At 66.6% G+C, this 56,625-nt stretch carries 52 protein-coding genes and 2 pseudogenes (1 of these 54 only partly in view); 18 read left to right on the top strand and 36 right to left on the bottom strand.

The annotated features are described in order from the left end of the window. Window positions 1-879: the 5' portion of a pyruvate dehydrogenase (acetyl-transferring) E1 component subunit alpha gene (gene pdhA / locus TV39_RS20850; RefSeq protein WP_043485529.1), read on the bottom strand. 369 nt of this gene lie to the left of the window's left edge; the window shows 879 of its 1,248 coding nt (coding positions 1-879); it begins with the start codon at window positions 877-879; its stop codon lies off the left edge, out of view. A gap of 149 nt (window positions 880-1,028) precedes the next feature. Next, window positions 1,029-2,148 (bottom strand): annotated as a pseudogene (locus TV39_RS20855) (histidinol-phosphate transaminase). Between the two features lie 60 nt (window positions 2,149-2,208). Here TV39_RS20855 and TV39_RS20860 point away from each other — a divergent pair. After that, window positions 2,209-2,634 carry a phage holin family protein gene (locus TV39_RS20860; RefSeq protein WP_043485532.1) on the top strand — a complete coding sequence of 142 codons (426 nt, stop codon included), beginning with the start codon at window positions 2,209-2,211 and terminating at the stop codon, window positions 2,632-2,634. 30 nt (window positions 2,635-2,664) lie between these two features. On the opposite strand, the gene TV39_RS20865 is transcribed toward TV39_RS20860, so the two are convergent. Together TV39_RS20865 and TV39_RS20870 are read right to left on the bottom strand one after the other, a co-directional pair. Next, window positions 2,665-4,095 (bottom strand): hypothetical protein, encoded by a 1,431-nt coding sequence (locus TV39_RS20865; protein WP_043485534.1) that lies wholly within the window; start codon window positions 4,093-4,095, stop codon window positions 2,665-2,667. Continuing rightward, entirely contained in the window at window positions 4,095-4,400 is a 306-nt protein-coding gene (locus TV39_RS20870) for a hypothetical protein (protein ID WP_043485536.1), read from the bottom strand. Before TV39_RS20870 ends, TV39_RS20865 begins: the two co-directional genes overlap by 1 nt. A gap of 191 nt (window positions 4,401-4,591) precedes the next feature. Between TV39_RS20870 and purB the strand changes: the two genes are divergently transcribed. Together purB and TV39_RS20880 are read left to right on the top strand one after the other, a co-directional pair. Then, a complete protein-coding gene (gene purB, locus TV39_RS20875) occupies window positions 4,592-6,034 on the top strand; it encodes an adenylosuccinate lyase (RefSeq protein ID WP_043485539.1) in 1,443 nt (480 codons plus the stop codon). Further along, window positions 6,031-6,702, top strand: a complete 672-nt coding sequence (locus tag TV39_RS20880) for a histidine phosphatase family protein (RefSeq protein WP_043485541.1) — start codon at window positions 6,031-6,033, stop codon at window positions 6,700-6,702. The genes purB and TV39_RS20880 overlap by 4 nt, the downstream gene beginning before the upstream one ends. On the opposite strand, the gene TV39_RS20885 is transcribed toward TV39_RS20880, so the two are convergent. The 3 genes from TV39_RS20885 to TV39_RS20895 all read right to left on the bottom strand — a co-directional run bounded on the left by TV39_RS20885 (window position 6,699) and on the right by TV39_RS20895 (window position 8,509). After that, complete coding sequence (locus TV39_RS20885) at window positions 6,699-7,586, bottom strand: serine/threonine-protein kinase (RefSeq protein WP_043485543.1); 888 nt, start codon at window positions 7,584-7,586, stop codon at window positions 6,699-6,701. The genes TV39_RS20880 and TV39_RS20885 overlap by 4 nt on opposite strands. After that, window positions 7,583-7,891 carry a hypothetical protein gene (locus tag TV39_RS20890; protein WP_043485545.1) on the bottom strand — a complete coding sequence of 103 codons (309 nt, stop codon included), beginning with the start codon at window positions 7,889-7,891 and terminating at the stop codon, window positions 7,583-7,585. The genes TV39_RS20885 and TV39_RS20890 overlap by 4 nt, the downstream gene beginning before the upstream one ends. 99 nt (window positions 7,892-7,990) lie before the next feature. Continuing rightward, entirely contained in the window at window positions 7,991-8,509 is a 519-nt protein-coding gene (locus TV39_RS20895) for a MarR family winged helix-turn-helix transcriptional regulator (RefSeq protein ID WP_043485548.1), read from the bottom strand. A gap of 154 nt (window positions 8,510-8,663) precedes the next feature. Between TV39_RS20895 and TV39_RS20900 the strand changes: the two genes are divergently transcribed. The 5 genes from TV39_RS20900 (at window position 8,664) to TV39_RS20920 (ending at window position 13,940) form a co-directional block, all read left to right on the top strand. Next, window positions 8,664-9,167: a GNAT family N-acetyltransferase gene (locus TV39_RS20900; protein WP_043485551.1), complete on the top strand. Its 504-nt coding sequence runs from the start codon at window positions 8,664-8,666 to the stop codon at window positions 9,165-9,167. A gap of 81 nt (window positions 9,168-9,248) precedes the next feature. Continuing rightward, window positions 9,249-9,683 (top strand): acyl-CoA thioesterase, encoded by a 435-nt coding sequence (locus TV39_RS20905; RefSeq protein WP_082049934.1) that lies wholly within the window; start codon window positions 9,249-9,251, stop codon window positions 9,681-9,683. Between the two features lie 212 nt (window positions 9,684-9,895). After that, window positions 9,896-10,957, top strand: coding sequence for an extracellular solute-binding protein (locus TV39_RS20910; RefSeq protein WP_442853517.1), 1,062 nt, complete (start codon window positions 9,896-9,898; stop codon window positions 10,955-10,957). A gap of 44 nt (window positions 10,958-11,001) precedes the next feature. Next, window positions 11,002-12,114 (top strand): ABC transporter ATP-binding protein, encoded by a 1,113-nt coding sequence (locus tag TV39_RS20915; protein WP_043485558.1) that lies wholly within the window; start codon window positions 11,002-11,004, stop codon window positions 12,112-12,114. Beyond that, the gene (locus tag TV39_RS20920) at window positions 12,111-13,940 is read left to right on the top strand and encodes an ABC transporter permease (RefSeq protein WP_043485560.1); all 1,830 of its coding nucleotides are present in this window, start codon (window positions 12,111-12,113) and stop codon (window positions 13,938-13,940) included. Before TV39_RS20915 ends, TV39_RS20920 begins: the two co-directional genes overlap by 4 nt. A 37-nt stretch (window positions 13,941-13,977) precedes the next feature. On the opposite strand, the gene TV39_RS20925 is transcribed toward TV39_RS20920, so the two are convergent. The 3 genes from TV39_RS20925 to TV39_RS20935 form a co-directional block, all read right to left on the bottom strand. After that, entirely contained in the window at window positions 13,978-15,009 is a 1,032-nt protein-coding gene (locus tag TV39_RS20925) for an FAD-dependent monooxygenase (protein ID WP_043485562.1), read from the bottom strand. A gap of 40 nt (window positions 15,010-15,049) precedes the next feature. After that, complete coding sequence (locus TV39_RS20930) at window positions 15,050-16,240, bottom strand: 4-hydroxybenzoate 3-monooxygenase (RefSeq protein ID WP_043485564.1); 1,191 nt, start codon at window positions 16,238-16,240, stop codon at window positions 15,050-15,052. A gap of 134 nt (window positions 16,241-16,374) precedes the next feature. After that, the gene (locus tag TV39_RS20935) at window positions 16,375-17,133 is read right to left on the bottom strand and encodes an IclR family transcriptional regulator (protein WP_043485567.1); all 759 of its coding nucleotides are present in this window, start codon (window positions 17,131-17,133) and stop codon (window positions 16,375-16,377) included. Between the two features lie 137 nt (window positions 17,134-17,270). Here TV39_RS20935 and TV39_RS20940 point away from each other — a divergent pair, with 137 nt between their 5' ends. After that, window positions 17,271-18,536 (top strand): MFS transporter, encoded by a 1,266-nt coding sequence (locus tag TV39_RS20940; protein WP_043485570.1) that lies wholly within the window; start codon window positions 17,271-17,273, stop codon window positions 18,534-18,536. Between the two features lie 16 nt (window positions 18,537-18,552). On the opposite strand, the gene TV39_RS20945 is transcribed toward TV39_RS20940, so the two are convergent. Beyond that, window positions 18,553-19,629 carry an FUSC family protein gene (locus tag TV39_RS20945; RefSeq protein ID WP_043485682.1) on the bottom strand — a complete coding sequence of 359 codons (1,077 nt, stop codon included), beginning with the start codon at window positions 19,627-19,629 and terminating at the stop codon, window positions 18,553-18,555. 214 nt (window positions 19,630-19,843) lie between these two features. On the opposite strand from TV39_RS20945, the gene mscL reads away from it, so the two are divergent. Continuing rightward, window positions 19,844-20,305, top strand: a complete 462-nt coding sequence (gene mscL / locus TV39_RS20950; protein WP_043485573.1) for a large conductance mechanosensitive channel protein MscL — start codon at window positions 19,844-19,846, stop codon at window positions 20,303-20,305. A gap of 12 nt (window positions 20,306-20,317) precedes the next feature. On the opposite strand, the gene TV39_RS20955 is transcribed toward mscL, so the two are convergent. The 12 genes and pseudogenes from TV39_RS20955 to TV39_RS21010 all read right to left on the bottom strand — a co-directional run bounded on the left by TV39_RS20955 (window position 20,318) and on the right by TV39_RS21010 (window position 34,881). Then, window positions 20,318-21,493, bottom strand: a complete 1,176-nt coding sequence (locus TV39_RS20955; protein WP_082049935.1) for a DegT/DnrJ/EryC1/StrS family aminotransferase — start codon at window positions 21,491-21,493, stop codon at window positions 20,318-20,320. A gap of 212 nt (window positions 21,494-21,705) precedes the next feature. Beyond that, window positions 21,706-24,336, bottom strand: a complete 2,631-nt coding sequence (locus TV39_RS21885) for a WecB/TagA/CpsF family glycosyltransferase (RefSeq protein WP_082049936.1) — start codon at window positions 24,334-24,336, stop codon at window positions 21,706-21,708. Window positions 24,337-24,345: 9 nt separating this feature from the next. Next, window positions 24,346-24,942, bottom strand: a complete 597-nt coding sequence (locus TV39_RS22675; RefSeq protein ID WP_043485690.1) for an acyltransferase — start codon at window positions 24,940-24,942, stop codon at window positions 24,346-24,348. An 81-nt stretch (window positions 24,943-25,023) separates the two neighbouring features. Further along, window positions 25,024-25,530, bottom strand: a pseudogene (locus tag TV39_RS22680) (VanZ family protein); the annotation flags it as partial. After that, on the bottom strand, window positions 25,460-26,731 hold the full coding sequence (locus tag TV39_RS20975) for a glycosyltransferase (RefSeq protein ID WP_043485575.1): 1,272 nt from the start codon (window positions 26,729-26,731) through the stop codon (window positions 25,460-25,462). The gene TV39_RS20975 and the pseudogene TV39_RS22680, both read right to left, overlap by 71 nt. Next, window positions 26,728-28,188 carry an oligosaccharide flippase family protein gene (locus TV39_RS20980; protein ID WP_043485577.1) on the bottom strand — a complete coding sequence of 487 codons (1,461 nt, stop codon included), beginning with the start codon at window positions 28,186-28,188 and terminating at the stop codon, window positions 26,728-26,730. Before TV39_RS20980 ends, TV39_RS20975 begins: the two co-directional genes overlap by 4 nt. Continuing rightward, window positions 28,185-29,318, bottom strand: a complete 1,134-nt coding sequence (locus tag TV39_RS20985; protein ID WP_043485579.1) for a DegT/DnrJ/EryC1/StrS family aminotransferase — start codon at window positions 29,316-29,318, stop codon at window positions 28,185-28,187. Before TV39_RS20985 ends, TV39_RS20980 begins: the two co-directional genes overlap by 4 nt. After that, complete coding sequence (locus tag TV39_RS20990) at window positions 29,315-29,983, bottom strand: acetyltransferase (protein WP_043485582.1); 669 nt, start codon at window positions 29,981-29,983, stop codon at window positions 29,315-29,317. Before TV39_RS20990 ends, TV39_RS20985 begins: the two co-directional genes overlap by 4 nt. Beyond that, window positions 29,976-31,151 (bottom strand): DegT/DnrJ/EryC1/StrS family aminotransferase, encoded by a 1,176-nt coding sequence (locus TV39_RS20995; RefSeq protein ID WP_043485585.1) that lies wholly within the window; start codon window positions 31,149-31,151, stop codon window positions 29,976-29,978. Before TV39_RS20995 ends, TV39_RS20990 begins: the two co-directional genes overlap by 8 nt. Continuing rightward, complete coding sequence (locus TV39_RS21000) at window positions 31,148-32,143, bottom strand: NAD-dependent epimerase/dehydratase family protein (protein WP_043485588.1); 996 nt, start codon at window positions 32,141-32,143, stop codon at window positions 31,148-31,150. Before TV39_RS21000 ends, TV39_RS20995 begins: the two co-directional genes overlap by 4 nt. Then, window positions 32,140-33,252 carry a Gfo/Idh/MocA family protein gene (locus TV39_RS21005; RefSeq protein WP_082049938.1) on the bottom strand — a complete coding sequence of 371 codons (1,113 nt, stop codon included), beginning with the start codon at window positions 33,250-33,252 and terminating at the stop codon, window positions 32,140-32,142. Before TV39_RS21005 ends, TV39_RS21000 begins: the two co-directional genes overlap by 4 nt. 15 nt (window positions 33,253-33,267) lie before the next feature. Next, entirely contained in the window at window positions 33,268-34,881 is a 1,614-nt protein-coding gene (locus TV39_RS21010) for a sugar transferase (protein WP_043485591.1), read from the bottom strand. A gap of 427 nt (window positions 34,882-35,308) precedes the next feature. Between TV39_RS21010 and TV39_RS21015 the strand changes: the two genes are divergently transcribed. The 6 genes from TV39_RS21015 (at window position 35,309) to TV39_RS21040 (ending at window position 41,710) form a co-directional block, all read left to right on the top strand. After that, the gene (locus TV39_RS21015) at window positions 35,309-36,148 is read left to right on the top strand and encodes an ACT domain-containing protein (RefSeq protein WP_043485594.1); all 840 of its coding nucleotides are present in this window, start codon (window positions 35,309-35,311) and stop codon (window positions 36,146-36,148) included. A gap of 342 nt (window positions 36,149-36,490) precedes the next feature. Beyond that, complete coding sequence (locus TV39_RS21020) at window positions 36,491-37,855, top strand: MFS transporter (RefSeq protein ID WP_043485596.1); 1,365 nt, start codon at window positions 36,491-36,493, stop codon at window positions 37,853-37,855. A gap of 95 nt (window positions 37,856-37,950) precedes the next feature. Next, on the top strand, window positions 37,951-38,634 hold the full coding sequence (locus tag TV39_RS21025) for a GntR family transcriptional regulator (RefSeq protein WP_043485597.1): 684 nt from the start codon (window positions 37,951-37,953) through the stop codon (window positions 38,632-38,634). Further along, window positions 38,631-39,476 carry an aspartate/glutamate racemase family protein gene (locus TV39_RS21030; protein ID WP_043485598.1) on the top strand — a complete coding sequence of 282 codons (846 nt, stop codon included), beginning with the start codon at window positions 38,631-38,633 and terminating at the stop codon, window positions 39,474-39,476. Before TV39_RS21025 ends, TV39_RS21030 begins: the two co-directional genes overlap by 4 nt. Window positions 39,477-39,527: 51 nt before the next feature. After that, a complete protein-coding gene (locus TV39_RS21035) occupies window positions 39,528-40,973 on the top strand; it encodes an amidohydrolase family protein (RefSeq protein ID WP_043485599.1) in 1,446 nt (481 codons plus the stop codon). An 8-nt stretch (window positions 40,974-40,981) separates the two neighbouring features. Then, on the top strand, window positions 40,982-41,710 hold the full coding sequence (locus TV39_RS21040) for a maleate cis-trans isomerase family protein (protein WP_043485600.1): 729 nt from the start codon (window positions 40,982-40,984) through the stop codon (window positions 41,708-41,710). Here TV39_RS21040 and TV39_RS21045 read toward each other — a convergent pair. Then, window positions 41,707-42,693 carry a diacylglycerol/lipid kinase family protein gene (locus TV39_RS21045; RefSeq protein ID WP_043485602.1) on the bottom strand — a complete coding sequence of 329 codons (987 nt, stop codon included), beginning with the start codon at window positions 42,691-42,693 and terminating at the stop codon, window positions 41,707-41,709. The two genes, TV39_RS21040 and TV39_RS21045, sit on opposite strands and share 4 nt — an antisense overlap. 110 nt (window positions 42,694-42,803) lie before the next feature. Between TV39_RS21045 and TV39_RS21050 the strand changes: the two genes are divergently transcribed. After that, the gene (locus TV39_RS21050) at window positions 42,804-43,265 is read left to right on the top strand and encodes a pyridoxamine 5'-phosphate oxidase family protein (protein WP_043485605.1); all 462 of its coding nucleotides are present in this window, start codon (window positions 42,804-42,806) and stop codon (window positions 43,263-43,265) included. Between the two features lie 10 nt (window positions 43,266-43,275). Here TV39_RS21050 and TV39_RS21055 read toward each other — a convergent pair whose 3' ends face one another. From TV39_RS21055 to TV39_RS21110, 12 genes are all read right to left on the bottom strand, one after another. Continuing rightward, the gene (locus tag TV39_RS21055) at window positions 43,276-44,100 is read right to left on the bottom strand and encodes an IclR family transcriptional regulator domain-containing protein (RefSeq protein WP_043485607.1); all 825 of its coding nucleotides are present in this window, start codon (window positions 44,098-44,100) and stop codon (window positions 43,276-43,278) included. A 44-nt stretch (window positions 44,101-44,144) separates the two neighbouring features. Continuing rightward, window positions 44,145-44,837, bottom strand: a complete 693-nt coding sequence (locus tag TV39_RS21060; RefSeq protein WP_043485609.1) for a 3-oxoacid CoA-transferase subunit B — start codon at window positions 44,835-44,837, stop codon at window positions 44,145-44,147. 1 nt (window position 44,838) lies between these two features. Next, the gene (locus TV39_RS21065) at window positions 44,839-45,498 is read right to left on the bottom strand and encodes a 3-oxoacid CoA-transferase subunit A (RefSeq protein WP_043485612.1); all 660 of its coding nucleotides are present in this window, start codon (window positions 45,496-45,498) and stop codon (window positions 44,839-44,841) included. A 3-nt stretch (window positions 45,499-45,501) separates the two neighbouring features. Continuing rightward, window positions 45,502-46,701, bottom strand: coding sequence for a thiolase family protein (locus TV39_RS21070; RefSeq protein WP_043485613.1), 1,200 nt, complete (start codon window positions 46,699-46,701; stop codon window positions 45,502-45,504). Window positions 46,702-46,786: 85 nt separating this feature from the next. Continuing rightward, window positions 46,787-47,287: a 4-carboxymuconolactone decarboxylase gene (gene pcaC / locus TV39_RS21075; protein WP_043485615.1), complete on the bottom strand. Its 501-nt coding sequence runs from the start codon at window positions 47,285-47,287 to the stop codon at window positions 46,787-46,789. Further along, window positions 47,284-48,102: an alpha/beta fold hydrolase gene (locus TV39_RS21080; protein ID WP_043485618.1), complete on the bottom strand. Its 819-nt coding sequence runs from the start codon at window positions 48,100-48,102 to the stop codon at window positions 47,284-47,286. The genes pcaC and TV39_RS21080 overlap by 4 nt, the downstream gene beginning before the upstream one ends. Further along, complete coding sequence (locus TV39_RS21085; RefSeq protein WP_082049942.1) at window positions 48,095-49,585, bottom strand: lyase family protein; 1,491 nt, start codon at window positions 49,583-49,585, stop codon at window positions 48,095-48,097. Before TV39_RS21085 ends, TV39_RS21080 begins: the two co-directional genes overlap by 8 nt. A gap of 11 nt (window positions 49,586-49,596) precedes the next feature. After that, entirely contained in the window at window positions 49,597-50,187 is a 591-nt protein-coding gene (gene pcaG / locus TV39_RS21090; RefSeq protein WP_043485620.1) for a protocatechuate 3,4-dioxygenase subunit alpha, read from the bottom strand. Window positions 50,188-50,203: 16 nt separating this feature from the next. Beyond that, window positions 50,204-51,088, bottom strand: a complete 885-nt coding sequence (pcaH, locus tag TV39_RS21095) for a protocatechuate 3,4-dioxygenase subunit beta (protein ID WP_144406499.1) — start codon at window positions 51,086-51,088, stop codon at window positions 50,204-50,206. 77 nt (window positions 51,089-51,165) lie between these two features. Beyond that, a complete protein-coding gene (locus TV39_RS21100) occupies window positions 51,166-53,079 on the bottom strand; it encodes a bifunctional sugar phosphate isomerase/epimerase/4-hydroxyphenylpyruvate dioxygenase family protein (protein ID WP_043485626.1) in 1,914 nt (637 codons plus the stop codon). Next, a complete protein-coding gene (locus tag TV39_RS21105) occupies window positions 53,079-53,960 on the bottom strand; it encodes a shikimate dehydrogenase (RefSeq protein ID WP_043485628.1) in 882 nt (293 codons plus the stop codon). The genes TV39_RS21100 and TV39_RS21105 overlap by 1 nt, the downstream gene beginning before the upstream one ends. A gap of 169 nt (window positions 53,961-54,129) precedes the next feature. Beyond that, the gene (locus TV39_RS21110) at window positions 54,130-54,870 is read right to left on the bottom strand and encodes an IclR family transcriptional regulator (RefSeq protein WP_043485696.1); all 741 of its coding nucleotides are present in this window, start codon (window positions 54,868-54,870) and stop codon (window positions 54,130-54,132) included. A gap of 365 nt (window positions 54,871-55,235) precedes the next feature. Between TV39_RS21110 and TV39_RS21115 the strand changes: the two genes are divergently transcribed. After that, the gene (locus TV39_RS21115; protein ID WP_043485630.1) at window positions 55,236-56,555 is read left to right on the top strand and encodes an MFS transporter; all 1,320 of its coding nucleotides are present in this window, start codon (window positions 55,236-55,238) and stop codon (window positions 56,553-56,555) included. The last annotated feature ends 70 nt before the right edge of the window (window positions 56,556-56,625 follow it).

A 56,625-nucleotide genomic window follows, 5' to 3' on the forward strand; every position in this document is an offset into this window, starting at 1 on the left:
GGCCTCGATCAGCACCGGGCTCTTTCCTTCACGGGCGCGCTCCAAAGCCCACTCCGTGACGGCATGCACGGCGATGACGTCGTTGCCGTCCACCCGGATGCCGGGGAAACCGTAGCCTTTGGCGCGGTCGGCGAGAGGGACGCGGGTTTGCACGGTGCTAGGCACCGAGATGGCCCAATGGTTGTTCTGGCAGAAAAAGACCACGGGGGCGTTGTACGACGAGGCGAAGACCATGGATTCGTGCACGTCGCCCTCGGAGCTGGCGCCGTCGCCGAAGTAGACCATAACCGCCGCCTTCGGCTCCTGCGGCTGTCCGGGAGTGGCGTTGGCGGCTGCAAGCTTCTGGTCCCGCTGGATGCCCATGGCATAGCCCACGGCATGCGGAGTCTGGGCTGCGAGGACCAGGGTGTAAAGGTGGAAGTTGGTCTCCTTGGGATTCCAGCCTCCGTTGGACACCCCGCGGAACTGGCGCAGCAGCTCGGCCAGGTCAACGTTGCGGGTCAGGGCCACGCCGTGTTCGCGGTACGTGGGGAAAATGTAATCCTGCGGCTGGCTTGCCCGTCCCGAACCGATCTGGGCAGCTTCCTGGCCGGTCAGCGGTACCCAGAGGGCCAGCTGGCCCTGCCGCTGGAGCGCGGTTGCCTCTTGGTCGAACCGCCGGATGGCCGCCATGTCCGCGTAGAAACCGCGGAGCTTGTCAGCATCGAGGCGCCTGGCGTAGGCGGAGAAGACCGGGTCCTCGCCGAGGGTGCCGTCCGGCCCCAGGAGCTGGACCATCCGGGTGGGAGGTTCCCCCAGCACGGCCTCGGCTTCCGCCTCGAGCTGGTCGTCTACCCCGGTTCCGTCGAACTCGGTAGCGGGCAGATGTGTGGCGCCCATACCGTCTCCTTGCTTGCCGCTCATCTGAGCGTCGCAATCTCGCTGGGATATATGCCGAATCTGGAATACATTCCAGATTCGGCATATATTTTGGCTTACTGTCCCTTACTTTATCCGCAGTAGGCGGACGGCGGTGGTTATGTTAAGCGCTAGGAACGCCGTGGCGGCTTTGTATAGTCCGCACAGAGTTCGAGGAAACGGGTGTTCGCTTCCTCCTCGCCGATACTCACCCGGACGCCTTCGTTGCCGAACGCACGCACGGAGAGGGCACGTTCTCCCGCCAGCGCTGCGAAGTCCGCACTGTTTTCGCCCAGATCGAGCCAGACGAAGTTGCCCTGGGCGTCCGGCACAACCCAGCCGAGTTCACGCAGCCCGGCCGTGACACGGTCACGCTCATCCACCAGGCTTTGTACCCTTTCTACAACCTGGCTGAAGTTTCGCAGGGACGTGACGGCTGCCCGCTCCGCGATCTGCGATACGGCGAAAGGCGTGGCGGCGACACGCAGGTGCTGGGTGAGGTCCGGGTTGGAGACGCTGTAGCCCACGCGAAGGCCCGCCAGCCCGTGGGCCTTGGAGAAGGTCCGCAGGACCACCACATTCGGGTACTTGCGGTACATCTCGATCCCGTCCACGGCGTGCTCCGCGCGAACAAACTCCTGGTAGGCCTCGTCGATGACGATGACCACGTCCGACGGGACTGAGCGGATGAACCGTTCGGTTTCTTCGGCTTCAAGGATGGGGCCGGTGGGGTTGTTGTGGGGTGCACAGCAGGATGACTTTGGTGCGCGCGGTCACGGCTGCCGCCATGGCATCAAGATCGTGGCGCCCGTCGGGCGTCAGCGGGATCCGCACGCTCTCAGCCCCGGCGAGCCCGACGCAGATGGGGTAGGCCTCAAAGGACCGCCAGGCGTAGATGACTTCATCGGCCTTGCCGTCGTCGTTCTGTCCGGCGAAGGTCACCAGGAGCTGGTTCAGCGCGCCCAGGCTTCCCGCCCCTGTGACGATGTCTTCGGCCGGGACCTGCAGGAAGTCAGAGAGCGCCGCCCGGAGCTTGGTACTGAGGGGATCCGGGTAGCGGTTGAAATCGGTCTGGTCCGCGATGGCCTGCAACACCGCAGGGATGGGCGGAAGCGGATTCTCGTTGGAAGACAGCTTGTAGCTGGCAAGGCCCGCGACGACGGCGGGAGGCTTGCCGGCGGCATAGCGGGGAAGCCTGTCCACCACCGGACGCGGCCTGATTCCCCCGGCGGGATTCTCTGGTGAAGTCATGCCAACTAGCCTACTTCTCCGCTCCTGCCCCTTTCCTCCGCCATGTGACAGCATGGGGCCATGTTTTCTTTCATCGTGCGGGTTCTCATCAACGGCCTGGCTCTCTGGATTGCGAGCTGGATCCTGCCCGGTCTGGACATCTCCACCACCGCAACGACGGAAGCCGTTGCCCAAGGCGGCGTCACGCAGGGAACGGATCCGCTTGGCGTAGCCCTTGCCTACCTGTTCATTGGCCTGATCTTCGGCCTGGTCAACGCGCTGGTGCGGCCGATCGTCAGCCTGTTGTCCCTGCCGATCACCATCCTGACGCTGGGCCTCTTCACGATCGTCATCAACGCCGCCATGCTGTTCCTGACGTCCTGGCTGAGCAGCTACACCCCCGTCCACTTCACCATTGACTCCTTCTTCTGGACTGCTGTGCTGGCGGCCATCATCATCACGGTGGTCTCCCTCGTAGCGGGCAGGATCACCGGCGTCCGGCGCTAAGGTGTGCGCTGCGAACCAGCACGTGCCCGCCTAGCGCCCGACCCATCTTGCGGCGCCTTGGGGCAGCCTGTCCTCTTGGCGTGACGGCGGGGCCTTCGGTTCCCGGTTGACGGCAAAGCGGGTGGCTGTCCCTGCCCCTCCCGCGCCAACAACGCCGGCGAGGACCGCCGTGTTCGCGGCCAGGGACGGGTTTTCGCTTGCGGAAACCCTTCTGGCCGCTGCCTCGTAGTTTTCAAGGTTGTGGCCGGGCCCGAGCCCGGGTTCCCTGCCTTCCGGGGTGGCCACCCTGTCCGTCAGCGTGACAGTGACCCTGTCCCTCGTGTCCGGGTTAGGGGTTCCGTCGCTGCCGGGAACCCAGTCCTGGCGGTGTTCGAGGTGGAGGGACGTGATTCCGGGCGCCGGGGTAACACCGCCCACCGGTGAACCGGCCGTCAGGACATACTTCAGGTCGAATTCGGCGAGGAACGCGCTGTCGCTGCTGAGGTTCATGGCATGCGCCCCGCCCTGGCTGTAGCCAACGGCCACCACCTGGTCCCCCTTGACTGCGCCGGCCTGGTGCAACGCCGACAGAACGGCGGCATTCAGGTATTCGGAGCCATAGCCCAGGGCCTCCGCAATCCCGGCCTCATCCAGCGGGTTCGCTCCCCCGGGCGGATCCGTGGGCTGCGTGCCGGGTACGATGACGATGAATGCCTTGCGCCCGCCATTCTCGACCTGGACCACCTCTATTGTGCCGTGCCCGTCCGCGTCCAGCTGGCGGAGCCGGGCGAGCAGGCCGGCAGGGGAGGTGTCAACGTCGACGTCCCGCGTCAGTTCCTCCACCGCGGTGACCGGGCGGGGTTTCAACTGCGGGAAATAGTTTTCCACCAACCTGCGAACGGAAGGGCCTACGGCTGAGATGTACCGGCCGGCGGCCAGCTCTGCAGCCAATGCCCGAACGAGGTCCTCTTTCGGTGCAATGGTGGCCAGCAGCCCGAGGGACAACGGCAGCGCAAGGGCCTCGGCGGCGTCACGGCTCGGGTAGTTGGTTTGAGTCAGATCCACGAACAACAAAGGCAGGAAGCCCCAGCCGTCGTCCGGGGTGCGGATCCCGGCCGCGGCCCATGACTCTGCCGTTTCGTAGTCGCGGTGACTCGCCCGGACCTGACTGCTGAGGTGCTGGAGTTCTTCCCTGACGGCGCGAACCGCCTGGCACCCTTCGCCCACCGCAATCAGCGCGGCCGTGCCGCTGGCACGGGGATCGTTCTCGTAGGGACACAGCTCCTCCCAGACCCGCCGGACCCCGACCTCAATCGCGGCGAGTTCGTCAGCCATGCCCTCAAGTTCAGCCACACCGGCCATCAGCTCTTCCAGTTGAAAGCTGATTCCGCCGACTCCGCCGCGGATCCGCATGCTGCCCTCCGTTGCCGTTTCCAGCGGTCCCAGCCGGCCTCCGCTTCCTGAAGGTGTGGCCTCCGCCATCAGTACCCTCCCCCGGGCGTCCGCTGCGAGGAGACCGAAACCTGCTGCGCGTGGCGGCGCACCGCTTCAGAGGCCGCCATCAGCCGGTCACGCGCGCGGCCCAGCGCGGCTGCCTGCAACGAGACGGCGGTGCGGTACGCCTGTCCGGCCGGCGACTGCCACTCCGACAGCTGAACCCGGCGGAACGCGAGCATCGAGGTATCGAGGCTGTGCGCAAAGCCCGCCACCCGCCAGGCCAGCTGCTGCACCTCAAAGCTTCGCGAACCGCAGGTGTCGCCATCTGCTGCAGTGATGCTACCGCTCATTCCTGTCCCCCTGACTTTTGTTGTTCCGCATGGTCGATAACGACGACGCTACGGACCGGTGGAGCGGCGCGGAACTGCCGTCCTCGGCTATGTGGGAAACAGCGGACAACCGGGAACCTGGGGCCCGGCGGGCAGATGTCACACGGACGCCGGGCTTAAGGGCCGGTGCGACTTCGTGAAAGAATCAGCACATGCCTGAAACTGCCGCCACAGCTGAGACCCGTACGCCTTCCGGACGCCTGGCCCTCGCCGCCTCGCCGGAAAAGATTGCCCTAGGCCCGCTGGACGGCCGGTACCAGTCCGCCGTCGCGCCCCTGGTGGATTACCTGTCCGAGGCGGCCCTCAACCGGGACCGCGTGGCCGTGGAAGTTGAGTGGCTCATCCATCTGACCAGCAACAACGTCCTTCCGGGCGCCGGTCCGCTGACTCCCGAACAGCAGGAGCAGCTCCGCGCGATCGTCACGGAATTCGACTCCGCGTCGGTTGCTGAGCTGGCCGACATCGAGGCCGTCACGGTGCATGACGTCAAGGCTGTGGAGTACTACATCGGCCGCAGGCTGCCGGCCATCGGCATTGAACGGCTGACCGCCATGGTGCACTTCGGCTGCACCTCGGAAGACATCAACAACCTCTCCTACGCCCTGGGCGTCAAGGGGGCTGTGGAGGACGTGTGGCTGCCCGCCGCCAGGGCGCTGGTAGCCCAGATCAGCAAGATGGCGGACGACAACCGCAGCGTGCCCATGCTTTCCCGCACGCACGGCCAACCGGCCACGCCCACCACGCTGGGCAAGGAACTGGCCGTCATCGCCCACCGCCTGACCCGCCAGCTGGACCGGATCGCCAAGACGGAATACCTGGGCAAGATCAACGGGGCCACCGGCACCTACGCCGCCCACGTGGCTTCGGTCCCGGGCGCGGACTGGCAGGACGTTGCAAAGTCGTTTGTCGAGGGCCTGGGCCTGACCTGGAACCCCCTGACCACCCAGATCGAAAGCCACGACTGGCAGGCTGAGCTGTACGCCGACGTCGCGCGGTTCAACCGGATCCTGCACAACGTGTGCACGGACATCTGGAGCTACATCTCCATCGGCTATTTCGCGCAGATCCCGGTGGCAGGCGCCACGGGGTCCTCCACCATGCCGCACAAGGTCAACCCGATCCGCTTTGAGAACGCCGAAGCCAACCTGGAGATCTCCTCCGGCCTGCTGGACGTGCTGGGCTCCACCCTGGTCACCTCGCGGTGGCAGCGCGATCTCACCGACTCGTCCAGCCAGCGCAACATCGGCGTGGCCTTCGGGCACTCCCTTCTGGCCATTTCAAACGTGGTCAAGGGCCTGGAGCGCCTGGACGTGGCCGAGGACGTCCTGGCGGGCGACCTCGACACCAACTGGGAAGTGCTTGGCGAGGCCATCCAGATGGTGATGCGCGCCGAAGCGATTGCCGGCGTCGAAGGGATGGAAAACCCCTACGAACGGCTCAAGGACCTGACCCGCGGCCAGCGTGTTGATGCCGCCCGGATGCAGGAATTCGTGCAGGGACTAGGCCTTTCCGCGGACGCCGAGGCACGGCTGCTGGCCCTGACTCCGGGCAAGTACACGGGCATCGCGGAGAAGCTGGTGGATCACCTCAAATGAGGCTCCTGCTCATCCGCCACGGCCAGACCCCCGGCAACGTCCTGGGCCAGCTGGACACCGCGCACCCTGGACCGGGGCTGACTGAACTCGGCGAACGCCAGGCCGAAGCGTTGTCCCGCGCCCTGGCGAATGAACGGATCCACGCCCTCTACGCCTCCACCCTGGTCCGGACCCAGATCACGGCGGCGCCTCTTGCGCGGCTGCACGGGCTGGATACCGAGGTGATCCACGGCATCCACGAGATCGAGGCCGGGGCGCTGGAAAAGCTAACGGACGAGGAATCGCACAAGCGGTACCTGGGAACCATTTTTTCCTGGGCCGACGGCGACCTGGACCGCCGGATGCCTGCAGGTCCCAGCGGCCGGGACTTCTTCGACCGCTATGACGCCGCCATTGCCGCGGTGGCGGAGCGGGCAAACGGAATTGGCGATTCCGGGAGCGTAGCCGTGGTCAGCCACGGGGCAGCCATCCGGGTGTGGGCAGGCCTGCGCGCCGGCAACATCGAACCGGACTTTGCCGCAAAGCACGTGCTGAACAACACCGGCATCGTGGCGCTGGAAGGGGATCCCGATGGCGGCTGGAAGCTCATCCACTGGGACGACAGCCCTGTGGGGGGCCTGGCCCTGGCCGATCCGACCGCGGAAGACCCCGCCGGGAAGCCGGCCTAGCAGTAGCTCCCCGAGCGCGCCTCCACCCGGCGGCGCAGGGGGTGCGGCCGCTGCAGGAGCATTGCGGCCTCAGCCGTGGCTTCCAGCGCTGTGGGGCGGTCCGCCGCGTTCGTGGCTGTCATCGATCCCAGCAGCGATTTCCATGGGGAACCGACGTGCCGCGGTATCTCGGGGCTCCTCAGCGTCCTTGCGACCAGGGACTCGACGGCGGTCCCGGGGAACGCTTTGACTCCGGTCAGGCATTCGAGAAGGACCAGCCCCAGGGCATAGATGTCGTCAGCCGGACGCACTATCTCGCCGTTGGCCTGCTCGGGACTCATGTAATGGACGGTGCCGGAAGACGTCCCTGGCTCATGCTCGGTTCCCGCAGGTGCAGCGATGCCGAAATCGATAATCCGGACAGGGCATGTGCGCAGGCGGCTAAGCAGCAGGTTCGCCGGCTTGATGTCGCGGTGCACAATCCCGCGCGCGTGCAGGTGTCGCAACCCGGACAGGAGACCCACCGCCCACGGAGCCACTTCACTCCCGGGCGCCGGTCCTGAACGGATCCTGTCGGCAAGACTGCTGCCGTACACAAGTTCCTGGACGAGGAAGGGCCTGCCTGCCCAGCGGCAATCCGCTGCCCCGGTCCCATGGTCAACAAACTTTACGAGTGCCGGATGCTGCAAGCCCTCCATCAATGCGGCTTCGGCGACTATGCGTTCCCGGTTCCGGTCATCCGCCAGCGCCGCCACCTTGATGGCGACCGGACGGCCATCACGACGGTCCGTACCGCGGAACACCTGGGCTGTGGCGCCGATGCCCACTCGTTCATGCAGGACGTAGCGCGCGTCCGAACGGGCATCCCATATCTCGGGAGGCTGCGAGCCGCCGTCCCCCGTCATGACCGGCTGATATCGGCCAGCAGGTCAGCGGCGGGCGCCACGTTTACCCAGGAGTCGAGTTGGAAGCCGCATCGGCACCGCCACAATTCGGGCAGGTCGGCCAGGGCTTCGCCGGCATCGTACGAGTACGCGGACATGGCCCGCGGCGCCGGCTTGGACCATTCCATGGCGACGCCGCAGTGCTTGGGCGGATACCCCGCCGTGTCCGCCCTATCGGAGACTCGGAACGTTTCAGGCTTGGTGCCCTCTGGGAGCGCCGGCAGTTCGGTCCGCTGGTCCCGTCCGTCAAATCGTGTGAACGTCACCAAGCGAATCCAACTCCCTATGCCAAACGCCAAACTACCAACGGTCAATCCCCCATTAATAGTAAGCATACATATAAGTAGTTGATATAACTAGCTTGTCTAACTATCTAAATCAGGCTTGACATGGTTTTCGGGATCGATCGCCTCGCGCATGCGCTGGAGAAAAGCAATTACGACGCCGGCTTCCTCCGCCGTCAACTCCTCCGCCACCGCCATCATCCGACGGTGCATCGCCCCGAGCGTAGCCCGGACTTCCGTATCGGATTCAGTGGTCGGGACAACGATCAGCGACCGCCTGTCCGTGGGATGGGGTTCGCGCCGCACATGCCCGCTCCCCACCAGGCGGTCAATCAGAGAGGTGGTGGATGCGCTGGTGATGCCCAGGAAGTTACTGAGGTCCTTGGGGACGACAGCCTTGTTCGAAGCGCGCGCGCGGAGGAGGTAGCGCAGCGCGAGGATGTCCGTCTCCCCCATGCCCATCGAATCCCTGGTGGACCGACGGGTCGCCACTTCGGCGTTGCGGTAGTCACGCAGGGACTGCAACACGGCCGCGCTATGGTCGAACTGCCCGTCGGCGCCGTACCAATAACCGGACCCGGTACTGCTGTTCAAAGCCATTGAGTAATACTAGCTGATCTGATAACTAGGCGGGCTTGCTAGTTGATTGAGGCGCCAGCTACATGTTCTCCGGACGCTTACGCGGAGGAAACACCGCGGAAACGGCCGCCTCCTAGGCTTATTTTGCATAACCCTTCGGCGAATCGAGGCAGTGATGCAGACCAACCCCCGTCTCAACATCAGGCAGGTCACTTGGGCCAACCCCGTAGGCGCCGACCTGCGTGCAGCGCAGCAGGCGGAACTGGACGCCCGCTTCGGCACGAAGGACCACGAACCCGGGCCGCCGCCGTCGGAAGTGGACACCGCGGTTTTCCTCGTGGCCTATGAGAAGAGTTCAGGCCAGCCGGTCGGCTGCGGCGGGCTGAGGATGCTGGACTCCACGACAGCGGAGATAAAGCGGCTTTACGTGTTGCCGTACACCCGCGGCTCGGGAGTTGCGAGTTCCATCCTGGCGGCGCTGGAAGCGCACGCCTACGGTATGGGCGTCACATCGATCACCGCCGAGGCGGGTTCGGCCCAGCCGGACGGCAGGAACTTCTACCAAAGCTGCGGCTTTGACGAAGTGCCGAACTTCGGCCCCTATATCGGGGTGGAACACTCCTATTGCTACGCCAAGAAGATCGACTCCCACAGCGCCGCCCACACTGCGATGGCCTGACGGCATCAGGCCCGTGCGCCGTCGTCACCTGGCGGTCCGTCACACTGCTGCAGGCGGGCTGCCGTCGGCTAATCTCGCCTTATGGAACCGGCAGACATTACTTTCCGCACGCGCAAATGGGTGCGGCCTGAAGACCTCAACGCGAACGGCACCCTGTTCGGCGGGAGCCTGCTGAAATGGATCGACGAGGAAGCGGCCATCTACGCCATCCTGCAACTTGGAAACGGCCGGGCTGTCACCAAGTACATTTCCGAAATCAACTTCGTCAGCTCCGCCGTGCAGGGCGACCTGATTGAGATGGGGCTGACTGCCACGCGGTTTGGCCGGACATCGCTGACCATGCGCGCCGAAGTGCGGAACATGATCACCCGGCAGAGCATCCTCACCATTGAGGAGATCGTGTTCGTGAACCTCAACCCGCACGGCAAGCCCGAGCCCCACGGTTATACCGAGATCACCTACGACCGTGACCGCATTCCCACGCACCATCTGACAGAGACCCTCGAGCAGGACTGACTCCCTCCGGGGCCCCCGGAAGTTCATGATGCGTTAAAGCCAGGGGCGCGCGCTGTTGGGGTGCCTGGACAAGACTCGAACGCCGAGGCCGGGTAGTTTATCGAATCGATAGCTATAAACGGCCCTAATCGGCATGAGCCGCTATAGGCTTGCCGGACAATGCTCCGGTTCCAGTTCAGAAATGGGTCTCAATCGTGCACAAACTCAAGACAATGGTTGGCGCCGTAGTCGCCGTCACCCTCCTCGCCGGCTGCGGCGCCGGCGCCGCCTCGCCACAACCGTCCGGAAGTTCCTCCGCCGCCGGGGCATCCGGCGACACGCTGGTTGTGTACACCAACTCCAACGGGGAGGGCCGCGGCGAGTGGCTCACCAAGAAGGCAGCGGACGCCGGCTTCAAGATTGAAATTGTGGGTGCCGGCGGTGCCGACGCGACGAACAAGCTGATCGCCGAGAAGAACAACCCCATTGCGGATGTCGCCTTCGGCCTCAACAACATGTACTTCGCCCAGGTCAAAGCAGCAGGTGCCATCGAGGCCTATGAGCCGGCGTGGGCCGGCGAAGTGGACGCCTCGCTCGCCGACAGCGACGAGGACAAGGCCTACTGGCCGCTGGTGAAGCAGGCAATCCTCCTCGGCTACAACTCGGACAAGATCACCCCGGAGCAGGCGCCCAAGGACTGGACGGACCTGTGGTCCAAGGACGAGTTCAAGACTCGCTACGAGCGGGTGACGGGGCTCGGTACCGCGACGGCGCAGCTGGTGTTCGCCGGCATCCTCTCCCGCTACAAGGACAATTCCGGCGATCTTGGTATCTCGGATGAAGGCTGGAAGCAGGTGGAGCAGTATTTCCAGAACGGCAGCCCCGCCGTAGCCAAAACCGACCTCTTCGCCCGCATCGCTTCAGGTGAAGTGGACATGGGCCAGATGCCGTCGTCGATCGTGGCGGAACGCGAGAAGTCATTCAAGGTGAACGTGGAAACAGTGGTGCCGTCCGTCGGCGTCCCCCTCGCTGTGGAACAGGTTGCCCTGGTGAAGGGCACCGACAAGAAGGAACAGGCGCAAAAGTTCATCGACTGGTTCGGCAGTGCTGACGTCCAGGGTGAATGGGCCCAGCAGTTCAACTCCATGCCGGTGAACAAGTCCGCCGCCGCCAAGGCCAAGCCGGAGGTGGTGAAGTTCTTCGACGGGCTCAAGCAGCAGGACATCGACTGGAACTTCGTCCAGGAAAACATGGGCTCGTGGGTGGAGAAGATCGAGCTTGAATACATGACGTAACCCCTGCCCGCCCCGCTTCCGCAGTCCCACCAGACAGGTTTCCCATGATCCGCTTGGACAACATCGAAGTTTCCTTCGGCGATTTTATTGCCATCCCGCACCTGGACCTCCACGTCCGGCCCGGTGAATTCTTCACGCTGCTGGGCCCGTCAGGCTGCGGCAAAACGACGGCGCTCCGGACGCTGGCAGGCTTCATCGAGCCGTCCGCGGGAACCGTCCATGTGGATGGCAAGAACGTCACGCGCCTGCCCAGCGACAAGCGCCAAGTGGGCATGGTTTTCCAGAATTATGCTCTTTTCCCGAGCATGAGCGTGTGGGAAAACATCGCATTCGGCCTGCGGGTCCGAAAGGAAAAGTCCGCCGAGAGTGACCGCCTGGTGCGCGACATCGCGCGCCGGGTGGAGCTCAGCGATGAGCAGCTGGACAAGAACGTGGCGGAGCTTTCGGGTGGCCAGCAGCAGCGGGTGGCCGTTGCCCGCGCGCTGGTGCTTCGGCCGAAGATCCTGCTTCTCGATGAGCCGCTGTCCAACCTCGATGCCAAGCTGCGGCACCAGCTTCGGCAGCAGCTCAAGGACCTGCAGAGCGAGTTCGGCATCACCACCGTTTACGTGACACACGACCAGGACGAAGCCCTTGCCATGAGCGACCGCGTGGCTGTCTTCAACAAGGGCGTGGTGGAGCAGGTGGGCACTCCGCAGGAGATTTACGACCAGGCAGCCACCGAGTTTGTCTGCAATTTCATCGGTGACAGTTCCACCCTGACCGCGGAGTTCGTCGCTGAACTGAACCGGCTCTCGGGCGCCGGACTCAGCCCGGCGGCAAATTCCTACCTGCGGGTGGAAAAAGCGTCGCTGACGCCGCCCGCAACCGGCGGTTCAGCAGCCGGCGGAACCGCCGTCGGGCTTTCCGGGGAGGTGGTGTCCCGCACCTATCACGGCCTCCACAGCCGCTACGTGGTGCGGAGCCACGGCGCCGACATCCGGCTGCTGGTGAAGGAGGATGGCGGCGTCCACCCCGAGGCAGGGGCGCAGACCACTATCTACGTGCAACCAGGCCACGTGCTGCAGTACCATTCCGGCACCGGGGCGGCGCTGGCCACGCAGGATCCGGCCGGGCAAGATCAGGCCGAGCAGGACCAGGCAGCGTCCCTCCGATGAGCGGTACCCCGGCCAAGAGCATGCTCCGTTCCCCGTTCATCATCATTGTGGGAACGGTCCTGACATGGTTCATCGCGGCTTTCCTCGTCTGGCCCAACGCGAACGTGCTGATCGAAACCTTCTTCCCCGACGGAAACTTCTCCGGCCGCGCCGCCGAGAAGCTCTTTTCCTCCCAGCGGGCCATGAAATCCCTGGGGAACAGCTTCCTGCTGGCCGTGGCACTCTCCATCACGGTGAACGTCGTGGGAATCTTCATCGTGCTGGTCACCCACTACTTCAGGATCCGCGGTTCCAAGATCCTGTTCCTGGGTTACGCCACCACGTTCATCTACGGCGGCATCGTGCTGGCGGCCGGCTACAAGTTCATCTACGGCGACAAGGGAATCGTCACGGCATTCCTGCTGAACGTCTTTCCGGGGATGGATCCGGGCTGGTTTTCGGGATTCTTTGCCGTTTTGGCGGTGATGACCTTCGCCACCACCACCAACCACATGCTCTTTGTGGCGAACGCCCTCAAAGGAGTCGACTACCAGACCATCGAAGCGGCCAGGAACCTGGGCGCTTCCACCTGGACCATCCTTCGCCGCATCGTGCTGCCGATGCTGAAGCCCACGCTTTTTGCCGTCACCATCCTGTCCTTCCTGACCGGGCTGGGGGCGCTCAGCGCGCCGCAGGTCCTCGGCGGGCGCGACTTCCAGACCATCACCCCGATGATCCTCACGTTCACGAACAGCCCCACGTCCCGCGACCTGGCGGCGCTGCTCGCCGTCATCCTCGGTGTGGCCACCATCCTGATGCTCGCGGTAATGTCGCGCTTGGAAAAGGGCGGCACCTACTTTTCGGTGTCCAAGGTTTCCTCCGCGCTGCAGAAGCAGAAAATCACCAACCCCGCAGCCAACATTGCCGTCCACGCGGCCGCCTACCTGCTGTTTGCGGTGTACACCCTGCCCGTGGTCCTGATTGTGCTGTTCTCCTTCGCCGACGGCGCCGCCATCCAGACCGGACAGATCTCGCCGGGCAGCCTTACCTTCGACAATTACGTGCGTGTACTGACCCAGCCTTCAGGCCTGCGGCCTTTTGCCATCAGCGTTGCCTACAGCGCGCTTGCCGCAGTCATCGCCGTGGGCGGCCTCCTCTTTGTGGCGCGGATCCTGCAGAAACACAAGAACTGGGTGACTGCCATGTTCGAGTACCTGCTGCACATCCCCTGGATCCTGCCGTCGGCCCTGCTGGCCCTGGGGTTGATCATCAGCTACGACCACCCCAACCCGCTGGTGGGCGGCGCCGTCCTCACCGGGACCACAGTCATCCTCCTGATCGCCTTCGTCACAGTGAAAATCCCCTTCACGCTCAGGATGCTCAAGGCATCGTTTGCGTCGGTGAATTCTTCCCTGGAGGAGGCGGCCACCATCATGGGCGCCAAGACCCTCTATGTGTTCCGGCGCATCCTGCTGCCGCTGGTCCTTCCGGCCGCTGCGGCCATTGCCGCCCTCAACTTCAACAGCATGCTGGACGACTACGACACCGCCATCTTCCTGGCGCATCCGCTGGTCCAGCCGCTGGGCCTGGTCATCAAGGCCAACACGGACGGCGCCGAAGGCGTGGACGGCGTGTCCAACACCTTTGTCTATACGGTGCTGCTGATGGTCATCACCGGGCTGACGATGTACCTCGTCTACGGGCGTTCGGGCGCACGGCCCGGCAGGCGCCGGGGACCGAAGGGCGGGAAGCGCGGCGGACCTGCCGCTGAAAGCAGGGCTGTCCCCGCCACTTCCCCGGCGGTGGTAGCGGATACCAAGGCGTCCGCACCCAGTCCCGTGCCTTAGGCCGGGGCCCGGGAACCGCGTCCGACGGCGGCGCGCGCTAGGCAGACCGGCGGAGCCGCCCGGCCATGCTGAGGATCCTGTCCCGGAGGGGCTGGGCGGACTCGGCAAGCACCAGCCGGGTCATGGCGGACGACGCCGCCCGTAGGGCCTGGCTGCGCAATACGCGGCGTTTGTTGTACGCCTTGAGCGCCTCCGGAAGCGGCCGCGAGTTGAGCAGCCCCGCGAGGGTAACGGAATCAACCAGGGCTTCGCAGGCACCGCGCCCAAGGTTCGGTGTCATGCCGTGCGCAGCGTCTCCCACCAGTACGGTGCCGTCCCGCGTGTAGCGCCGGAGGGCCGGCACGGTCCAGATCCGCTGGGCGAGCGTCCCTTCGGGGGCGGCCCCGGCAAGAACGCGGTCGATTCCCTGCGCCTTTCCTGAAAAGCGCCGGCGGGTGAGATCCAGGGCCGCCTCGATATCAATGCCGCCGGGCCCCAGGGCCGACCGGTAGGAGGCATACCAGTAGGTCCGCTCCCGGGAGGCCGGGGCGATGCCGAACAACTCGCCGCGACCCCAGTATTCGCCGCCCGCATCCGCAGGGACAGGTTCATCAACGATCCCGCGCAAAGCGAGATAGGGACTGAGCCGCTCAGCGGACCGCGGACCCCACCGCTGCCGGCGGACCACGCTATGGACGCCGTCGGCTCCCACCAGCAGCCCAGCATCGGGGAGCGAGGTCACCGCCCCGGGGACCCGGCTAACAGAGTCCGGCACAACAAAGTCCAGAAGCCGTAGCAGGTCCGCGCGTGAAACGCCGATCACGCCAGCAGCCTCGGCCCTGAACCACGCCTTCCCGGCCACGTCCCGCAGAGCCATGGCGGAAAAGGCGGAGCCTGCCGCCTGGATCTCCGGCAGGATCCCCACGGCGTCGAGTGCCTGTTGGGCCTCCGGCCACATGGCCAGGGACGTTTCCACCGTTGGCAGCGTGTTCCGCTGCTCGTGCACAGTGACGTGGAAGCGATCCGCGTCCAGCGCCGCGGCAAGGGCCAAACCTGCGATGCCCCCGCCGACGATTGTTATGCCGTACATTCCCCGAGTCTACGGCCGGAACTGGTGTCCCCCGGCCTGCCTAGTGGGCTCCGGGCCAGCCGGTGTAGGCTTCGGCCAGGTAGGCCCTGCCGTGGCGGGAGGAGACCACCGAGTTGAGCTCACCCAGTTGGCGGGCCCGGGAGAAGTCGTCAGCATCCACCGGCGTGTGGAGCATCGAGGTCATCCAGTAGGAGAACTGCTGCGCCTTCCAGACACGTTCCAGTGCGCGGTCGCTGTAGGCGTCCAGCAGCACCGTGGAACCGCCCTTGTAGTAGCTGTCCAGCCCTTCGAACAGGACCTTGACGTCGTGGATGGCCAGGTTCAGGCCCTTGGCTCCGGTGGGCGGGACCGTGTGGGCGGCATCGCCGGCCAGGAAGAGCTTTCCATGGCGCATGGGGGCGTGGACGAAGCTGCGGAACTTCAGCACCATCTTGTCGATGACCGGTCCCTCCTTGAGCTCGAAGCCGTTGCCGTTGACCCGGCTGCGGAAGGCGTCCCAGATGCGGTCCTCGCTCCAGTTGTTCACGTCTTCATCGGGATCGCACTGGAAGTACATGCGCTGGACGGTTTCGGTCCGCTGGCTGATCAGAGCAAAGCCGTTGTCCGAGTTGGCGTAGATCAGCTCATCGGAACTCCGGGGCGCCTCGGCCAGGATGCCGAACCACGCGAAAGGGTACTCGTGGAAGTACCACTTGCGGTCCGCCTCCGGGATCTGGAAGCGGCAGTGGCTCCGGGACCCGTCCGCGCCGGTGATGAAATCGGCCTGCAGCTCGTATTCCACGCCGTCGGCGTCCGTGAACCAGACCTTCGGGGATCCTTCGATGTCGTGGATGGTGGTGTCCGTCACGCTGTAGCGGACGTCCCCGCCGTCGGCCTCGCGGCGTGCGGCAAGGTCCATGAACACGTCAGTCTGCGGGTAGAGCCACACCGACTCCCCCACCAGGTCCTGAAAATCGATCCGGTGGCTTTCGCCGTTGAAGCGCAGTTCGATGCCGTCGTGCCGGTCGCCGTCCCGCAGCACCCGGTCCGAGACGCCACTGTCCACCAGCATGTTCACGGTGCCGTGCTCCAGGATGCCGGCGCGGACCGTCTCCTGGATTTCCTGGCGGCTGCGGATTTCGATGACGGTGGATTCGATGCCGGACTTCGCGAGCAGATGCGAGAGCATCAGGCCTGCCGGACCGGCGCCCAGGATGGCCACCTGGGTGGTGATGACTTTGCGGACTGCCATGGTGTTTCCTCGCTTCGTTGCGGGGCCCGGCGGAAGTGTCCGGGGCCTGTTGGATCGTCTGGCTAACAGTGTGCGCCCCGATGCGTGATCCGCGTTACAGCGATTCCGTTGAATGGAATCTGTGGCTAATCCCGCTACTCGGCGGGGCTTTGCGATTCAGCCAGGCGGCGACCGATACCCCGTGCTGCCGTCTGCAGGGCCGGAACCAGCGCCTGCAGGCGCACCTCGCGCAAGGGAACCACGACGCCGATCGCGGCAACCGTCCGCTTCTTGCGGTTCATCACCGGAACGGCAATGCCCCAGGTGTCCGGATCCACCACGCCGGCGAGCTGGGCGTATCCCTGGTGCGCGGCTTCGCCTAACTGGATGCGCAGCTCTTCCACCGTCAGCCTGCCGGCGGGATCGGTGAAACCCGCCAGGTATTCCGCCTGGACGGCGTGCGGCTGGTTGGCCATCAGGACCAACCCGGCAGAGGACACGTGCACGGGCATGCGGCCGGCCACCTGCGCCCGGTTGGCCACTGAGCCGCGCCGCGAAAGCCGCTCGACGAAAAGTGCCTCCCAGCCGTCCAGCACGGCAAGGTTCACGTTCTGGTTGAGCACCTGCTGGATGTCCTCCATGAACGGCATGGCAGCCTGGCGCAGCTCAAGGGTGGGCGAATTGCGGTTGACCAGCTCCCAGAGCCGCAGCCCCAGCTGCACCGAACCGCCTGCCCCGACGTCCAGGAGCCCGTGGCCGGCCAGCTGCCGCACCAGCCGGTGGGCCGTGGTGAGCGGCAACCCGGCCCGGTCGGCGAGGTCCGAGAGGGCCAGGACGTTGACTCCCTCCGGAAAGGCGGCAATGACGCGGACCACGCGGTCCACCACTGAGTCTCCGGAGCCCGAGTTGGCCACAGCTCTCCTTCCATTGAATGGTTTGAAGTGTCCCACACAACACGGCCCAGTGGTACAAATCTCAGGACAGGGATCGTCTGGTTCCGGCCGGTTTCGCACGGACGCAGACCCGCAAAAAAATCAACTTCGAGGTAGCAATGTCAACGACGCCGTTGGAAAACAAATCACGCTGGCCGGTCTGGCTCTGCTGGCTGGCCATGGTCCTGGACGGCTTCGACCTGGTGGTGCTCGGCACCGTCATCCCCACCCTCATCAAGACCCACGACCTTGGCTTCGACGCTGTCGGTGCAACCTTCGCTGCGACCATCTCGCTGGTGGGCGTTGGCCTGGGGGCGCTTTTCATTGCGCCGCTATCGGACCGCTTCGGCCGGCGGAACCTGCTGGTGGCCTGCGTTACCTGGTTCTCCATCTTCACCATTGCCGTGGTCTTTGCCCCCAATGTGGCTATCTTCAGCACCTTCAGGCTGCTGGCCGGCCTGGGGTTGGGCGCCTGCCTGCCGGCCGCCCTGGCCTACATGAACGATTACGCCCCCGCAGGGTCGGCCGGGAAGTCCACCACCCGGACCATGACCGGCTACCACGCAGGCGCGGTGGCCACGGCCTTCCTGGCGCTGATGGTCATCCCGGACTGGCGCACCATGTTCGTGGTTGGCGGTGTGGCCGGCTTCGCGCTGGTTCCGTTCCTCTGGTTCAAGCTGCCGGAGACGCTGCCCGCCGTCATTTCCCTTCCGGCGCCCGGTAAGGCCGCCCCGAGGGAAGCCGCGCCGGCTGTCGAAGAACGCGCCAGCTTCCGCGACCTCGGCCGGAATCCGTATCCCCTTGTTGCCGCCGGCGTCGCGGTCGCCTCGTTCATGGGACTGCTGCTGGTGTACGGGCTGAACACGTGGCTGCCGCAGCTCATGTCGTCCGCCGGCTACACACTGAACGCGGGACTCTCCCTCCTGCTGGTCCTGAACGTGGGCGCCGTGGCGGGCCTGGTGGTGGCCGGGATCCTGGCGGACAAGCACGGAACCAAGAAGATCGTGCTTCTCTGGTTCGGGCTCTCCGCTGTGTTCCTGGCGATACTCAGCGTGAAGATCCAGAACGAACTGCTCCTGAACGCGGCCGTCTTCGTGACCGGCGTCTTCGTCTTCAGCTCGCAGGTGCTGGTGTACGCCTGGGTCAGCCAGTTGTTCCCGGCCCGGCTGCGCGGTACCGCCCTGGGCTTCGCGGCAGGGGTCGGACGGCTTGGCGCCATCCTCGGTCCCGCCGTGACCGGCGCCCTGGTGGCCGCCGGAATCGCCTATCCGTGGGGCTTCTACGTCTTTGCCGGCGCGGCCGTCCTCGCTGTGGCAGCCCTCGTCCTGGTCCCGCAGGCAGTCACCGCAGCGGCCGGCACGCGGACCGCCGTCGGGCCTTCCTGATCCCGGCGCCGGACCCCTACGCCGGGAGGCGCTGCGCGCCGCTCCGGGCTCGCATCCGCCGCCATGCTGCGGGAGCAACCACCACGGCAATGCCGACGGCGGCGCCGATGACGGTCTCCACGATCCTGTCCCTCAGCAGCACCTGCGGGGCAGTGGGCGCAGCCAACAATGTGGCACTCAGGGCCAGCGGCGTAACGAAAATCTGCGCCAGGACGTACTGGCGTGCAATGAACATCTCGGCGCCGAACTGGCACGCGGCGATCACCAGGACCATCTGCCAGGGCGCGGGATCCAGCAGGAGCACACCGGCAAGCACGATCAGGCCCAGCACGGTGCCAATGATTCTCTGGACGCCCCTCGCCACCCGGTGGCGCGTGGTGCGGCCCACCAACGGAACAACGGCAGCCACCATGGCCCAATAGTTGTGGCCGAAGCCCAACCGCTGGCCCACAATGGTGGCCAGCGTGCCGGCCAGACCCGCAGCCACGATGTAGCCCAGGGCTTCGAGCCAGGCGGCGCGCTTTTCATCGGGCGTCAACCGGGCAGGTTCGGGCATGGCCCACGGCGTCCGCCGGCTCCGCACGAGCCGGGAGGATATGCCGATCAGCAGGCAGAATACGGTGGTGAGGATGGCGACGAGCATGCATTGCCAGAGCGGCGGCTGGTTGGGAATCGACGCGATGGCCGCAAAGGCGAAAATGTGGAACAACGAGCCCGCCGGCCGGTGCCGCCACAGGGCAATCACCAGCGAACACGCCCCGGCCACCACCGTGGTGGCAGCCACCTGCGTCCAGGTGCTCGCGGCGTCCGAGAGCCCCAAGGCCTGGCCGGCGCGGGCTGACAGGGTTGCCAGCAGCATGACGAGGAGCATGAGCGAACCGGCGCGCATCTGGATGAAGAGCCGCTTCCGGTGCATCTCCCCGCGACCGTAGATTCCGGTGAAGGCACCAAAGGACGCAAAAATCGCCAGGTCGCTCCGGCCGATCAGGACGAGGATGATCAGCGGAACAAAGACACCCACTGCGCAACGGATCGCGACCTGATGGTCCTTGTTGCCGGGAGCAATCGTGAACATCTCGGCGAACAGCTTCACGGGGGTCACGCCTTTCCATACGGTGCCAGTCTGATGGCGGCAGCGTTGGCGTCCACTCCAAATCTACGCCCGGGCCGGCGCCACCAGCCCGCCGACGAGCCCGGGTTCCCGCTCCCCGGGGCTACCCGCCCGCGGTCATAGGGGCCGTCTGACGGGCGGGGACTGGTATTGTCAATCGGTTAAATTACTGACTGAACCGAATACCGGAGGACCCATGCTCAAAGGATTCAAGGATTTCATCCTTCGTGGCAACGTGATCGAACTGTCCATCGCCGTCGTCGTCGGCACGGCTTTCACGGCGCTGGTCACCGCTTTCACCACCAACATCGTGAACCCGATCATTGCAGCTGCCGGCGGGGTCCAGACTGAAGGGCTGGGCTTCCACATCTGGCCCGGCAATAACAAAACCTTCGTCAATATCGGCGGAGTCATCACCGCTTTCGTGACCTTCCTCATCACCGCCGCTGTGGTGTATTTCATCTTCGTGGCGCCCATGAACAAGATCAACTCGCTCGTGAAGAGCCGGCTGGCCACGGCAGAACCCGAGGAAGAGCCCATCCCGGCGGACACAGCGCTGCTGGCCGAGATCCGGGACCTGCTGACCCAGCTCGCGGGCAACGACAGGGAGCTCACCAGCGCCGGAACGTCGTCGAAGGAATCCGAAAGCTCACGCTGACCCAGGGGGCAGTCAGGCGCTGGCGGCGTCCGCCCGCCGGAACCCGCCGTTCCATTTGCCCCGCCGCACGGTGGCGGGGATCCCTGCGGCAGCGAGCCGGACGGAGCGGAGCACCCGCGACTGCTCGCCGGGAGTCAGCTCGTGGTAGACCGGCAGGACCACCAGCCTGTCCGCCAGCCGTTCGGTGACTGAGAGGTCCGCCTCGCCGGTGTCCCTGTTCCGGTAGGGAGGCTGCCGGTGTACCGCCGCGATCCCGGTGCCGGCTGTTATGCCGTCGCGCGACAACCGCTCCAGAAGCTCGTTGCGGGCCACGGCGAAGGACGGCAGCACTTCAAGCCAGAAGGATTGGAAATTGCTGGTGCCGTAGTCGGGATCCTTGATGAACCGCAGCCCGCCGATCCGCCCGAGTGCCAGCTGGTAGCTGGCCACGATTTCCCGGCGATGGGCAACAGCTTCCTGCAGCCGCCCGAGCTGGACCAGGCCGATGGCAGCCTGCAGGTCGGTCATGCGGTGATCGGTTCCCGCGTCGCTCCCGGCGTTATCACGAAGGTGACGGGCTGCGCTTGCCCACCCCTCGTTCCGTGTGGTCAGCATTCCGCCCTCGCCGGTGGTCAGGACCTCACACGAATCGAAGGACCACACTGCCAGTTCCGCGCCGGCCCCCACGGGCTCTCCCTGGTAGGTGGAGCCCACGCCGCAGGAGGCGTCCTCGATGACCGTGACACCGAGGGGGTCACACAGGTCCCGGATAGGTTTCAGGTCAACAGGCACGCCACCCTGGTCCGCCACGATCACCGCCCGGGTGGCCGGCGTCAGGGCCGCCTCGAGGGTGCCACGGGACACATTGCCGGTTCCCGCCTCGACATCCGCAAAGACCGTCCGGGCGCCGAGGCGACTGACGGCGTCGGCGTTCGATGCCGGGCCGAACGAGGGCAGCACGACGTCGTCCTGAGGTTGAACCCCGGCCACGCTGAGCGCCAACTGGAGTGCCGCGGTGCCGGTGGAAACCGCGACGGCGTGCGGCGCCCGTTGCGTAGACGCGAACGCGTCTTCGAACTGCCCCACGCGGGGCCCTTGGACCATGCGGCCTGATGAAAGCACTTGCACGACGGCGTCCGCCTCCTCCGGCCCGAGCCACGGCCTCATAACACCGATGTGGCTAACCGCGCGGTCTTCGCTGATGGTCACCGGGTCCTCCCGATCGTCAAAAAGAAATGGGTACGCCCTTCCATTCAACGCGCCACCACTCAGTGCGGTCACGAGAGTCACGTACGCGCATTTTCCCGCGGGACACCGCTGTTGCAGCGCGGAATACCCGCTTGGGAACCGCCGTACGGCTCGCGGAGCCGGGCGGTACTTGGTTTACTTGCCGCCGGACACCCCGGGGTTACCTGCCGGGGTTACCTGCCCAGAGCCCCTGGGCGCGTCCCTGCCGGGGCACGGCTGCTGTCGTCCCGTTCCCAGCCGCCGGGGCCCGGGCCCGTTGCCCCCTGCCGGCCTGCAATCGCGAATCCCAAATAGACCACGGCATGGGCGGCAGAGAGGGGGCCGCGAACGGAGCGCAGCACCTCCGCGAGGGTCTGCCGGGCGGTGCTGTGCTGGCCGGCGTCGCCGTTCTGTTCGGCATTGCCCCGGTAAACGCGGTGCAGGACTGCCACCTGGTCCCTCGGTGTCCGGGGCGGACGGATTACTACGGGATCGACATCCAGGACAGTCTTCTCCGACGGGTCGAAAAGCCGGTCGACGAAGAGATCGTCCGCTGTCAGGTCCGGGAATTCCTCGAAGCGCCTGCGCCCCTGCTCCGAGAGACCATAGACCCCTCCGGCCCACAGACGGTTCCGCGCAGAGGGCAGGCGCAGCCGCGTGCGGTAGTAGGAGTGGATCAGCGGATGGGCATCCTCCAGGTCGAATCGCACGGCCGGGCGGGCGGCCAGCGGCCCGCCGGAGCCCAGCGCCGTCAACACATCGCGCACGGCATGCTGGCTGATCTGCACATCAGCATCGAGATAAAGCCGGGGCCACTGTGTGGCGGCCGCATCTCCGGCGTTGAGGGCGGCCGACTTGGAGGGCCGGCCGATGTCCAGCACGGTCACGCCTTCGAAGCCGCGGGCGATCGCGGCGGTGTCATCCGAGCAGCCGTTGCACACCACGATGACTTCGATCTGCCCGGCAGCCGCCAGCGGGGCAAGCGGGGCGAGCGTCCGGGCGATCACGCCGGCCTCGTTGTGCGCCGGGATGATCACCGAACCGCGTGGAAAGCATGCGGGGTCGGGGTCCTTGGTGGCGCCCGGCAGGCCCGTCCAGCTGGCTTCATCCAGAACTGTGCGCAGCACTCCCCGGCGGTCCGGCTTCCAGCACCTGAGCAGCTCGGAAAATACCACCGCGCCGTGGAACACCTTGGCGTAAGCCGATGAATGGTACTTGCGGATGTACCGCACGCGGTTGACGGCCAGCAGTGCGTTTAGCCTTGGTGACGCGCCCGATCCGGCACCGGCATGGGTCATAACGGCTGCCGGCTCGTACCAGACGGTTTCACCCATCGTGCGCAGCCCGCGGAAGAAATCGACTTCCTCCGAATAAAGGAAGTAGGACTCGTCCCACGGCAAAGAGTCGGCGAGGCTGCGGCGGACCATCAGCGCAGCTCCGGTGGCCCAATGCACGGTGTGCGGATGGGCGTAGCTCTCCGGGTTGTAGTCGGTGCCGGCAAGCCAGCCCGGCCGGTCCGGGAACCGCCGTCCCATCAGTGCGTCTCCCACCGCGTTGGACAGGCTCGGCTCGCGGTAAAGCGAGGGGCTCGTGGCGCCGGTTTCGTCCAGGAGGCGCGGGACGACGGCCCCGGCGCGGGAGGAACGCAACCGGCGCATCATGGTTTTCAGGCTTCCGCGTTCCACGGTGACGTCAGGGTTGAGGACCACCACGGTGGCGCTGTCGCCGGCGCGTCGCATGGCGGCATTGATGCCGCCGGAATATCCCAGGTTGCCTCCGGTGGCGAAGGCGATGACGTCCGGATGCTCGCCGCGCACCAGTGCCAGGGTGCCGTCGCTGGATGAATTGTCAGCCACCAGGACGCGCAGCGTGAGATCCGCCGTCTCCTCCCGCAGGCTCTCCAGCAGCGGCCCAACACCGTTGGCGCTGTTGTAGGTCACAACGACGACGACGGCATCAGCCGCGCCGGCGGGTCCGGTGAAGCGGCCGGGGGTCCGCGGAGCGGGAGCAGCCGACGTCACTGGCTCCGGCCGGTGGTGGGGCACTGTGCACGATGCGGTCCGCAGCTTGAGGTAGGCCGGCGGCCCGTCGACCAGGTAGCGGCTTGCGAGCCGTTTGGGTTCGAGGGCCAGCCGATAGCCCCATTCCAGCCCGTGGTCGCTGGCCCATTGGGGCGCGCGCTGCACCCTTCCGGCGAGGAAGTCCACCGCTGCGCCGAAGGCCAGCAGCACGGCGGCGCCGGTCAGGGCGGCGTAGTGGTCGATCCAGAGCTCCTGCCGTGGCTTGCCCAGGCCAACGTAGAGGATCTGGGTGCCCGCGGCTGCAATATCTGCCGCGATCCGCTCCGAGTCGCACGCAGAGGCCAGTTCTTCCCGGCCGGGGGACCACATTCCCGCGATCTGGAGGCCTGGATGCTCCTCGGCGATCTTTTGGGCCAGAAGCTGCTGGTTCTCCCTGGAACCGCCGAGGAAGCCAACCCGCAGTCCCAGGTGCTCGGCCCGTTCCAGCAACGGCGACGCGAGGTCGCTTCCTGCCAGCCGCGGCCAGCGATGCCCGGTGAGCCGTTGGGATTGCGACACCAGCGGTGCGCCGTCGAGGAGGTAGAGCCAGTCGACTGTGCTGGCCGGATCGGCGTGCAGCGTCCCCTCCCAGCGTCCGCCGGCACCGAAGTGGTGCAGGTGGTCCAGGTTGACGGAGGCAACACCGAGGGGCGGCAGCCCCCGCTGACCGGCGCGGGCCAGGATGAGTTCCAGGGCAGGTTCAGGATCCATCAGATCAACGGGAGTGCCACCCAGGATGACTTTGTCGGCGTCCAAGTTTTCCACGTCGCCTCCTTAATACTTGTCGGCGGGCACGAGCTGCCCTTTGGTTTCGAGATAGCGGCGCCCGGTGACGGGGCAGAGCCAACCGCCGCCGTCGTCCTGCTTGAGCGGATGGCCCGCCTCTCCCACCCAGCCCATTTGCCGCGCCGGTACCCCGGCTACCACCGCATAGGCCGGAACATCCCGGGTTACGACGGCGCCGGCCGCGACAGTGGCCCACTCACCGATCGTGAGGGGGGCGATGCAGACGGCCCGTGCACCGACGGAGGCGCCCTTGCCGACGGTCACACCCACGGCGACCCAGTCCTCGGATCCCTTGAGTGTTCCCTCAGGTGTAATGGCTCGCGGGTGCAGGTCATTGGTGAGCACGGCCGCAGGGCCGATGAAGACGCCGTCGGACAGCCGCGCCGGTTCGTAGACCAGTGCGTAGTTCTGGACTTTGCAGTTGTCGCCCAACCGGACGGCCGGCCCCACGTAGGCTCCCCGGCCGATGTTGCAATTGGTTCCCAGCACGGCGTCCTCCCTGATCTGGGCCAAATGCCAGATCCGGGAGCCGTCTCCGATGCTGGCGGATTCTCCTACGTCAGCCGTGGCGGCGATGGTGATCATGTCGTTCCTCCCGGGGACAGTGGTGGCGGAGATCGGCGCTAGTAGGGGTGCCCCGTGCCGGCGTCGAGCCCACAGGACTGCGAGCGCACCGAGCGAGGCGCCCAGCGTGTTGCTGGCGACGTCGCGGAGGCTTGCCTGCCGCTGGTCGAGGGCGAGGAACTGGACGGCCTCAATGGCTCCGGATCCCAGCAGTCCCGCCGTAGCAGCAAGCCACCAGCGGCGGGCCGGCAGCAGACTGGCAAGCAGCAGCCCGAGCGGCACGAACAGCAATACATTGGCGGCCACCTCCACGTGTCCGGCCCGGATTCCGGCGGTAAGCGGCTGCTCCTGCAGGGTCCTCATGAAACCCCGGAGGAGGCCGGAGACCGGGCGTTCCACTGGTGTGGGCCAAAACCCGATGCTCGCCAAGGCGGCCAGGTACAGCACGAGCAGCAACACAACGTTTCTGCGCCGCGCGGTCATGGCAGGCTCCGCAAGGGGCTGCTGCCGTCCATCCAGGCGATAGGGCCGCCGGTGCTCATGCGGCACCTCCGGTGGAGAATGAATGGACCGGCGGACCCGCTGCCACGGGCCGGGCGTTGAAATCATCAGCAGTGTCGCGGCCGGTCAGGCGCGCCTGCAGCCGGCGGCGCTTGTAGCGAAGGAATTGGGCGGCCGCCTCGGCTTCGCGTAGGTAGGCTGTTCGTCCGGAGGATGCCGTCTTCAGGGCTGCCGCATATGTGTCCAGCTGGACGTCTGCAGCATGTTCCAACGAATACCGGTGCTCCACAACGCGCCTGCCGAAAGCTCCGAGCTCGGCGCGGCGCGGCTCGGCCGGCAGGATCTCGAACAGTATCTGGCGCAGGGCGGAGGCGCCGCCGGCCTGCCCGCTGCCCACTCCGTACCATCCCTGCCACAGGAAGGTCTCGAGTGAGGACGGCGTCAGGAGCTCCCAGAAACCGGCTTCACCCTGGACCACCAGCGGTTTGCCGAACGCCAGCGCCCGCAGCGCCGATCCGCCCATGCCAAGGCAGACGTCGGCCAGATCATAAGCCGCCCGGGGATCGGCAAGTTCGCCGGCCAGGACAACAGTCTGCCGGCCGGTCCGCAGGTTGACCTGTGCCGCCCGCATGGAGACTTCCGCGTGCGCCGGGCCGTCACCGGCAATGAGCAGGCAAACCCGCATTCCGGCGGGGAGGGACGCCACCGCATCCATGGCGGTGAGGATGCCCTCCAGCTTGAGCTCCCGGGCAAGGCGGGACACAACCGCCACAACATACCCGCCGTCCGCGATACCCCACCTCCTCCTGAGCTCTCCCTGGGCAAGCTCAAGGCCGGGACGGTTCGCCTCAACGTCAACGGGGGGCTCCAGCACAGTCACACCCGAGCGGCCGACGCCGGACTCGACTTCCGCGATCTGGTGTGTTCCGACCGTCAGCGGGACGTGCTTGGGGATGAACGGTGCGACGGCCATGGACATGACCGTGGAAACCGCAGCCACACCGGGCAGCCGCCGTGCAGCCAGGTAGCATTCCAGCGAGGGCGGCCACTCGTAGCCGTGCAGGATATCGATGCGCCGCCGCTCAACAAGCCCGGCCAGCGCCCGGGTTACGGTTCCCGAAGGCCGCCGGCCCATCTCGGGGGCGGCCACGAATTCCAGCCCCAGCCCGCGGATTTTTTCAACGAGCGGTCCGGGCCTCCCGAACACGATGGTTTCGTGGCCCAGCCGATGGACGGCACCGGCGAGCTCAATGGCGTTGATCTGGCTTCCGCCGATGCCAAGGTCGTGTGGATAGACAAGGATCTTCATCGGACCAGCTCCCCAACTTCCGGCCGCGCCCGGCCCACGTTCCTCAGCAGCCTGACGTCGTTCCTGCGCCAGTACAGCAACGCGGCGGCTGTGGACGCAGCAAGGGCTGCCCCCACAGGGAGTTCAAGCCAGGGCGCCGGCAGCCAGCCGGCAAGTCCCAGCGATAACGCGCCGACCGCAAGGGAAACCAGGGCGGGGACCCACACCACGGCAGTGATATCCCGCACGGAGACGCCTTTGCGGGAGAGCTGCCACAGGCACAGGGGCAACAGCACGCAGCCGGAAACGAGGGCCTGCGCAAGTGCCAGGCCCGGCAGCCCGTTCAGTGCCGCACCGGCGGCCAGTGCGGGCACCAGCACTACCAAGCTGCCGGCTTGGACGACGAAGACTGTGCCGGACCTGCCCTGGACCACCATGAAGTCGTAGGCCAGGTCCGAGAAGATCCTGCTGACAGCGGCAACCACCAGCCAGGAGAGTGCCGCGGCCGCCGGCAGCCATTCCTTGCCGTAGACAAGATCCACCAGCGGCACCGCGCTCCCGGCCAGGAACATGACGGGCGGCAGCGTCGCCGCGGCAAGGACCGCCACAACCGAGACTAGCGCGGAGTTCAGTGCTGCCTTGTCCTGCTGGAGCGTGGAAAACGCGGCCGGCGCCACCCTGCGGAGCGGCTGGGCCAGGATACTGACCGGCCAGTTGGAAAGGTTGAACGCTAGGACGTAGAACGCGAGTGCCGCCGGACCCAGCATGCTTCCGGCCGTCAGCTGGTCGGCGTAGCCAATCGCGAAGAAGATAATGCTGGTCCCGGCCAGCGGCAGCCCGAACCTGAGCAGGGGTCCTAGTTGCTTGCGGTCCAGTCCGAAACGATATGGCATTGGCGAGGCCGCGAGGAACATGGCCCCGGAAACGAGGCTTCCGGCCACCCTGCCCACCGCCAGCGCCATGGCGCCCATTCCCGCGAGCGCCAGGACAACCGACAGGACAGCGCCGGTCCAGACGTTGACCTGGTCGATCCCCAGCCGGGTCTTCTCCTTGAAGTCGCGCTGGAGAAGGGCCGCCGGAGATGCCACCACACCGTTGATGAAAACGCTGAAAATGAGGACCCGAACCACATCAGTGGCATCGGGGTCCCCCATCGCCGCCGTAAACGCGGGAGCCGCAAGGACGGCACCCGTACAGAAGATGGCGCTGCCCGCCACGGAAATGGTGTTGACGGTGGGCACTATCTTGGCCGGGTCCCCTGGCCACCGGACGATCGCAAGCGAAACGCCAAGTTCGTTGAAGCTGAGCACTGCCATCAGTGCCACCAGTGCCACCGCAAAGGTGCCGAAGGACTCAGGGCCTAACACCCTCGCCAGGACTATTCCAATCCCGAGGGTGCCAACCCTGGACACCAAGGTGTTCAGCAGGCTCCACGCGAAGGCGTTCGAAGCGCCGGGTCCGCTTTTTCCTCGCGTCATGACCGTTCCATGGCCCCGAGCAATTGGCCGACGACGTACTCCTGCTGGCGTGCGGTGATATGCGGGTAGATCGGCAGGGAGAGCATGGTTGCCGCGGCTTCCTCGGCGACGGGGAATGACCCGCGGCAGAACCCCAGATGCCTGTATGCGCGGCTGAGGTGCATAGGAACCGGGTAGTGGATGCCGGCGCCGATTCCTGCCCCGTTCAGCGCAGCAAGCACGCGGTCCCGTTCCAGGATCCGGATGACGTAGAGGTGCCAGACGTCCACGTTGCCGTCTGCCGTTTGTGGCAGCACAATGCCGGGGACGTCCCGGAGCATCTCCGAATAGCGGGCGGCGGCCTCCCGCCGTCGTTCGTTCCAGGCCGCAAGTCGCCGCAGTTTGGAGTTCAGCACCACTGCCTGGATAGTGTCCAGGCGGGAGTTCATCCCGATCGCGTCGTGCTCGTACTTGACGGAGCTGCCGTGGGCGCCCAGGAGGCGGACCCGGGCAGCTATCGCGTCATCGTTGGTCAGGACGGCCCCTGCGTCACCGGCCGCCCCGAGGTTCTTGCCCGGATAGAAGCTCGTGCCGGCAACGCTTCCCAGGGTGCCGGCGAACCGTCCGTGCCGGGATGCGCCCTGGGCCTGGGCGGCGTCTTCGACAATGACGGCGCCGCACCCGAATGCGGCGGCCTGCAGCTTTTCGACGAACGCTGTCTGCCCGAACAGGTGGACGGCGACGATCGCCTGGGTCGCCCCGGTCACTGCCTCGCTGACCCTGGCCGGATCAATAAGCAGGTAGTCCGGGTCCACGTCCACCGGTACCGGGACCGCTCCGATCCGGCTAACGGCCTCGGCGGTGGCAATGAAGGTGTTGGCGGGCAGGATGACCTCCCCGCCGGGACTGACACCCGCCGCGCGGAGCCCTAGTTCCAGCGCGTCCGTGCCATTGGCCACGCCGACGCAATGCCGGGCCCCGAGGAAACCGGCGTAGGACTGCTCGAACTCCGCAACCTCCGGCCCCCCGATGAAAGAGGTCCGTGCGAAGACCTCCCTGATGCCGCTTTCCACTTCCTCGGCGATTTCGTGCTGTTGCGCACCAAGGTCAACGAGCGGTACGGACAAAGGGAAGGTGGGTGAAAGAGTCATCGTTCGCCTCCTGAAAGAGCAACGGTGTGCATAACGCTTTTGATGGCCCGTGCCGGAACGCCGGCCCAGGTTTCTCCGGCCGGAACGTCGGACAGGACGACGGCCCCCATCCCCACGGTGGCGCCGGCGCCGATGGCCGTCCGTTCCCGCACGCAGGAGTTCATGCCCAGGTAGGCGGCCTGTCCCACCCTGACGCCGCCGCCCAGCGAAACGCCGGCTGCGAACGTGGCAAAATCCTCCACCGCGTCGTCGTGGGTGAGGGTGACCCCGGGCATCACCACCACATGGTTGCCGATAGTCACGTCGGCGGTCAGGGTGACATGGCCCAGCAGGATGTTGCCATGGCCGATCCGGCACCCTTCCGGGAGGCGCACCGAGGCATCAACGACGGTGGCATAGCGCCGGTCCGGTAAGCCGAGTGCTGCAAGCCTGGACACAATCCCGGCCCGTGCACTGCCTGCGCCCACGCAGACCACCACCTTCGCGTCCGGATAGTTGAGCGCGTGGCTGACCGGTCCCAGGATGTGCGATCCATCCATCGTGGTGCCGGCCCTGCCAGCGTCGTCGTCGAGGATGCCCACCACGTCGAACTGCCCGCTGTCGCGCACTGTGGCGAGCACTTCGCGGGCGAGCCCGCTGGCAGCGATGAGAATAAGGTCAGCCACGGGTTCCCACCCCGCCCGCCAGCCGGATGGACCGCAGGACCCGGGACTGCTCGCCTGGCGTCAGCTGGTGGTAAACCGGCAGGATCAGGGTGTTGTCCGTCAGCCGTTCGGTAACGGACAAGTCCGCCGTGCCGGAATCACGTCCGGCGTAGGCGGGCTGCCGGTGCGCGGCCATGATCCCGCGGCGCCCCGAGATGCCGTCACGTGCCAGGCGCTCCAGGAGCTCCTCACGGCTCAGCGGGAAGGACGGCAGGACCTCCACCCAGAAGGACTGGAAATTGCTGGTGCCGTAGGCCGGATCGGCCACAAGCCGCAGGCCCTCGACGCGGTCCAGGCCCGACTGGTAGCCGGCCACGATTTCGCGGCGTCGGGCCACGGCCTCCGCCAGCCGGCCCAGCTGGACCAGCCCCACTGCCGCCTGCATGTCAGTCATCCGGAAGTTGAACCCGGCTTCCAGGTACTCTTCTGCCGGTGCCAGGAGGGCTGCATGGCGGTCGTTGGCCGAAACACTCATGGCGTGTTCACGCAGCCGCCGGGCCCTGCCGGCCCACTCGGGATTGCGAGTAGTCAGCATGCCGCCTTCCCCGGTGGTCAAAATCTTGCGCGGGTGGAAGGACCATGCGGCCAACTCTGCGCCGGCGCCGACGGGCCGGCCCCGGTAGGTGGATCCCGCCCCGCAGGCCGAATCCTCGACCACCGTGATGCCCAGGGGGTCGCACAGCTCCCGGATGGGATCCAGGTCCACCGGCATTCCGCCCTGATCCACCACGATCACAGCCTTTGTGGCCGGGGTCAGGGCAGCGGCAATGGTTTCCGCGGAGACGTTTCCGGTCTCCTCTTCCACGTCGCAAAACACGGTCTTCGCTCCCACATAGCCGGCAGCGTTGGCTGTTGCAATAAAGGAGAAGGAAGGCGCCACCACGTCGTCGCCAGGCCCGATGCCTGCCACTTTGAGCGCCAGGTGCAGGGCGGTGGTGCAGTTGGAAACCGCGACGGCGAACATCGCCTCCTGGGCAGCGGCGAAGGCTTCCTCGAACTGCGCCACGCGGGGACCCTGGGCCACCCAACCGGACGCAATCACCTCGGCGACGGCCTCCGCTTCCTCGACTCCAAGCCACGGCTTCATGACATTGATCCGGCTCAGCGCCTGATCCTGGCTAATGGTCACCGCACGCCTCCGACACGGGCAGCGGCTATTTCACCGCGGAGCGGACGCCACCAGTCCACGAGTTCGCGGAGCCCGTCCTCCAGTCCGGTTTCAGCCGTGAAGCCAAGGTCCAGGCGGGCAGCGGAGGTATCCGCGAGGCGTCGGACGACGCCATTGATCGCGCGGTCGGGACCGTGCTCCACCTGCAGTTCGGAATCCATGGCCCGCAACAGCGCCTCGGCGAGTTCCAGGAGGCTGGTCTCTTCCCCGCTGGCCACGTTGTAGACACCCTCGCAGGCGCCGCTTCCCGCGGCCAGGATGTTGGCGCGGGCAACGTCCCGGGTATGGATGAAGTCCATGGTCTGCCGTCCGTCACCAAAGATCAGCGGCGGCTGCCCGTCCGCGATGCGCTCCATCCAGCGGACCAGCACCTCCGTGTAGAGGCCGTGCACGTCCATCCGGGGTCCGTAGACATTGAAATAGCGCAGCAGGACGTAGTCCAGGCCGGTCGTTGCGCGGAAGCTGCGGGCCATGCCCTCGTTGAAGGACTTCGCCGCACCGTAAAACGTATCGTTGTTGTGGTGGTGGTGCCGTTCAGTGGTGGGGAATTCCTCCGCCATCCCGTAAATCGACGCACTGGATGCCGCCACCAGCTTGCCCACACCGTGCCCGGCGGCTGCCTCGAACACGTTGAACGTGCCGTCCACCAGCACTTCGAGGGCGAGCCGCGGTTCCTCCGCGCACTGGGTGATCCTGATGGCCGCCTGATGGAAGACGATGTCCTTGCCGCGGGTGAGGTCGTGGACCAGGTCCCGGTCGCGCAGGTCCCCTTCAACAAACTCCACCCTGCCGGTGGCCACCGCGTCATCGAGGTTGGCGCGGCGGCCGCGGACCAGGTTGTCCAGGACGGTTATCCGCTCAACGCCGGCAGTGATCAGATGGTCGACAATCGTGGATCCGATGGTTCCGGCTCCGCCGGTGACCAGGACCCGCGCACCTTGCAGCGTACTCATCGCCGTCCCTCCAATTGGGTTTCGTTGCCCGTGACGGCGACCGATTCCCCGTCACCGCTGAGGCTGCGGCTGACAGCTTCCAGAACGGAAAGCACCCTCAAGCCCGAGGCCCCGCTGGTCCGCGCGGGCCGGTGATGCCAGATGCTGCTCGCAAACTCCGCCACCATCTGGCCGAGGGCCTCGTGTTCCGGCAGCGCGGGTGACCACGTGTCGCCCAGCCGGTACGAAATCGCGAAGGCCTTCTTCTCCGCGGGCGAACGGTATTTCCTGTCCAGGCTGACCCCGCGGTCGTACACGCTCAGCCGTTGCTGAGGATTCAGGTCGTCCCAGACGAGGGTCCGCTGGGAACCGCCCACCACCATCTGGCGGATCTTGGTGGGGCTGAGCCAGTTCACATGCACGTGCGCCATGGCGTCGTTCGGCAGCGCAAACGTCAGGTGCCCCACGCAGTCCCTCCCGGTGCCCAGCGGATCCGCGCCGTGGGCCGCCACTTCGGCGGGACGGAGGCCGCCGGGAAGGATGAAATCGATGATGGCCAGATCGTGCGGAGCGAGGTCCCAAAAAACGTCAACATCCGGCTGGACGAGCCCCAGGTTGATCCGCACCGAGTCGATGAACAGGATCTCGCCCAAAGAACCATCGGCAATCAGTTCGCGAATCTTCAGGACGGCGGGGGTGTAACAGTAGGTATGGTCGGCCATCAGGACCAGCCCGCGGTTCTCTGCTTCTTCAACCATCTCCACGCCTTTGGCCCTGCTGTCGGCCAGGGGCTTTTCCACGAGCACGTGCTTTCCCGCGCGCAGCGCCGTCAGGGCGATTCCGTGGTGGGTGTGCGCCGGAGTGGCAATGGCCACTGCATCGACATCCACCGTGTCCAGCAGCTCGTCAATGGACTCGCAGACGGGTACACCGCCGTGGGCTGCGGCGAGCTTGGCGGCGCGGTCGCGGTCCATGTCCACGATCGCGGCAAGTTGCCAGTCCGGGCTGGCCTTGAAGTTCCGGGCCAGGTTCGGCCCCCAGTAGCCGGCACCGATAACGGCGGCCCGCAGCGGTGCCGCGGATGCCATAAGTTCAAGGTCCCGGCGGTAGGACTCCTGTGACGATTCCATATCTGTCCCCTCCACTTAATACGCGCCCGCAGGCATGCACATTGCTTTGAAGGTCCGCCACATGATGATGACGTCCCCCATGATCGACCAGTTTTCGACGTAGTAGAGATCGAGGCGTACGGCCTCATCCCAAGGCAGGTCCGAGCGGCCGTTGACCTGCCAGAGCCCGGTGATTCCGGGTTTGATGAGCAGCCTCCGGTGGGTATGCCGTTCGTAGGCCTCCACTTCGCGCTGCAGCGGCGGCCGGGGGCCCACCAGGCTCATTTCGCCGGTGAGGACATTCCAGAACTGCGGCAGTTCATCGAGCGAATACCGGCGCATCCAGCGCCCGCAGCGGGTCACCCGCGGGTCGTTCTGCATTTTGAACAGCACGCCTGCCCCCTCGTTGCTGGCCATCAGTGCCGCGAGTGACGCTTCTGCGTCGGTGACCATGGAGCGGAATTTGATCATCCTGAACGGCCGGCCCGCTTTGCCGACGCGCTCCTGCTTGAAGAACACCGGTCCCGGGCCGTTCCGCTTGACGATGACCGCCAGGACAAGGAACAGCGGCGACAACAGGACGAGGGCCACGGAGGCGACCACAATATCCAGCAGCCGCTTGAGCACATGCTTGCCGCCGCTGTACTGCGGGACGTCCACGTGCATCAGCGGCAGTCCCTCCACCGGCCGCCAGTGGATCCGCGGCCCGGCGACATTCGTGAGCGTCGAAGCAAGGACCAGTTCGGCGGAATGCTCTTCGAGCCGCCATCCCAGCTCACGGATGTACTGGTTGCCTCCTGGCACCGGGCCCGCCACGATGACGGCCTCGGCACCGTACTTTCCCACGGTCCGCACAACGTCGTCGGTGGAAGACAGCACGGGCACGCGGCGGCCGTCGACGTCGAGCGTCATTCCCCGGCGGGCCCCAGGGAGCGACACCCCCAGGATTTCGTAGGCCGCACCCGTCTTCTTGGCAATCCGGCCGAGTACGTAGCGGACGTCTTCGGGCTGGCCGATGACTATCGCCTTCACCAGGAACTGGCCGTCGGCCTGCTTGCGGTTGTACCAGCGGCGGGCGAACCAGCGGTTCCCCACCAGCGCCAGCAGCCCCAGCGGAAACGACGCGACGTAGAAAGCCCAGGCCGGTTCCAGCCGGAACACGACCAGGAACACGGCCAGCAGGCCGAAGACCCGGGTGGTGGCAACGGCAACGCGCTTGTATTCGCTGGAACCGACGCCGAGCACCTTGGGATCCCGCGTCCGGTAAAAATGGAGGGCGCCAGTCCATGACACCACGAGGCCTGCGGCCAGGACGGCGCCCAGCGCGTTGTCGCGGCTTTCCGCAAAGGAGTGCCCGCCGTCGAACCGGATCACGTACCCGACCAGCACCGAAAAGACCACCAGCCCGGTGTCGGTCAGACGAAGGAATCGGGCCAGGAAACGTGCCCATTCGCGGCCGGAGAGCCTGCGCCGGGGCGGTTGCCCTTCCGCGCTTCCACTGGGACGCCCGACGGCGGCAGAAACGGCGCCGACAGCGGAGCCGGCGGGGGCTCCAACCGCGGGACGCGGCGGGCTGGTGACCGTTCCGGAGGCCGTTCCCGGACCCAGGAACTTCAGCACGAACGGGCTTGTCTTACCCAGTTGGCTCATTTCGGCCCCCGCATTCTGAGGGAAGACCAAGGCGATATGCCTGCAGACGAGGTCGCCATTTGCGTATCCCCCCGACCGTTGGTAGGCGGCACCGGTTGATGCCTTCCCCAATAGAAGCCGTGGGCCCCCGCCGCCGTCACGAGGGCCACCTACCCGGCTTTCTATTCAGGGGTCCGGTGCTTTATGCGCGTACTACTCGGTCGCCTGCCGGGCCGTTAAGTGGGCGAGCGGAAATTACGTGGATGCGTGACGACCCGGGACACCCGGGCCTACCTGATCGGGCCTCTGCAACGGGCCGTGGCCGGGCCCTTCCGGTCCGAGCGCCCGGGCGGAGCAGGTAGTCCAAAAATCCCCGCCATTTCAACGATGTTGGCGTTCGTGACGCGGCCGCAATGCCGTTGAAACAGGGCCCGGACATGATGTGAGTATGACGCGCAAGGCACAGTCCCCCGAACCGGCCGACCTGAGCTGCGAAGTTTGCGGCCAGATGCCGGAACCCACCAAAGCACGGCTGACCCTGGCGAATATCGCCGTCATGCTGCCCATCGAGCTCCTGGTGCACGCGGCCGTGGTGGAGACCCACCTCCCCTACGTGGCCAAAGTCCTGGTCCTGACCCTGACGGCCACGGTGCTGGTGATCTGGGTGGCTGAGCCGTCCGCGTCCCGGATGCTGCGGAGTTGGCTGCACGGGCCCGCCCTCAGGCACCGCAAGCGGCTGAATACCGCACCGGCCCTCTGGCGGGCACGCACGGTGCTGCGCGACCAGCCAGGGTCGCTTCAGAAAATCACGCAGGCGCTGGCCCGGCTGGACACCAACATCCTCAGCATCCACATCCATCCGGTGGCGGGCGGGGTACTCGACGAATTCGTTCTCTCCGCGCCGGGCAATGTCGGCGAACGTGAACTGCTGGAGGCCCTGCGCGACGGCGGTGGCAGGCATCCGCACGTTTGGCCCACCACGGCCCTGGCTATGGCGGACGGCCAGACCAAGGCACTCAGCCTCGCCGCCCGGATTGCGGGTAACCCGGATGAGCTTCCGCTGGCCGTCGCCGAGCTGCTTTCCGCTCGGATCGTCCCGGTCACCGCGGAGGGCCGGCAGGAGCTTGCGGCCTCTGCCGACGCCGGGACGGTACTGAAGATCCCGACTGCCTGGCACGGACCCGTCACTTTCTACCGGCCCGGCGAACCGTTCACCCCCGCGGAATCAGCCCGGGCCCACCGGCTGGCGGAACTCGCGGAGATGCTGGCGTACAGCGACAACCGGTAACCGGTAACCGGCCTGACGACGGGGCGCGTCCACCCCGACGTGCCGGTCAGCTGCGCCCTCCCCGGCAAGCCCCGGCCCAGCGGCCGGCAGTCACAATCGGTAAACAGGCTGCCCGGCAGGCACCGGGCGAAAAACCCTTGACAGTGGCATGGCCCACTTCTATCTTTGATTTTGGGATCCCAAAACGGGATCCCAAAAGTGACCACCATCCCGGGCCTGGCGCCATGAACGGCGTACCCATTGCCAGCCCGGGACAGTTAGGCCTCCGCCCGATCCGGCCGCGGCCAGCCACAGCACCCGAATCTTTCCCCCGCCCGCAATCTTCCCCGTGAAGGAGAAGCTGTGTCTCTCCCCAGTACCGAAACATCAAACTCCGCAACCGAACCAGCAGCAGCCCAGCCCCCAGAGGGCCAAACCGGCAAGGACGGCGTGCAACGGCGCACCAACGTCCGCTGGAAGCTCTTCCTGCTGCTCCTCGTCCTGGTGGCCGTCAATTACATCGACCGCGGCTCCATCTCGGTGGCGCTCCCCATCATCCAGAAGGAATTCAACCTCGCCCCCGAACTCGTGGGCCTGCTGCTCTCCGCCTTCTTCTGGACTTACGCCCTGATGCAGATCCCGGTCGGCCTGCTCATCGACAAGTTCGGACCGCGAAAGGTCATGACCGCCTCCTGCGTGGGCTGGGGCGCCGCAACGGCAGCGTCCGGCATGGCCGGCGGCTTCCTGAGCATGTTCATTGCCCGGCTCGGCATCGGCGTCACCGAAGCCGGCGTCATGCCGGCCGGCGGCAAGCTCAACGCCATCTGGATGCACAAGTCGGAGCGCGGCCGCGGCGCCACCATCCTGGACGCCGGCGCACCCCTCGGCGCCGGTCTGGGCGGCATCCTCATTGCCGGCCTCATCGCCGCCACCGGCAGCTGGCGCAGTTCCTTCGTCATCGCCGGCGCTGCCACCGTCCTGATGGGCCTTGCCGTCTGGTGGTACGTCCGGGACAACCCGCGCCAGCACCGCGGAGTCAACGCAGCCGAGGCCGAATACATTGAAGCCTCCCACGCGGCCGAGGACGCGGAGGCCGAGCTGGACGGCAGCAAGGGCAAGCGCGCCCTTCTCCCCTACCTGAAGTTCCGTTCCTTCTGGGCCATGTGCTTCGGCTGGCTGGGCTTCAACGGCGTGTTCTACGGCCTGCTAACCTGGGGCCCGCTGTACCTCGCCCAGGCCAAGGGCTTCGACCTGAAGACCATCGGCTGGTCCACGTTCGTGATCTTCGGAGCAGGCTTCGTCGGTGAGATCCTGGGCGGCACCATTGCCGACAAGTGGCGGGCAGCCGGCGCCTCGGCGAACCGCGTCATGCGGACATTGCTGGGCATCTCCAGCGTCGTGGTGGTGGGCGGCCTCGTCGGGGTGACGGTCGTGGAAGACCCGACCACCGCCGTCGTACTCCTCTCCGTGGTGATGTTCTTCCTCCGCTGGGTCGGGCTTTTCTGGAGCATTCCGTCCATCCTGGGCGGCCGGACCAACGCCGGCGTGCTGGGCGGGGCAATGAACTTCAGCGGCAACATCTCCGGCTTCGTCACGCCCATCGCGGTCGGCCTGATCGTGGGCGCCACCGGCTCCTACACCTGGGCGCTGCTGTACTTCGTCGGCTCCGCGATCATCATGGGCGTGTCCGTCCTGGTGCTTGACTACAACAAGCGCCTGCCCGTCTAGGCGCCGCCCAGGCGGCCGGCCCTAAGCTAGGCACCGCAGCACCTCCTCCCGGCGCCGGGAGCGCACCACCCCTCAAGAAACCCGAATGGAGCACCATGCTTACCGCAGAAGAAACCCAGGACAAGGAACGCCCCCTCCGCGAGACCGTCCGGGACACGCTCCGCACCAGGATCTTTGAAGGGCACTACGCTCCCGGCACCCGGCTGGTGGAACGCGACCTGGCAGCGGAGTTCAACGTCTCCCGGCTGCCTGTCCGGGAGGCGCTGCGGATGCTGCGCCAGGAAGGACTCCTGAGCGACCGGGGCGCCCGCGGCGCCGAGGTCAGCTCACTCAGCCCCAAGGACGTGGAGGACCTCTTCGATGTCCGCCAGTCGCTGGAGGTGCTGGCCTGCCGGCTCGCCGCGGTCCGCGCCACCGGCGAGGACCTCGAGTACCTTGCCGGACTGCTGGACGAGGCCGAAAGCTGCCTCGCCAAAGGCGCCGTCGTGGAGGCCCACCGGGCCAACAGCGAATTCCACGACGCCATCACCCGGATCGCGGACAACGGCTTCCTCAGGTCCGCCCTGGAGCCGCTGCAGGGCCGCATGCACTGGCTGTTCCGGCACGTGAGCGACCTGCCCGAACTGATCCGGGAGCACCGGGATCTCTACGCCGCCATCGCCAGCGGTGACCCGGACCGCGCCGCGGCCCAGTCGGCATCGCACATCGGCAAATACCGCGAACAGTTCCCCGACGACTTCCAGAAAACAGAACCCGATCTTCACCGGAAGAAAAAATGAAACTTCTCGTCATCAACCCCAATATCAGCGACGACGTGACGGCGCTGATCGAAGCGGAGGCCCTGCGCTCCGCCTCGCCGGAAACCGAACTGGTGGTCCGCACCGCCGCGCACGGCGTCGAATACATCGAAACCCGATTCGAGTCCCTGATCGCCGCCGGAGCAGTGGCCGAGGTGATCGCCGAATACGCCGCTGTAACTGCCGAAGGCGGCCCGGCCGGAGGCGGCGCCGGGCACCACGACCGCATCGACCCGGACCGCATCGACGGCGTCGTTGTGGCAGCCTTCGGTGATCCGGGCATGCCCGCCCTGAAGGAGCTCACGGACGTCCCCGTCATCGGCATCACCGAGGCCGCACTGTGCGCCGCCGCCCTGCAGGGCCACCGGTTCTCCATCATCGCCATCTCCGACCGGATCCGGCCCTGGTACCTGGACTGCGTGGAGCGCTTCGGCCTCGGCGGGCGGCTGGCCTCCATCCGCTCCATCAACGAGGCGCTCAACGGCATCAGCTCCGTGCAGCAGGACTTCAAGGAAACGCTGCTGGCGCTCAGCCGGCAGGCCGTGGCGGAGGACGGGGCCGACGTCGTCATCCTCGCCGGTGCGCCCCTCGCCGGGCTCGCCCGCGAACTTCGTGGCCAGATCCCGGTTCCGGTGGTTGACGGCATCTCCGCCGGTATCCGCATGGCGGAGGCCGTCGTCGGGCTTCAGTCCGGCCCGCACCGCGCCGGAGCGTTTGCACCGCCACCCGTCAAGGCCCGCAAGGGACTCTCCAAAAACCTCGACGCCGCCCTGGCCGCCGCACAGAAGGCGGCCCTCCCTGCCGCCGCGGCCCCCGCCCGCTAATCCGACCAGCCGCCGGCTTCCCCTCCGGCGCCGTCCCCAAGGAGGACAAAGATGTCCCGCATTCCCGACCTTGTCATCGCCCACGGCACCGTGGTCAACAGCTTCGGCCGCCGGTCCGCCCACGTGGTGGTCCGCGACGGCCGCGTGGAACAGCTCATCGATGCCGCGGAACCCGTCCCGGCCGCTGCCCGCACAATCGACGCCACCGGCCGGCTGGTGATTCCCGGCGGCGTGGACGGCCACTGCCACGTGGCCCAGGTGACCGGCCGCTTCCGTACCCTTGACGATTACCGCACCACCTCCACCGCGGCCCTATGGGGCGGCACCACCACCATCATCGACTTCGGCATTCCCCGCGACACGCAGGAAACTCCGCTGGCTGCCGTCCTGCACAAGAAGGAACTCGCGTTGGAGTCCCGCTGCGACGTCGCCCTCCACGGCTCCGTGGTCAGCTGGGACGAGACCGTGCCCTGGCAGCTGGAGCAACTCGCCGCCGAGGGCGTGCGCTCGGTGAAGATGTACACCACCAACCGCGGCAGCACCATGGCGGACGGGGACACCATCCTGAAGGTGATGCGCGAAATGGTCCGGCTGGACGGCCTCACCTACATCCACGCCGAACACGACCCCATCATCAGCGACTGCACGCAGCAGCACGCCGACGACGGCAGGATCGGCATAGAACACCTGCACCGGACCCGCCCTGAGCTGGCCGAGGAAATCTCGGTCAAGGAAACCCTGGCCATGGCCGAGTACACCAAGGCCCCGGTGTACTTCGTGCACCAGTCCACGCCAGGTGCCGTCGACCTGGTCACCGAAGCCCGGGCCCGCGGCCAGGAGGCCTACTCCGAGACCTGCCCGCATTACCTCACCCTCGATGACACGGTGTACGGTTCCAGGTTCCCCGAGTGGTACGCCTGCTGCCCGCCCATGCGCAGCCCCGAAACCGTCGCCGCCCTCAAGGAACGGCTGGCCGACGGCGCCATCCACACCGTTTCCTCGGACCACTCCTGCTACGACCTGTCGCAGAAGCGCGAACGCACGGACGACGTCCGCGCCATGCCGCACGGCCTGCCCGGCGTGGAAACCCGGATGCCCGTCACGTTCACGGTCATGGCGTCCGAGGGCAGTTCGGTGGAGGACTTCGTGGAGGTATTCTCCACCGGCCCGGCCCGCATCAACGCGGTTCCCGGCAAGGGAACCATTGCCGAGGGCTTCGACGCCGACCTGGTGATCTTCGATCCCGCCGAGGAACGGGTGGTGGACGGCGGCGCGCTTCACATGGGCACTGATTTCTCGCCGTTCGACGGCCGGGCGCTCACCGGCTGGCCCGCCGTCGTGGTGTTCGCCGGGCGGGTGGTGCTCGACGGCGCCGGCTTCCACGACCCCGGCGCCGTGGGGCGTTTCGTGGCCCGGAACGGCTTCCGCGAGCACCTCTCGTCCGCTGCGGCGTCCGCCACCGTAACCACCACTGCAACCCTCTCCGCAGCAAAGTAGGAGCAGCCATGCCTTCAGAAGTACGCAAAACCCGCATCGGCATGATCGTGCCGTCCTCCAACACCTGCCTGGAGCCGCAGAGCTACCGCATCCTGGCCGACCGGGACGACGTCACCATCCACTTCACCCGGATCCCGGTCACCCGGATCGCCCTGGATGATTCCTCGGACAAGCAGTTTGATCCCGCCGTCATGCGCGCCGCTGCCGAGCTGCTGGCGACGGCGGACGTGGACGTCATCGCCTGGAACGGGACGTCGGGCTCCTGGCTCGGCGCCGACCACGACCGCGAACTGGTCGGCGAGATCGTCGATTCGACGGGCATCCCGGCCACCACGTCCACGCTGGCTTACCTGGCGGCTTTCGAGTCCTTCGGGACGGAACGGATCGGGCTTTTCACGCCCTACACGGCAGACGTCAACCACTCGATCATGGCCTCCTACGAGCGGGACGGCATCAAGACCATCGCCCACCGGGCCCTGGGGCTGAGCGACAACGAGTCCTTCGCCCGGGTCACGGACGACGAGATGCGGCCGGGGTCACTGGAGCTCGCGGCAGCACGGCCGGACGCCCTGGTCTATCTCTGCACCAACCTGTACGGCGCCAACATCGCAGCGGAAATGGAGGCAGAAACCGGCGTTCCGGTGCTGGACTCCGTGGCCGTGACCCTGTGGCACTGCCTCAGACTTGCCGGGTCCCCCTTGCTCGCCCCGAGATGGGGCAGGCTGCTGGCCGGCTAAGTGCCAGCCGGTGCGTTCATCCGGACGGTCAGCGCACCGGGAAGCATGGTCATCCGAACATGCTTGCTGTCGCCCTCATGGTCACCGTCCAGCTGGTAGTCGTCCGCATGTTCAAGGGTGATCTCAACGGTCTTGCCCTGGAAGTACTCCACCGACGTGTCCTTACCTTTGCCCTTGCCGATCATGCCGGCCACCACGGAGAACCAGCCGAGCTTGCCCCGGGGTGCCAGGACCACGACGTCCAGGAGTCCGTCATCCACCTTCGCGTCAGGGAAGATCTCCAGGCCGCCCTGGACCTTGCCGCAGTTTCCCACCATGACGCTTCGGACCCGGCGGTGGACCACCGACTTGCCGTCGATGACGATGCTTGCCTTCACCGGTTTACCAGGGAGGTTCCTGATGCCCGCGTCAACGTAGGCCAGCCAGCCCACCTTGTCCTTCAGGTCCTCGTTGGTGTCCGCCATGATGGTGGCGTCGTACCCCACGCCGGCCATCACCAGGAAGTGCTGCTCCTTGTCCGGATCGCTCCGGACCGCGCGGACGACGTCGACCTTGCGGTCCTCGCCCGTCAAGGCGCCCGCCATCGCACCTTCAATATCGGTGACATCCATGCCGAGGTTGCGGGCCAGCAGGTTTCCCGTGCCCAGCGGCAGGAGCCCCATGGGCGTGGACGTGCCGGAAAGCACCTCAGCCACGCACCGGACAGTGCCGTCGCCGCCAGCGGCAATGACGATGTCGGCGCCCCGCTCCAGCGCTTCCTTCGCCTGGCCTACGCCGGGGTCGTCCTTGCTGGTTTCGATCCACATGGGCTCATCCCAGCCCGCATCTGCGCAGTGCTTGGCCATCAGGCCGCGAACATCAAAGTCCACGGGCTTGGCCGGGTTGATGATGACGGCGGCGCGCTTGGGGCTGGTGCCGGCCTGCGCCGCGGTGCTGCCTTCCGGAGCGTTCGTGTTCTCCGGCTCATTGTTGTGCTGGGTCATGGCATCCTTCACGGGCAAATGGTCGGGGGTTCTCACTAAAGTGAAGCGTAACTGAAAACAGGGTCTTACTGCCTTGCCGCAACGCAGACCGGACGCCTAGGCTCAGCACCATGAACACCTCTGGGCCGGGGCCGGAAATAACAGAACTCACCGTCCGTGAATGCTGGCGGCACCTTCGCTCCGCCTCCGTGGGACGGCTTGCGGTCATCAGCCATGCCGCGCCGGAAATCTTTCCGGTGAACTACCTGCCGGATGAAGGCACGGTGATTTTCCGGACCGGCCCGGGGACCAAGCTGGACGCGGTGCTCTCCGGGGAGCCGGTAGTCCTTGAAGCCGACGGGCTGAACGTCTACGGGACCATCGCGTGGAGTGTGGTGGTCAAGGGGGTAGCCCAGGCTGTGCAGCCGGGCGAGGACGCCCCTGCCGAGGCTCCGTCGCCGTGGCAGGAGGGCGCCAAGGACATCCTGGTCCGCATCACGCCCAGCGAACTGACCGGGCGCCGGTTTGTCATCGGTCCGCCCACCAAATGGTGGCCGCCCGTGGAGCCGATCACTCCCGGGCAGAAGGAATGACCAGGACGGCCTAGTGCTTGGCTGAAAGGTCCGCGGAAATCAGCCGGGCCGTCTCCACGGTTTCCTTCCGCACCATCTCCAGGTAGGCCCCGGGATCCGGTTTGGCGGCCACCGACTGGGCCTGCAGCGACACGTTGATGGCCGCCACCACCTTCGTGGGGCCGTGGTACACCGGCGCCGCGACGGACATCAGGCCAAGTTCGAGTTCCTGGTCCAGCAGGCACCAGCCCTGCGCGCGGACCGTGTCCAGCGCAGCCGCAAGGTCCTTTCTGGTGCCGATGGCCCGGGGCGTGAGCGGCCTGATCTCAGCGTCCGCAAGGTACTGCTGCAGTGCGGCCGGCGGCAGGGCCGCGAGCAGCACGCGGCCCATGGAGGTGGCGTAGGCGGGGAAGCGGGTCCCCACCGTGATGCCCACGTTCATGATCCGGCGGGTGGTGACGCGGGCGATGTAGGCGATGTCCTTCCCGTCCAGGACAGCGGCCGACGTCGACTCCCCCAGCCGCAGCGAAAGCTCCTCGAGGTGCGGCTGGGCGAGCTGGGGCAGGGACAGCCCGGACAGGTAGGCGTAGCCGAGCTGCAGCACCTGCGCGGTGAGGGCGAAGGTCTTCCCGTCCGTGCGGACATAGCCCAGCTCCACCAGGGTGTGCAGGAAGCGGCGCGCGGTGGCGCGGGTCAGGTCCGTCCGCGCGGCAACTTCGGTGAGGGTCATCACCGGGTGGTCGGTATCGAAGGCGCGGATCACGGCCAGCCCCCGGGCGAGGGACTGGACGTACTGGTCACTGGCCTGGGGCGCAGAGGAAGGCCTGGGCGCGGTCTCGGCTGCTGCGTCGGTCATGGTTACCAATCCTATTAGCCCGCAACTACTACCCGTGCCGGCGGTTAGCGCTCGACGGCGGGTGCTGCGGTGAGGGGGACGGGCACCAGGGCCTGCAGCTCCTCGAGGGTGCAGCCGAACGTCTCGCGCACCTGGACGCCGTCCGGGCCCGTGAGGAACACGGCCTTGTCGGTGTACACGCGGGTCACGCAGCCGATGCCGGTGAGCGGGTAGGTGCAGGCCTCCACGATCTTGGATGCGCCGTCGCGGGTCAGGAGCGTCATCATCACAAAGACGTCCTTGGCCCCGGTGGCAAGGTCCATGGCGCCGCCCACGGCCGGGATGGCGTCGGGCGCGCCGGTGTGCCAGTTGGCGAGATCACCTGTGGCCGAGACCTGGAATGCGCCGAGGACGCAGATGTCCAGGTGCCCGCCGCGCATGATCGCGAACGAGTCGGCGTGGTGGAAGTAGGACGCCCCCGGCAGTTCCGTCACGGGGATCTTGCCGGCGTTGATGAGGTCGCCATCGATCTGGTCGCCGGTGGCCTCCGGGCCCATGCCCAGCATGCCGTTCTCGGTGTGGAGCGTGATGTTCTGCTCCGGCTGCAGGTAGTTGGACACCAGGGTGGGCTGGCCGATGCCCAGGTTCACGAAGGAGCCGGGCTTGATGTCCTTTGCCACCAGGCGGGCGAGGTCGTCGCGGCCCAGCGGCTTGTCGGACGTCTGAATGCCGGCCCGGCTGTTGGATTGGACGCTCATCTCAGGCCACCTTCACAATGCTGTTGACGTAGATTCCGGGAGTCACGATGATCTCCGGGTCGAGGTCTCCGGTCGGGACGATTTCGGAGACCTGGACCACCGTGTGCTTGGCTGCGGCGGCCATGATCGGGCCGAAGTTGCGGGCGGTCTTGCGGTAGACGAGGTTGCCCTTGCCGTCGGCCTTAAGCGCCTTGATGAGCGCGACGTCGGCGTGGATGGGAGTCTCGAAGACCTGGCCGCGGCCGTCAAGGATGCGGGTTTCCTTGCCTTCGGCCAGCATGGTGCCGTAGCCGGTGGGCGTGAAGAAGCCGCCGATGCCGGCTCCCGCGGCCCTGATGCGCTCGGCCAGGTTGCCCTGCGGGACGAGCTCCAGCTCGATCTCGCCGGCCCGGAACTTGGCGTCGAAGTGCCAGGAGTCGGACTGCCGCGGGAAGGAACAGATCATCTTCTTCACCCGTCCTTCCTTGATCAGCAGTGCGAGTCCCTGGTCGCCCTGGCCGGCGTTGTTGTTGACCACGGTGAGCTCGCGGGCGCCGCAGTCCATCAGGGCGTCAATCAGTTCGAACGGCTGCCCGGCGTTGCCGAAGCCTCCGATCATGACGGTGGAGCCGTCCTTGATGCCGGCGACAGCCTCGCCGACGGTGTCAATGAAATTCAGCATCGCCTATCCCTTTACTCCAGCGGAAACATTCTCAAGTACGACGGCGAGGCCCTGGCCGACGCCGATGCAGATCGCGGCGACGCCCCAGCGTTCACCGGAGGCCTGCAGGGACCGGGCCAGGGTGCCCAGGATGCGTCCGCCGGAAGCACCGAGCGGGTGGCCCATCGCGATCGCGCCGCCGTGCCGGTTCACAATTGCGTGGTCGATGCCCCAGGCGTTGATGCAGGCCAGGGACTGCGCGGCGAACGCTTCGTTCAGTTCGACGGCGCCCACCTGGTCCCAGCCGATGCCGGCCTTCGCGAGGGCCTTGTTCGCAGCCTCCACCGGGGCGTAGCCGAAGAACTGCGGATCGTTCGCGTGCGCCCCGCGGCCCGCGATCCGCGCCAACGGCTCCATCCCGAGGAGCCCGGCGGCGTTCTCCGACCCGATCCACGCCGCGGACGCGCCGTCCGAGAGCGGGGACGCGTTCCCCGCGGTGACCGTGCCGTTCTCGGTCCGGAACACGGTCTTGAGCCCGGCGAGCTTCTCCGCCGAAGACCCGGCACGGATCCCCTCGTCCCGGACCAGGTCCGTGCCCGGCACCGGCGCCACCAGGTTGTCATAGAAGCCCTCGTCCCAGGCCGCGGCGGCCAGGTTGTGGGAGTTCGCGGAGAACTCATCCTGCTGCTCGCGGGTGACCTCGTACTTCTGGGCCAAACGCTCGGTGGCCTCGCCCAGGGAGATGGTCCAGTCCTTCGGCATCGCCTTGTTCACCAGCCGCCAGCCCAGCGTGGTGGAGGCCAGGTTCAGGTCCCCGGCCGGGTAGGGCTTCTCCGTTTTCGGCAGCACCCACGGCGCCCGGGACATCGACTCGGCACCGCCGATCAGCATCAGCTCCGCGTCCCCGGCGTTCACCTGCCGGGAAGCGATGATCGCCGCGTCCAGCGACGACCCGCACAGCCGGTTCACCGTGGTGCCAGGGATCGAGACCGGCAACCCCGCCAGCAGCGTGCCCATCCGGGCCACGTTGCGGTTCTCCTCACCGGCGCCGTTCGCGTTGCCGAACACGACCTCGTCGATCCGCTCCACATCGAGCTTCGGCGCGCGCTTGACGATCTCACCGATCACATGCGCGGCGAGGTCATCCGGGCGGACAGCGGCAAGGCCGGAGCCGAACTTCCCAAAAGGCGTGCGCACGGCGTCGTACACAAAAGCGTCATTCATAACTAATCCTCTAATTCCGTCTGATAATCCCAACTAGGTCGCAGTTAATGTCGTGAAACTCGTCTTTCACGACATTAACTGCGAGCTAGTTGGGCGAAGTGGGGGTGGTGGGGGTGTCTGCAGCGTTGTCCTTTGCTGCGGCGTCCATTTCTTTAAAAACCTGTTGTGCTGTCTTGAAAGCGGTGTTGGCGGAGGGGACTCCGCAGTAAATGGCGGCCTGCAGCAGGATCTCCTTGATTTCGTCCCTGCTCAGGCCGTTGGTGAGGGCCGCGCGGATATGCATGGCCAGTTCTTCCCAGTGCCCGTGCGCCACCATGGCGGTGATGGTGACGGCCGAACGCATCTGCCGGGTCAGGCCCGGCCGGGTCCAGATGCCACCCCAGGCGATACGGGTGATCATGTCCTGGAAGTCCTCGGTGAACGCATCCTTGTTGGCGTTGGCGCGGTCAACGTGCGCCGCGCCCAGCACCTCTCGGCGGACCACCATGCCGCCGTCGTAGATTTCCTGACTGGTGGCGTCCGGCTGGACCACCCCGTGCCGTTCCAGGCCGGCGGGTGCCCCGCCGGATGCTTCGGAGCCGCTCATTTGGCTGCCCCGTTGGTTTCGCTCCAGGTGATGAGGCTGCGCAGCAGCTCTGCAACGTGGGCGGGCGCCTCGGCAGGAGCCAGGTGTGCCACGCCTTCCAGCGTCACGGCGTTTGCGGTCCCGCCGCCGGCGGTGATGCCGTCCACGATTTCCTTGGCGAACGACGGCGGCACCACGGTGTCCTCCACGCCCGCCACGGCCTGGGTGGGAACCCGGATGCTGCCCAGCTCGGCGCGGACGTCGAAGCCTGCCAGGGCTTCGCAGCAGAAGGCGTAGCTGAAGCGGTCTGCGTCCCGCAGGGAGTGCAGCAGGCGGCTGCTGACCTCGGGTTCGCGGTCCATGAAGCCGCGGGCGAACCAGCGCTCGGCCGATCCCTGGATCATCACCGCGGTGCCCTGGGTGCGGACGGTCTCGGCGCGTTCCAGCCAGCCTTCGGGTGTGCCGATCTTGGCGCCGGAGCACTGCACGGAGAGGCTCCTGAGGCGTTCGCCGTGCTTGATGCCCAGCTGCAGGCCAATGGCCCCGCCGAGGGACACGCCCGCGTAGTGGAACCTTCCGCCCGGAGCAATTGAATCCACAAGTTCGACGACGGCGTCAGCCAGTTCGGCGACGTCGAACGGTTCCGTCGCGGCCGGGGACACGCCGTGGCCGGGGAGGTCCCAGGCGACGACGTCGACGTCGGTCCCGAGCAGGGCGCCGGCCTGGGTCCACAGCACCGAGGACGTCCCTAATGACGGCCCCACCACCAGCAGGGGCTTGTCCCCCAGCTGGCGCTGGGGGGAGAGCAGTACTGCCTTGACTGTTGGTCTAGCCACGGGGGTCTCCGTTCAGGTCTGTTGCGGTCGTTGGTGCAGCGGGGATGTTTTGGCTTGCATCGGCCGGAGGTGCGTCGCCGCCGGCAAAGTCCGGGTAGGCAGCCAGGATGCGGCGGGAAATTTCAGCGGACTGCCCCAGGTAGCTGGCAGGATCCAGGAGTTCTTCCAGCCGTTCGTCGGACAAGGCACTGGCGGGCACGGCCTCCCGCAGCAGGCGGCGGTACGTTCCGGACTGCTCCGCGGGCGGAGCCTGGAGCGTCCGGTCCACCACGTCCTGGAGCTGCTGCTTGCCGTTCCTGCCGTCCCGCTCGTCGAGGAGCGGCGCCACGGCGGCGGACACTCCTTCGCTCAGCAGCAGCGGCCCGGACAGTTCCAGGTTGCGGCGCATGGCGTCCGGGAAAACCTGCAGGCCGTCGGCGAGTTCCCGAAGGTGCCCTGCCGCACCCAACGCCAGGCGGAGCAGTTGGCGGAAGGCCGGCCATTCACTGTGCCAGGCGCCGTCGGGACGCTCATCGTTGAAGTTGGCCGCAGCCAGGTGCAGCTGCGCGGCCAGGTTCGGGGCCTGCAGTGCCGCGCTGCGGACCAGCACGGACAACACCGGGTTCTGCTTCTGCGGCATCGCCGAGGACACTCCGCGGCCGGCAGCCCGGGGTTCGGCGAGCTCGCCCACTTCCGGCCGGCTGAGGAACAGCACGTCGGAGGCGATCTTTCCCAGTGCATCCGTGACGCCGGCCAGGGCATCGCCCAGCGACGTGACAGCAAGCCGGTTGGTGTGCCACGGCCCGGGCGCTGCCGCCAGGCCAAGTTGCGCGGCCAGGTTGCCCGACAGATCGAAGGGGGTGTCCACCGAGCCCTGCGTGAGCACCGTCGCGGCCGCGAGGGTTCCCGCGGCGCCGCCCGTCTGCAGCGGCAGCTCCACTGCCTCCAGCCGCCGGGCCGCGGCGGCCAGACCGTGGAACCACTGCGCCGCTTTGAGCCCGAACGTGAACGGCAGTGAGTGCTGCGTCAGGCTCCTGCCGACGCACAGCGTGTCCGCATGCTGCTCCGCGGACGCCGCCAGCGCCGTCGTAATTCCGCGAACGTCAGCCAGGAGGGCGCGAACGGCATTCCTGGCCAGCAGCATCAGCGCCGAGTCCAGCACGTCCTGGCTGGTCAACGAAGTGTGCACCGCACGCAGGGCGCCCAGACCATCCGTGTCCAGGGCCTTGACCTCGGCACGGAGGTCAGCCAACAGCGGGATGACCGGGTTGGCGCCGCCCTGGGCGCGGACGGCGATGCCGGCCACGTCGTAGCGGTCAACCTCCGCGGCGGCAGCCACCACGGCGGCGGAGCCGGCAGGCGCGAGGCCGGCCTTCTCCAACACCGAAGCCCAGCCGGCCTCGACGGCGAGGATCGCCGCAAGGACCGCCCGGTCCCCCGTCAGCGCCGCCACCAAAGGCGACGCCGACACGGGAGTCAGGAGGCCGACGTCGCCGTTGGACAGATGGGTACCAGTCACTGCGCGGCGCCCCCGGCAGCCGCACCCTCGAAGTCGAGGAACACGGTTTCGCCCTCGCCCTGCAGGCGGATGTCCCAGGTGAGTCCGCCGTCGGCGTCGCGGCGCGCAATCAGCGTGCCGCGGCGTTCCGCGTCCAGGGAGGACAGCAGCGGATCGGCCGCCAGGGCTTCCTCGTTCTCCGGCAGGTACACGCGGGTGAAGAGCCGGTTCATCAGGCCACGGGCAAACACGGCCACGGAAATGAAGGCGGCCGCACCGGGCTCGGTGGGACCGGGATTGACCGTGGTGAAGGTGTACACGCCGGTTTTGCCCACCGCACTCCGGCCGAAGCCGGTGAACGTGTAGCCGTCCCGGACCAGCGAACCGGTCCGGTGCACGACGTTGCCTTCGGAATCCGGCTGCCAGATTTCCAGGATCGCGTCCGGGATGGGGTGGCCGGCGCCGTCGTACACGGTGCCCTGCAGGCGGATGGAGCCCGGTGAACCCGGAGCCAGCAGCTCACGGTCCTTTTCGTACGGCAGGGCGTAGCCGTAGAACGGGCCAACGGTCTGGCCGGGGGTGGGGGTCAGCTTCGTGGGGTTACTCATCCGACTATTCGTCTGCCTATTCACTCTCGTCACCTGCTGTACCAAACGCTTCGTTTTCGGTCCAGGTCCGCTTGGAGCCCGTCAGGACGATGTCCCACCTGTAGCCGATCGCCCACTCAGGCTTGGTGAGGTCGTGATCATAGGTGGCCACCAGGCGGTCGCGGGCGTCCTGGTCCACGATGGACTGGTAGATCGGGTCCAGCGGGAAGAGCTGGTCACCGGGGAAGTACATCTGGGTGACGATGCGCTGGGTGAACTCCTGCCCGAACAGCGAGAAGTGGATGTGCGCCGGCCGCCAGGCGTTGAGGTGGTTCTTCCACGGGTACGCGCCGGGCTTGATGGTGGTGAAGCTGTAGGAGCCGTCCGCGCCGGTAATGCAGCGGCCCACGCCGGTGAAGTTGGGGTCGAGCGGGGCAGGGTGCTGGTCCCGCTTGTGGATGTAGCGACCGGCGGAGTTGGCCTGCCAGATCTCCACGAGCTGTCCCGCCACGGGACGTCCGTCGCCGTCGAGCACGCGGCCGGACACCAGGATGCGTTCACCCACGGGCTCACCGTTGTGCTGGATTGTCAGGTCCGATTCCAGCGCGTGAACGTCCATGTGCCCGAAAGCCGGCGAGTACAGCTCGATGGTTTCCGGATCCGCGTGGTGCAGGTCCTTGGTCGGGTGGCGCAGGACGCTGCTGCGGTACGGTGCGTAGTCCAGCCTGGGCTGGGTTTCCGCCGGGGCGCCGTCCTTGAGCGCCTTCGCGTACGCTTCGCCGATCGACTTCATCTCGGCGCTGAGGTGCGCCTGCGATTCCGCTGCGGCATCAAGCGGCGCATATTTCTTGGGTGCGGCTCCGGTTTCGGCCTGGGGCGCCGCGTCCGACACGTCTTCGGTGATTGGGTCGGCGTTGAATATTTCAAGGTTGACGTCTTCAGGCACAGCAGCCTCCTTTCAGTGTTGGTGTTGCTGGTTGGTGGTGAAGGTTGGCCTGTTCAGGTAGAGCGGCCCGGCTGGTGCAGGTGGTCGTACTGGACGGCGTGCCGTACCGGGGCGTTGGGCGCACCGTAGCCGTCGTAGCCGCCGCGGCGCTCCACCATTTCGAAGAACACGCTGCCAATGGTGGCGGTGTAGAAGTGCAGGAACTCGCCGTCTGCGTCGCGGTCATAGAGGAGGTTGAGCTCCCGGAGCGTGGCCAGGAACGCGGGGTCCAGGTCGAAGCGCGCGTCCAGGTCCTCGTAGTAGTTGGCCGGGATCTGCAGGAAGTCCAGCCCCCGGTCCCGGGCCCCACGGGCCGTCTCCACGAGGTCGTCCACGGCGAAGGCGATGTGCTCCTGGTAGGTTTTCCGGTGCGCGGTTCCCGAATCCGCGCCGTCCTGCTGGATCACCGGTGCAAGGTTCAGTACCAGGCGCACGGCCCGGTCGGCCGTCAGCATCACCTGAGAGCGCACCAGTCCGCTGGGGCTGGGCACCTCCGCGAACGGCTGCGGCTCCAGCGCAAGGGCACTGGTGTAGAACAGCACGGCCTCGTCAAAGTGCTGCCACGGCTGGGCGAGGTTCACGTGGTCGATCACTGCATTCTGTCCGCCGGCGGGCGGAACCTCCAGCCCTTCGCCGAACTCGCGGGTCCAGGCTGCGGTGCCGTCCGGGCTGCCCTGGCAGAGGAAGACCTCGGTGGAGTCCGGCGCGGCGAAGCCCTGGAACACTTCCTCGTCGGCCTGGCTCTTGCGGGGAACCGCGGGCGCCTTGAGCTGCTGGGCTCGGGCCGCTGCGATCACGGGCGAATCGACGTCGAAACCGAGGGCGGCAATCGCCGGGGCCGGGCCGGTGACGCCCGGATCCTGTTCGTTGATGATCACACGTGCGTGGCCCATGCTCCACAATTGCACGTCCTTGGTGCGGTGTCTGCCGTTGAATTCAAATCCCAGCTGGCCCAGCACTTTTTCAAGGCCCGCCGGGTCTGTGGCTTTGACCTCGGCGAAGTTGAAGCCGGCCGGTTCGGCCACCTGCGGGAGGGTGGCCAGTTCCATGGGATAACGACGGCGGCCGGCAGTCCCGGCAGCAGGGTCCGCGGAGGCCGGGGCGTTCGCATCCAGCCACTTGGCACTCTGCTCCTCCAGCCAGATCAGCGACCGCATCGCGTCCACGGCGGTGCGTTCGACGTCGGACTGGCGGAAGACGTCGTTGAAGACTTCCAGTGAAACGGGCCCGGTGTACCCGGCACGGACCACGTGGCCCATGAACTTGGCCAGCTCGAACTGGCCCTCGCCCGGGAAGACCCGGTAGTGGCGGCTCCAGGACAGGACGTCCATGGACAGCTTCGGGGCGTCCGCCACCTGGACGAAGAAGATCTTGTCCGCACTGAACCCTTCGATGGGCGTCGTGTCCCAGTCGCGGGAAAGGATATGGAAGGAGTCCAGGCAGGTGCCCAGGTTGGGGTGGTCCACGGTTTGCACCAGGCGATGGGCGTGCTCATAGTCGTTGACGTACTTGCCCCAGGCCAGGGCCTCGTAGGCCACTTTGACGCCGTGGTCTCCTGCCAGGCCTGCCAGCCGGGCCAATTGTTCAGCGCGCAGCGAGTCGTCGTCGATGGTGGCCGTGCCAACGTTGGTGCAGACCAGGATGGTGTCCATGCCCAGGCGGGACATCAGCTTGAACTTCGCTTCGGCCCGGCGGAGGTTGGCGGCAAGGAGGTCCTCGGGAACGCTGTCAAAGTCGCGGAACGGCTGGTAGAGGTCCAGTGTCAGGCCCAGGTCCGCGGCCATCTTCCGGATATCCTCCGGGCTCAGGGACGAGGTCACCAGGTCCTGCTCGAAGATCTCGATTCCGTCGAAGCCGGCGATGGCACACGCCTGCATTTTTTCCTTCAGGGTGCCGGACAGGCACACCGTGGCGATTCCGGTGCGCATCAGGCGGCCACCTCCTCGGCGGCCACGAGTTCCAGGAAGTGCGCGCGCATGCGGTCAGCGTCGGCCTCGAGGCCGGTGAAAATCCTGAAGGCATCCGCTGCCTGGCCCACGGCCATGCGGCCGCCGTCAAGCACCTCGCAGCCTTTGGCACGGGCTTCGCGGACCAGTTCGGTTTCGATCGGGCGGTAGACAATGTCCGCCACCCAGTGCCGTGATTCGAGCAGCGACAGGTCCAGCGGTGCGCCCGGGTGGGCGGCCATACCGACGGGAGTGCAGTGCACCAAACCGTCGGCAAGGGGCATCAGCTGCGGCAGCTCCGCCGTCGCGCGGGCCGTCACGGTGCTGTCCGGGAAGAAGGCGGCCAGTTCGGCGGCGCGGGCGGCGCAGCGGGCGGCGTCCGTGTCCACGAGGTCGAGCTGGCGGACGCCTGCGGTGAGCAGGGCGTATGCGACGGCGGACCCGGCACCGCCGGCACCCAGCTGGACCACCCGGTCAAGCTTGGCGTCCGGGAGTCCCGAGGCGAGGGCGGCCGCGAAGCCGGAAAAGTCGGTGTTGTGGCCGATGAAGCGGCCGTCCCGGATGGTCACGGTGTTGACGGCGCCAAGGCGCCGGGCATCCGGCGAAACCTCATCCAGGTGGTCCAGGACCAGCTGCTTGCACGGGTGCGTGATGTTCAGCCCGTTGAAGCCGAGGCGGTGGGCGCTCTGCAGGAGCTCACCCACGGATTCACCCGGCAGGCCCAGCTCCAGCAGGTCGATGGGGCGGTAGAGGTACCGCAGGCCCTGCACGTCGCCTTCGCGTTCGTGCATGTGGGGCGTGAGCGACGGCATCACGCCATCGCCGACGAGGCCCACCAGAAAGGACTCTGCTCGATTGCTCATCCGTATAGCTCCTTTGACAACGGCACCCGGTTTGCCGGGACGCACTGGGCGCCTGCGGCTGCTCTCCGGGTGATAGGGATTACAGTACAGGAAATGTTCACATGTTGCACTGATGTTCTTATGACGAACAAATAAGGACGACGGCGACCGTCCCCGGAGACGATGCGGCTCATCGCTGCGGCAGCCTTGCGGCCAGTTCCGCGGCGGCCTCTTGGAGCACGGGAACAAGGGCCGCCAGCTCCTCCAGGCTGAGCCGGAAGACGGGAACCGCCGTGGCCAGGGACGCGAAGGCATTGCCCTGGGCATTGAAGACAGGAACTGCCACGGCGCGCATGCCGAGCTCGTTCTCCTCATCCATGACGGCATAGCCACGGCGGCGGACCTGCTCGATCTCGGACCGGAAGGCCTCGCGGTCCGTGATGGAAAATTCGGTCAGCGGCTCAAGTTCCAGCTCCTCCACCAGTCGCTTCCGCTCAGCGTCCTCGGCAAAGGCCACCAGCGCCTTGCCCACAGAGGTGGTGTGCAGTGCGCCGAGATGCCCGGGATCACTCGTCACCCGGAACGTCTGCGGCCCGTCCACCTTGTTGACGGTGAGGTGGTGGTTTCCGTCGCGGACGGACAGGATGGTGGCCTCCCCGGTCTTCTCCGTGACGCGGCGAAGGATGGGCAGTGCTGTTCCGGCAAAACCGTGATGATTGGACACGCGCTGGCCCAACTGGAAGACACGCAGGCCCAGGTGGTAGCGGCGGCCGTCCGGTTCATAGTCCACAAAACCGTCCCGCGTGAGCGAGCCCAGGAGCCGGTAGGTGGTGCTGAACGGCAGCTCCGCGCGCCGGGACAGCTCGGCCGCGCTGGCGCCCCGCGGCTCATCGCCCAGCAGGACCAGAAGGCCCAGGGCCTTGCCTACCATGTCCGTACGGGAATCTTCCTTGGCGGCCCTGGGCGCCTTCGCCGCTTTCGCAGGCGCTTCCGACAGGGCCTCGACGGGCGGGCCGGCCACAACGTCCGGTTCTGTGCTTTGGTTCACACTCATACCCTGATGTTGCCACATTGTGAGAGCTATTTCTAGATGGTGATTATTTTCCTTGACAAGTGACAGTCCTCACAGCCATCATTGCTATATCGCACAAGTAGCTCCCACCATGTGGCTACTCGTCCGGGTCTTTACACGGACCACCGGCCGCCGCCAGCGAAGCCTCCATCTGGGTCTCCAGAAATGAAGCGCGGCGGCTGCGAAAATCCATCCGCGACAATGTCGTCACACAAAGGAACACCATGAGCCAGACACTCCCGTCCACGACGCCGGGCACCGCTGCACCGGCCGGGACCCCGAAGAAGGCAGCCCTCGCCAGCTTCCTGGGAAGCGCCGTCGAGTACTACGACTTCTTCATCTTCGGTTCCGCCGCCGCGCTGATCTTCCCGCACGTGTTTTTCCCCAATGCTGATGCCAACGCCGCCATCATGTCCTTCGCCACCTTCGGTTTCGCCTACGTGGCACGCCCGGTTGGCGCCGTCATCCTGGGCCACTTCGGCGACCGCGTGGGCCGGCAGAAGGTCCTCATGTTCACCCTGGTGCTGATGGGAGCGTCCACCTTCGTCATCGGCTGCCTCCCGGACTTCAACACGGTGGGCTGGTGGGCTCCCGCCCTGCTGGTGCTCGCCCGCCTCTGCCAGGGCCTCTCCGCAGCCGGTGAACAGGCCGGCGCTTCCTCCATGACTCTGGAGCACGCCCCGGACAACCGCCGTTCCTTCTTCACGTCCTGGACCCTCACCGGCACCCAGGGCGGCCAGATCCTCGCGGCCCTCGTCTTCATCCCCGTGCTCGCCCTGCCTGACGAGGTCAAATACGGCATCGGCTGGCGCATCCCGTTCTGGCTCAGCGCCGTCGTGGTCCTCGTGGCCTTCTTCATCCGCCGCACCCTGCACGAACCGCCGGCATTCGCCGAAGCCCAGAAGTCCGCTGCCATCTCCAAGCTGCCCGTGGCAGACCTGCTGAAGCACCACTGGCGCGATGTCCTCCGGGTTGTGGCCTGCGCCTTCATCGCCGCGGTATCCACCGTGTTCGGCACCCTGGCCATCAGCTACGCCAAGACCGTGGCCGGCGTGGACGGCACCACCACCCTCTGGCTCGTGGTCGGCGCCAACTTTGTGGCCCTCGGCACCCAGCCCCTGTTCGGCATGCTGTCGGACAAGATCGGCCGCAAGCCGGTCTTCATCTACGGCGCCGTTGCCAGCGCCGTCCTGACGCCGGTGTTCCTGCTGAGCCTCGAATCGGGCAGCGTACCGCTGATGTTCCTGGCAGCCATCGGCTTCTTCTCCTTCGGCTACGCAGCCTCCAACGCCGTCTGGCCGTCCTTCTACGCCGAGATGTTCAGCACCAAGGTCCGGTTCTCCGGCCTGGCCATCGGCACCCAGCTCGGCTTCCTGATGGCCGGTTTCGCCCCGGCAATCGTGGCTGCAATGGGCGGCATCAAGCCCGGCGGCTGGGTCCAGATCAGCATCTTCACGGCAGTCATCTGCGGCATCGCGGCAATCTCAGCCCTCACGGCCAAGGAAACCTTCAAGACTCCCACCCGCGAGCTCGGCCTGAAGTAGAACCGCGGCACCCGGCCGCCCGCCGTCGTGACCCTGTTTCGAAACAGGACGGGACGGGACACGGCGGGTC

Origin of the sequence: Arthrobacter sp. SPG23 (assembly GCF_000876655.1) — a bacterium.
Taxonomy (GTDB): Bacteria; Actinomycetota; Actinomycetes; order Actinomycetales; family Micrococcaceae; genus Arthrobacter.

Coding starts and splice junctions, on each gene's coding strand:
- TV39_RS21030 (WP_043485598.1), top strand. CDS start 38,631: ATGAAACTTCTCGTCATCAACCCCAATATCAGCGACGACGTGACGGCG.
- TV39_RS20860 (WP_043485532.1), top strand. CDS start 2,209: ATGTTTTCTTTCATCGTGCGGGTTCTCATCAACGGCCTGGCTCTCTGG.
- TV39_RS20940 (WP_043485570.1), top strand. CDS start 17,271: ATGTCAACGACGCCGTTGGAAAACAAATCACGCTGGCCGGTCTGGCTC.
- TV39_RS20925 (WP_043485562.1), bottom strand. CDS start 15,009: ATGTACGGCATAACAATCGTCGGCGGGGGCATCGCAGGTTTGGCCCTT.
- TV39_RS20880 (WP_043485541.1), top strand. CDS start 6,031: ATGAGGCTCCTGCTCATCCGCCACGGCCAGACCCCCGGCAACGTCCTG.
- TV39_RS20980 (WP_043485577.1), bottom strand. CDS start 28,188: ATGACGCGAGGAAAAAGCGGACCCGGCGCTTCGAACGCCTTCGCGTGG.
- TV39_RS21010 (WP_043485591.1), bottom strand. CDS start 34,881: ATGAGCCAACTGGGTAAGACAAGCCCGTTCGTGCTGAAGTTCCTGGGT.
- TV39_RS21060 (WP_043485609.1), bottom strand. CDS start 44,837: ATGAGCGTCCAATCCAACAGCCGGGCCGGCATTCAGACGTCCGACAAG.
- TV39_RS21005 (WP_082049938.1), bottom strand. CDS start 33,252: ATGGAATCGTCACAGGAGTCCTACCGCCGGGACCTTGAACTTATGGCA.
- TV39_RS20895 (WP_043485548.1), bottom strand. CDS start 8,509: ATGGCTTTGAACAGCAGTACCGGGTCCGGTTATTGGTACGGCGCCGAC.
- TV39_RS21055 (WP_043485607.1), bottom strand. CDS start 44,100: ATGACCGACGCAGCAGCCGAGACCGCGCCCAGGCCTTCCTCTGCGCCC.
- TV39_RS21035 (WP_043485599.1), top strand. CDS start 39,528: ATGTCCCGCATTCCCGACCTTGTCATCGCCCACGGCACCGTGGTCAAC.
- TV39_RS20985 (WP_043485579.1), bottom strand. CDS start 29,318: ATGACTCTTTCACCCACCTTCCCTTTGTCCGTACCGCTCGTTGACCTT.
- pcaC (WP_043485615.1), bottom strand. CDS start 47,287: ATGAGCGGCTCCGAAGCATCCGGCGGGGCACCCGCCGGCCTGGAACGG.
- TV39_RS21105 (WP_043485628.1), bottom strand. CDS start 53,960: ATGAGCAATCGAGCAGAGTCCTTTCTGGTGGGCCTCGTCGGCGATGGC.
- TV39_RS21100 (WP_043485626.1), bottom strand. CDS start 53,079: ATGCGCACCGGAATCGCCACGGTGTGCCTGTCCGGCACCCTGAAGGAA.
- TV39_RS20920 (WP_043485560.1), top strand. CDS start 12,111: ATGAGCGGTACCCCGGCCAAGAGCATGCTCCGTTCCCCGTTCATCATC.
- TV39_RS21040 (WP_043485600.1), top strand. CDS start 40,982: ATGCCTTCAGAAGTACGCAAAACCCGCATCGGCATGATCGTGCCGTCC.
- TV39_RS20975 (WP_043485575.1), bottom strand. CDS start 26,731: ATGAAGATCCTTGTCTATCCACACGACCTTGGCATCGGCGGAAGCCAG.
- TV39_RS21045 (WP_043485602.1), bottom strand. CDS start 42,693: ATGACCCAGCACAACAATGAGCCGGAGAACACGAACGCTCCGGAAGGC.
- purB (WP_043485539.1), top strand. CDS start 4,592: ATGCCTGAAACTGCCGCCACAGCTGAGACCCGTACGCCTTCCGGACGC.
- TV39_RS21025 (WP_043485597.1), top strand. CDS start 37,951: ATGCTTACCGCAGAAGAAACCCAGGACAAGGAACGCCCCCTCCGCGAG.
- TV39_RS21115 (WP_043485630.1), top strand. CDS start 55,236: ATGAGCCAGACACTCCCGTCCACGACGCCGGGCACCGCTGCACCGGCC.
- TV39_RS20910 (WP_442853517.1), top strand. CDS start 9,896: ATGGTTGGCGCCGTAGTCGCCGTCACCCTCCTCGCCGGCTGCGGCGCC.
- TV39_RS21000 (WP_043485588.1), bottom strand. CDS start 32,143: ATGAGTACGCTGCAAGGTGCGCGGGTCCTGGTCACCGGCGGAGCCGGA.
- TV39_RS22675 (WP_043485690.1), bottom strand. CDS start 24,942: ATGATCACCATCGCCGCCACGGCTGACGTAGGAGAATCCGCCAGCATC.
- TV39_RS21110 (WP_043485696.1), bottom strand. CDS start 54,870: ATGGTAGGCAAGGCCCTGGGCCTTCTGGTCCTGCTGGGCGATGAGCCG.
- TV39_RS21050 (WP_043485605.1), top strand. CDS start 42,804: ATGAACACCTCTGGGCCGGGGCCGGAAATAACAGAACTCACCGTCCGT.
- mscL (WP_043485573.1), top strand. CDS start 19,844: ATGCTCAAAGGATTCAAGGATTTCATCCTTCGTGGCAACGTGATCGAA.
- TV39_RS20930 (WP_043485564.1), bottom strand. CDS start 16,240: ATGGCAGTCCGCAAAGTCATCACCACCCAGGTGGCCATCCTGGGCGCC.
- pcaG (WP_043485620.1), bottom strand. CDS start 50,187: ATGAGTAACCCCACGAAGCTGACCCCCACCCCCGGCCAGACCGTTGGC.
- TV39_RS20900 (WP_043485551.1), top strand. CDS start 8,664: ATGCAGACCAACCCCCGTCTCAACATCAGGCAGGTCACTTGGGCCAAC.
- TV39_RS20905 (WP_082049934.1), top strand. CDS start 9,249: ATGGAACCGGCAGACATTACTTTCCGCACGCGCAAATGGGTGCGGCCT.
- TV39_RS21070 (WP_043485613.1), bottom strand. CDS start 46,701: ATGAATGACGCTTTTGTGTACGACGCCGTGCGCACGCCTTTTGGGAAG.
- TV39_RS21015 (WP_043485594.1), top strand. CDS start 35,309: ATGACGCGCAAGGCACAGTCCCCCGAACCGGCCGACCTGAGCTGCGAA.
- TV39_RS20915 (WP_043485558.1), top strand. CDS start 11,002: ATGATCCGCTTGGACAACATCGAAGTTTCCTTCGGCGATTTTATTGCC.
- TV39_RS20870 (WP_043485536.1), bottom strand. CDS start 4,400: ATGAGCGGTAGCATCACTGCAGCAGATGGCGACACCTGCGGTTCGCGA.
- TV39_RS20885 (WP_043485543.1), bottom strand. CDS start 7,586: ATGACGGGGGACGGCGGCTCGCAGCCTCCCGAGATATGGGATGCCCGT.
- TV39_RS20865 (WP_043485534.1), bottom strand. CDS start 4,095: ATGGCGGAGGCCACACCTTCAGGAAGCGGAGGCCGGCTGGGACCGCTG.
- TV39_RS21065 (WP_043485612.1), bottom strand. CDS start 45,498: ATGCTGAATTTCATTGACACCGTCGGCGAGGCTGTCGCCGGCATCAAG.